General features: G+C 51.7%; 53 protein-coding genes, 1 tRNA gene and 1 riboswitch (2 of these 55 cut by a window edge). Of the genes, 24 read left to right on the forward strand and 30 right to left on the reverse strand.

Going from position 1 to position 57,376, the window contains the following annotated elements:
• Positions 1-1,504, forward strand: the 3' portion of a protein-coding gene (gene aspS / locus BUF15_RS10865; protein ID WP_073613501.1) for an aspartate--tRNA ligase. 281 nt of this gene lie to the left of the window's left edge; only the last 1,504 of its 1,785 coding nucleotides appear in the window; its start codon lies off the left edge, out of view; it ends in the stop codon at positions 1,502-1,504.
• A 68-nt stretch (positions 1,505-1,572) separates the two neighbouring features.
• Here the strand turns inward: aspS and BUF15_RS10870 are convergent, their stop codons facing one another.
• Positions 1,573-1,806, reverse strand: coding sequence for a hypothetical protein (locus tag BUF15_RS10870; RefSeq protein ID WP_073613502.1), 234 nt, complete (start codon positions 1,804-1,806; stop codon positions 1,573-1,575).
• A gap of 199 nt (positions 1,807-2,005) precedes the next feature.
• Here BUF15_RS10870 and BUF15_RS10875 point away from each other — a divergent pair, with 199 nt between their 5' ends.
• Positions 2,006-2,263: a hypothetical protein gene (locus BUF15_RS10875; protein WP_073613503.1), complete on the forward strand. Its 258-nt coding sequence runs from the start codon at positions 2,006-2,008 to the stop codon at positions 2,261-2,263.
• 90 nt (positions 2,264-2,353) lie between these two features.
• Here BUF15_RS10875 and hslO read toward each other — a convergent pair whose 3' ends face one another.
• A complete protein-coding gene (gene hslO / locus BUF15_RS10880) occupies positions 2,354-3,238 on the reverse strand; it encodes an Hsp33 family molecular chaperone HslO (protein WP_073613504.1) in 885 nt (294 codons plus the stop codon).
• Between the two features lie 275 nt (positions 3,239-3,513).
• On the opposite strand from hslO, the gene BUF15_RS10885 reads away from it, so the two are divergent.
• The 3 genes from BUF15_RS10885 (at position 3,514) to BUF15_RS10895 (ending at position 6,291) form a co-directional block, all read left to right on the forward strand.
• Positions 3,514-4,083, forward strand: a complete 570-nt coding sequence (locus tag BUF15_RS10885; RefSeq protein WP_073613505.1) for a chalcone isomerase family protein — start codon at positions 3,514-3,516, stop codon at positions 4,081-4,083.
• Positions 4,084-4,262: 179 nt separating this feature from the next.
• Positions 4,263-5,033 (forward strand): alpha/beta fold hydrolase, encoded by a 771-nt coding sequence (locus BUF15_RS10890; protein WP_073613506.1) that lies wholly within the window; start codon positions 4,263-4,265, stop codon positions 5,031-5,033.
• A 379-nt stretch (positions 5,034-5,412) separates the two neighbouring features.
• A riboswitch (cyclic di-GMP riboswitch) is annotated at positions 5,413-5,486 on the forward strand.
• Between the two features lie 328 nt (positions 5,487-5,814).
• Positions 5,815-6,291 carry an Lcl domain-containing protein gene (locus BUF15_RS10895; RefSeq protein WP_073613507.1) on the forward strand — a complete coding sequence of 159 codons (477 nt, stop codon included), beginning with the start codon at positions 5,815-5,817 and terminating at the stop codon, positions 6,289-6,291.
• 184 nt (positions 6,292-6,475) lie between these two features.
• On the opposite strand, the gene BUF15_RS10900 is transcribed toward BUF15_RS10895, so the two are convergent.
• Together BUF15_RS10900 and BUF15_RS10905 are read right to left on the reverse strand one after the other, a co-directional pair.
• Complete coding sequence (locus BUF15_RS10900; protein ID WP_073613508.1) at positions 6,476-7,105, reverse strand: NAD(P)-dependent oxidoreductase; 630 nt, start codon at positions 7,103-7,105, stop codon at positions 6,476-6,478.
• Entirely contained in the window at positions 7,102-7,569 is a 468-nt protein-coding gene (locus BUF15_RS10905) for a hypothetical protein (protein ID WP_073613509.1), read from the reverse strand. Before BUF15_RS10905 ends, BUF15_RS10900 begins: the two co-directional genes overlap by 4 nt.
• Before the next feature lie 267 nt (positions 7,570-7,836).
• Here BUF15_RS10905 and BUF15_RS10910 point away from each other — a divergent pair, with 267 nt between their 5' ends.
• Positions 7,837-9,123, forward strand: coding sequence for a DUF401 family protein (locus BUF15_RS10910; protein ID WP_073613510.1), 1,287 nt, complete (start codon positions 7,837-7,839; stop codon positions 9,121-9,123).
• On the opposite strand, the gene hrpB is transcribed toward BUF15_RS10910, so the two are convergent.
• The 3 genes from hrpB to BUF15_RS10925 form a co-directional block, all read right to left on the reverse strand.
• Complete coding sequence (gene hrpB / locus BUF15_RS10915) at positions 9,109-11,643, reverse strand: ATP-dependent helicase HrpB (protein WP_159441283.1); 2,535 nt, start codon at positions 11,641-11,643, stop codon at positions 9,109-9,111. The two genes, BUF15_RS10910 and hrpB, sit on opposite strands and share 15 nt — an antisense overlap.
• A 39-nt stretch (positions 11,644-11,682) precedes the next feature.
• Positions 11,683-12,033, reverse strand: coding sequence for a cupin domain-containing protein (locus BUF15_RS10920; RefSeq protein WP_073613511.1), 351 nt, complete (start codon positions 12,031-12,033; stop codon positions 11,683-11,685).
• Between the two features lie 108 nt (positions 12,034-12,141).
• Positions 12,142-13,053, reverse strand: a complete 912-nt coding sequence (locus tag BUF15_RS10925; RefSeq protein WP_407642610.1) for a DMT family transporter — start codon at positions 13,051-13,053, stop codon at positions 12,142-12,144.
• Positions 13,054-13,887: 834 nt separating this feature from the next.
• On the opposite strand from BUF15_RS10925, the gene BUF15_RS10930 reads away from it, so the two are divergent.
• The 10 genes from BUF15_RS10930 to BUF15_RS10975 all read left to right on the forward strand — a co-directional run bounded on the left by BUF15_RS10930 (position 13,888) and on the right by BUF15_RS10975 (position 23,063).
• Entirely contained in the window at positions 13,888-14,934 is a 1,047-nt protein-coding gene (locus BUF15_RS10930) for a dihydroorotate dehydrogenase-like protein (protein WP_234981157.1), read from the forward strand.
• An 85-nt stretch (positions 14,935-15,019) separates the two neighbouring features.
• A complete protein-coding gene (gene rsxC / locus BUF15_RS10935; protein ID WP_073613512.1) occupies positions 15,020-16,339 on the forward strand; it encodes an electron transport complex subunit RsxC in 1,320 nt (439 codons plus the stop codon).
• Between the two features lie 89 nt (positions 16,340-16,428).
• On the forward strand, positions 16,429-17,472 hold the full coding sequence (locus tag BUF15_RS10940; protein ID WP_073613513.1) for an RnfABCDGE type electron transport complex subunit D: 1,044 nt from the start codon (positions 16,429-16,431) through the stop codon (positions 17,470-17,472).
• Positions 17,469-18,365, forward strand: coding sequence for an FMN-binding protein (locus BUF15_RS10945; RefSeq protein WP_073613514.1), 897 nt, complete (start codon positions 17,469-17,471; stop codon positions 18,363-18,365). The genes BUF15_RS10940 and BUF15_RS10945 overlap by 4 nt, the downstream gene beginning before the upstream one ends.
• Positions 18,366-18,385: 20 nt before the next feature.
• Positions 18,386-19,006, forward strand: a complete 621-nt coding sequence (gene rsxE, locus BUF15_RS10950) for an electron transport complex subunit RsxE (RefSeq protein ID WP_073613515.1) — start codon at positions 18,386-18,388, stop codon at positions 19,004-19,006.
• The gene (locus BUF15_RS26580) at positions 19,003-19,944 is read left to right on the forward strand and encodes an electron transport complex protein RnfA (RefSeq protein WP_084553878.1); all 942 of its coding nucleotides are present in this window, start codon (positions 19,003-19,005) and stop codon (positions 19,942-19,944) included. Before rsxE ends, BUF15_RS26580 begins: the two co-directional genes overlap by 4 nt.
• 45 nt (positions 19,945-19,989) lie before the next feature.
• On the forward strand, positions 19,990-20,865 hold the full coding sequence (rnfB, locus tag BUF15_RS10960; RefSeq protein ID WP_073613516.1) for an RnfABCDGE type electron transport complex subunit B: 876 nt from the start codon (positions 19,990-19,992) through the stop codon (positions 20,863-20,865).
• 137 nt (positions 20,866-21,002) lie between these two features.
• The gene (locus tag BUF15_RS10965; RefSeq protein ID WP_073613517.1) at positions 21,003-22,040 is read left to right on the forward strand and encodes an FAD:protein FMN transferase; all 1,038 of its coding nucleotides are present in this window, start codon (positions 21,003-21,005) and stop codon (positions 22,038-22,040) included.
• 147 nt (positions 22,041-22,187) lie between these two features.
• Positions 22,188-22,562: a hypothetical protein gene (locus BUF15_RS10970; protein WP_073613518.1), complete on the forward strand. Its 375-nt coding sequence runs from the start codon at positions 22,188-22,190 to the stop codon at positions 22,560-22,562.
• A 33-nt stretch (positions 22,563-22,595) separates the two neighbouring features.
• Positions 22,596-23,063, forward strand: a complete 468-nt coding sequence (locus tag BUF15_RS10975) for a YbaK/EbsC family protein (protein ID WP_073613519.1) — start codon at positions 22,596-22,598, stop codon at positions 23,061-23,063.
• 52 nt (positions 23,064-23,115) lie between these two features.
• Here BUF15_RS10975 and BUF15_RS10980 read toward each other — a convergent pair whose 3' ends face one another.
• Both BUF15_RS10980 and nhaB read right to left on the reverse strand, forming a co-directional pair.
• Positions 23,116-23,298 (reverse strand): hypothetical protein, encoded by a 183-nt coding sequence (locus tag BUF15_RS10980; RefSeq protein ID WP_073613520.1) that lies wholly within the window; start codon positions 23,296-23,298, stop codon positions 23,116-23,118.
• 174 nt (positions 23,299-23,472) lie between these two features.
• Positions 23,473-25,095, reverse strand: coding sequence for a sodium/proton antiporter NhaB (nhaB, locus tag BUF15_RS10985; protein ID WP_073613521.1), 1,623 nt, complete (start codon positions 25,093-25,095; stop codon positions 23,473-23,475).
• 563 nt (positions 25,096-25,658) lie between these two features.
• Here nhaB and BUF15_RS10990 point away from each other — a divergent pair.
• Together BUF15_RS10990 and katG are read left to right on the forward strand one after the other, a co-directional pair.
• Positions 25,659-26,111: a Fur family transcriptional regulator gene (locus BUF15_RS10990; protein ID WP_073613522.1), complete on the forward strand. Its 453-nt coding sequence runs from the start codon at positions 25,659-25,661 to the stop codon at positions 26,109-26,111.
• Positions 26,112-26,385: 274 nt separating this feature from the next.
• Entirely contained in the window at positions 26,386-28,557 is a 2,172-nt protein-coding gene (gene katG / locus BUF15_RS10995) for a catalase/peroxidase HPI (protein ID WP_073613523.1), read from the forward strand.
• Between the two features lie 139 nt (positions 28,558-28,696).
• Here the strand turns inward: katG and BUF15_RS11000 are convergent, their stop codons facing one another.
• The 10 genes from BUF15_RS11000 to BUF15_RS11040 form a co-directional block, all read right to left on the reverse strand.
• Positions 28,697-29,422 carry an aspartate/glutamate racemase family protein gene (locus BUF15_RS11000; protein WP_073613524.1) on the reverse strand — a complete coding sequence of 242 codons (726 nt, stop codon included), beginning with the start codon at positions 29,420-29,422 and terminating at the stop codon, positions 28,697-28,699.
• A gap of 36 nt (positions 29,423-29,458) precedes the next feature.
• On the reverse strand, positions 29,459-30,427 hold the full coding sequence (locus BUF15_RS11005) for a DMT family transporter (RefSeq protein ID WP_073613525.1): 969 nt from the start codon (positions 30,425-30,427) through the stop codon (positions 29,459-29,461).
• Positions 30,428-30,649: 222 nt separating this feature from the next.
• Positions 30,650-31,864, reverse strand: coding sequence for an MFS transporter (locus tag BUF15_RS11010; RefSeq protein ID WP_073613526.1), 1,215 nt, complete (start codon positions 31,862-31,864; stop codon positions 30,650-30,652).
• Positions 31,861-33,240 (reverse strand): ATP-binding cassette domain-containing protein, encoded by a 1,380-nt coding sequence (locus tag BUF15_RS11015; protein ID WP_073613527.1) that lies wholly within the window; start codon positions 33,238-33,240, stop codon positions 31,861-31,863. The genes BUF15_RS11010 and BUF15_RS11015 overlap by 4 nt, the downstream gene beginning before the upstream one ends.
• Positions 33,241-33,246: 6 nt before the next feature.
• Positions 33,247-33,681 (reverse strand): acyl-CoA thioester hydrolase YciA, encoded by a 435-nt coding sequence (gene yciA, locus BUF15_RS11020; RefSeq protein WP_073613528.1) that lies wholly within the window; start codon positions 33,679-33,681, stop codon positions 33,247-33,249.
• Positions 33,682-33,828: 147 nt separating this feature from the next.
• A complete protein-coding gene (locus BUF15_RS11025) occupies positions 33,829-34,134 on the reverse strand; it encodes a response regulator (protein WP_073613529.1) in 306 nt (101 codons plus the stop codon).
• Entirely contained in the window at positions 34,127-36,877 is a 2,751-nt protein-coding gene (locus BUF15_RS11030; protein WP_073613530.1) for a cache domain-containing protein, read from the reverse strand. Before BUF15_RS11030 ends, BUF15_RS11025 begins: the two co-directional genes overlap by 8 nt.
• Before the next feature lie 214 nt (positions 36,878-37,091).
• Positions 37,092-37,185, reverse strand: a tRNA-OTHER gene (locus BUF15_RS27110).
• Between the two features lie 48 nt (positions 37,186-37,233).
• Entirely contained in the window at positions 37,234-38,571 is a 1,338-nt protein-coding gene (locus BUF15_RS11035; RefSeq protein ID WP_073613531.1) for a (Fe-S)-binding protein, read from the reverse strand.
• A gap of 67 nt (positions 38,572-38,638) precedes the next feature.
• Entirely contained in the window at positions 38,639-38,980 is a 342-nt protein-coding gene (locus BUF15_RS11040; RefSeq protein ID WP_073613532.1) for an IscA/HesB family protein, read from the reverse strand.
• A gap of 426 nt (positions 38,981-39,406) precedes the next feature.
• On the opposite strand from BUF15_RS11040, the gene BUF15_RS11045 reads away from it, so the two are divergent.
• A complete protein-coding gene (locus BUF15_RS11045; RefSeq protein ID WP_073613533.1) occupies positions 39,407-39,919 on the forward strand; it encodes a hypothetical protein in 513 nt (170 codons plus the stop codon).
• Positions 39,920-39,922: 3 nt separating this feature from the next.
• Here BUF15_RS11045 and yedF read toward each other — a convergent pair whose 3' ends face one another.
• Entirely contained in the window at positions 39,923-40,540 is a 618-nt protein-coding gene (yedF, locus tag BUF15_RS11050; protein ID WP_073613534.1) for a sulfurtransferase-like selenium metabolism protein YedF, read from the reverse strand.
• A 14-nt stretch (positions 40,541-40,554) separates the two neighbouring features.
• The gene (gene selD / locus BUF15_RS11055) at positions 40,555-41,601 is read right to left on the reverse strand and encodes a selenide, water dikinase SelD (protein ID WP_084553882.1); all 1,047 of its coding nucleotides are present in this window, start codon (positions 41,599-41,601) and stop codon (positions 40,555-40,557) included.
• Between the two features lie 342 nt (positions 41,602-41,943).
• On the opposite strand from selD, the gene BUF15_RS11060 reads away from it, so the two are divergent.
• A complete protein-coding gene (locus BUF15_RS11060) occupies positions 41,944-42,183 on the forward strand; it encodes an acyl carrier protein (RefSeq protein ID WP_073613536.1) in 240 nt (79 codons plus the stop codon).
• Positions 42,184-42,186: 3 nt separating this feature from the next.
• On the opposite strand, the gene BUF15_RS11065 is transcribed toward BUF15_RS11060, so the two are convergent.
• The gene (locus BUF15_RS11065; protein WP_073613537.1) at positions 42,187-44,886 is read right to left on the reverse strand and encodes a bifunctional acetate--CoA ligase family protein/GNAT family N-acetyltransferase; all 2,700 of its coding nucleotides are present in this window, start codon (positions 44,884-44,886) and stop codon (positions 42,187-42,189) included.
• Between the two features lie 272 nt (positions 44,887-45,158).
• On the opposite strand from BUF15_RS11065, the gene BUF15_RS11070 reads away from it, so the two are divergent.
• Both BUF15_RS11070 and BUF15_RS11075 read left to right on the forward strand, forming a co-directional pair.
• Positions 45,159-46,652, forward strand: a complete 1,494-nt coding sequence (locus BUF15_RS11070) for an ATP-binding protein (protein ID WP_084553885.1) — start codon at positions 45,159-45,161, stop codon at positions 46,650-46,652.
• Positions 46,627-48,057, forward strand: a complete 1,431-nt coding sequence (locus BUF15_RS11075) for a sigma-54-dependent transcriptional regulator (protein ID WP_073613538.1) — start codon at positions 46,627-46,629, stop codon at positions 48,055-48,057. The genes BUF15_RS11070 and BUF15_RS11075 overlap by 26 nt, the downstream gene beginning before the upstream one ends.
• Before the next feature lie 62 nt (positions 48,058-48,119).
• Here the strand turns inward: BUF15_RS11075 and BUF15_RS11080 are convergent, their stop codons facing one another.
• The 6 genes from BUF15_RS11080 to asd form a co-directional block, all read right to left on the reverse strand.
• Positions 48,120-48,500 carry a DNA-binding transcriptional response regulator gene (locus tag BUF15_RS11080; RefSeq protein ID WP_143170692.1) on the reverse strand — a complete coding sequence of 127 codons (381 nt, stop codon included), beginning with the start codon at positions 48,498-48,500 and terminating at the stop codon, positions 48,120-48,122.
• A gap of 22 nt (positions 48,501-48,522) precedes the next feature.
• Positions 48,523-48,987, reverse strand: a complete 465-nt coding sequence (locus tag BUF15_RS11085; RefSeq protein ID WP_073613540.1) for a response regulator — start codon at positions 48,985-48,987, stop codon at positions 48,523-48,525.
• A gap of 321 nt (positions 48,988-49,308) precedes the next feature.
• Positions 49,309-49,449 (reverse strand): hypothetical protein, encoded by a 141-nt coding sequence (locus tag BUF15_RS27115; RefSeq protein WP_159441284.1) that lies wholly within the window; start codon positions 49,447-49,449, stop codon positions 49,309-49,311.
• Positions 49,450-50,180: 731 nt separating this feature from the next.
• Positions 50,181-50,357, reverse strand: a complete 177-nt coding sequence (locus BUF15_RS27120; RefSeq protein ID WP_159441285.1) for a hypothetical protein — start codon at positions 50,355-50,357, stop codon at positions 50,181-50,183.
• A gap of 460 nt (positions 50,358-50,817) precedes the next feature.
• Positions 50,818-52,098: a radical SAM/SPASM family putative metalloenzyme maturase gene (locus BUF15_RS11090; protein WP_073613541.1), complete on the reverse strand. Its 1,281-nt coding sequence runs from the start codon at positions 52,096-52,098 to the stop codon at positions 50,818-50,820.
• A 121-nt stretch (positions 52,099-52,219) separates the two neighbouring features.
• Positions 52,220-53,338, reverse strand: coding sequence for an aspartate-semialdehyde dehydrogenase (asd, locus tag BUF15_RS11095; RefSeq protein WP_073613542.1), 1,119 nt, complete (start codon positions 53,336-53,338; stop codon positions 52,220-52,222).
• Between the two features lie 500 nt (positions 53,339-53,838).
• Here asd and BUF15_RS11100 point away from each other — a divergent pair, with 500 nt between their 5' ends.
• Together BUF15_RS11100 and BUF15_RS11105 are read left to right on the forward strand one after the other, a co-directional pair.
• Complete coding sequence (locus tag BUF15_RS11100; RefSeq protein ID WP_073613543.1) at positions 53,839-55,209, forward strand: dipeptidase; 1,371 nt, start codon at positions 53,839-53,841, stop codon at positions 55,207-55,209.
• Positions 55,210-55,218: 9 nt separating this feature from the next.
• Complete coding sequence (locus BUF15_RS11105; protein WP_073613544.1) at positions 55,219-55,587, forward strand: PilZ domain-containing protein; 369 nt, start codon at positions 55,219-55,221, stop codon at positions 55,585-55,587.
• A 7-nt stretch (positions 55,588-55,594) separates the two neighbouring features.
• On the opposite strand, the gene BUF15_RS11110 is transcribed toward BUF15_RS11105, so the two are convergent.
• Together BUF15_RS11110 and BUF15_RS11115 are read right to left on the reverse strand one after the other, a co-directional pair.
• Positions 55,595-56,056, reverse strand: a complete 462-nt coding sequence (locus BUF15_RS11110) for a GyrI-like domain-containing protein (protein WP_073613545.1) — start codon at positions 56,054-56,056, stop codon at positions 55,595-55,597.
• A gap of 60 nt (positions 56,057-56,116) precedes the next feature.
• A protein-coding gene (locus BUF15_RS11115) for an ATP-binding protein (RefSeq protein WP_073613546.1) crosses the window boundary here: on the reverse strand, positions 56,117-57,376 show its end. Its footprint extends 1,335 nt past the window's final position; only the last 1,260 of its 2,595 coding nucleotides appear in the window; its start codon lies off the right edge, out of view; its stop codon occupies positions 56,117-56,119.

Consider the following 57,376-nt stretch of genomic DNA (forward strand, 5'->3'; position numbering starts at 1 on the left):
GCTTGCCACCGGTGAGATCGAGATCCTGGTCGACGAGCTCCGCATACTCAACACCAGTGAGACCCCGCCGTTCCCACTTGATGAGGAGGTCGAGGTTGGTGACATGCTGCGCATGCAGTATCGTTATCTCGATCTGCGGCGGCCGGAGATGGCGGCTAATCTGATCATGCGCCACAAAGCGGTCCAGTCCATCCGGAACTATTTGAATGACAGCGGCTTCCTCGATATCGAAACACCGATGTTGACCCGCTCCACTCCGGAAGGCGCCCGCGACTATCTGGTACCCAGCCGGGTCAATGCCGGAAAATTCTATGCGCTGCCCCAGTCCCCGCAGCTCTTCAAGCAGCTGCTCATGATCGCCGGTATGGACCGCTATTACCAGATCGTCAAATGCTTCCGTGACGAAGATCTGCGCGCTGACCGCCAGCCGGAGTTCACCCAGATCGATATGGAGCTCTCCTTTGTTGATGAGGAGCAGATCATCAAGGTGACCGAGGGCATGATCGCAAAGCTGTTCAAGGACACCCTTGGCCTCGACCTGAATCCTCCGTTCAAACGGATGGTCTACGACGAGGCGATTTCCCGCTTTGGCACCGACCGGCCGGACACCCGTTTTGGCCTGGAGCTGGTCAACCTCACCGACATCGCCAAAGCCTGCAGCTTCAAGGTATTCCGGACTATCGCCGACGAGGGCGGTACCGTGCGGGCCATCAACGCCAAGGGTTGCGCGAACTTTTCGCGGAAAGAACTCGATGATCTCACCACCTACGTGGTGCAGTTCGGTGCCAAGGGGCTTGCCTGGGTGAAGATGAAGGCGGACGGCGAGTGGCAGTCACCCATTGCCAAGTTCTTCACCGATGAGGAGAGGGCTGATATCACCAGGGCCATGGATGCGGTGGAAGGCGATGTTCTTTTCTTCGGCGCGGACAAACCGGCTGTGGTTTTCCAGGTGCTCTCAGAGCTGCGGCTTGAGCTTGCTCGTCGCCTTGATCTGTTGAAAAAGGATGTGTTCAACTTCACCTGGGTCACCGACTTTCCGCTCATGGAATATGACGAGAAGGAAAAACGATTCCAGGCGCTCCATCACCCCTTTACCTCACCGAGGGAAGAGGATCTCGACAAGCTTGAATCCGATCCGGGCAAGGTGTACAGCCGGGCTTACGATCTGGTGCTGAACGGCACCGAGATCGGCGGTGGTTCGATCCGTATTCATCAGCGCGACGTCCAGGCGCGGGTTCTCAAGGCACTTGGTATAGACGCCGAGGAAGCCAATGAGAAATTCGGCTTTCTGTTGAGAGCACTCGAGCTCGGCGCTCCGCCCCATGGTGGCCTGGCCTTCGGCCTTGACCGGCTGCTGATGCTGATCTGTGGCTGCAGCTCGATCCGGGACGTTATCGCTTTCCCGAAAACCCAGAAGGCGACCTGTCCCCTGACCGAGGCACCTTCCGGCGTCAGCAGGAAACAGCTGACCGAGCTCTATCTCCGCCCCGACTGGAAAGAATAATAGTATCCTTCCTTGACCCGGGATGGCCTCTGCCGTCCCGGGTTTCCTGCCCAATTTTACTTCTTTCGCTACCAGCCAAATTCCGCCAGCTGGACGAGAAAGAGATAGGTCCCTCCCAGCAGTAGTCCGCTCACCGTCAGTGTTGCCAGACCATAGGATGCCGCATTTCGAAGCGTACCAATCAGTTTCTGCACGCGTTCTTGACGCAGGGTTTTTCGTAGCAGGTGTGAGAAATCAGGGGTCGTGGTGTGGCTGCTGGTTGCGATCTGATTTCTGCCGATAAGTATCTGATTGTTGTGCATGGCGTCTCCTCCGTGATGTTGTTTGTTATTTCGGAGTATAGCCAGGGTGGGTTATCACAGAGTGACTACCCCCTCGTATTTTTTTCAGTTGATAGAGCTTTTTTTGGAGACGATAGCGGACTTGATTCTGTTCAGACGATAACTAGATTGTAGTATAGCGGCAAACATGCCGCAGACCCTTGAACAGGGAGGTTACGTTATGGCATTGAAAGAAGATATATGTAGAAAAATAGAAGAAATTATCCCGGAGGCCGGCAGATGTGGCACGGACTTCAGCGTAGAGTATGATAATCGCAATCATGCCTGGGTGGTCGACCTGCACCAGGGCAGGAGCCATTTGAAAACATTTGTTGAAGATACCGAGGCGGAAAATTGTCTGACTGGTGACAGATGCATTCCCCTTGGCTTGCAGATTGGTCAATTAAAGCGCAATATTGATCTCTATAGAACGTCTTGACATTTGGTTATTGCAGATTGGCGCATTACGGCTCATGGGCTCGCGGCGAAGGTAGAAACTTCGCCGCAATGTATCTCGCTTAAGCATCCATCAGTGCTGCTGTTTACCCATCGCCAGCAACTTTTCCAGGTCCTCACGATTAAAACGATAGCTGTCTCGGCAAAATTCACACTGCACATCAGCGCCGCCTTCGTGTTCCAGGAGGTAGCGTAGTTCCTCGTTGCCAAGTGAGAAAACCGCTTTTTCCATTTTGTCGCGGCTGCAGCTGCATTGGTAGTAGAGTTTGTTGCTGGCAGTGGTGTGGTACGGGATATCGGCGAAGAGATCGGCGAGAATATCCGCAGGTGATCGTCCACTTATAAGCTGTTCGGAAAAACGCGGCAGCGTTTGCACCCGTGTTTCGAGATTAACGAGAATGTTTTCATCCACCGGTGGTAGGGCCTGGATGAGATATCCACCGGCGGCGCTGATGGTGCCGTCAGGCTGTAGATGTACGCTCAAGGCCACGACCGAGGGAGTTTGTTCAGATTCCAGAAGGTAATAGGCAATGTCCTCACCAATCTCGCTGGTATAGAGCTGGATCATGCCTTGGTACTTGTGTTTGACGCCGATATCTTTGGTCACTGTTAAAAAACCCGCTCTGCCAAGCCCTGCGGCAACATCGATACAGCCGTTTTTTAGCTCCACGTCAGCCTGAGGATTGGCCACGTAACCACGAGTCCAGCCATCATAGCCCGCTTCGGTGATAATCTTGCCCAAAGGGCCACTACCTTCGAATTTAAGCTGGAGATGCTGGCCGTCTTTCATTAAGGCGGCAAGAAGAGCCGAGCCGGTGAGGGCCCGACCGAGTGCTGCCGCGGCGGTCGGACCAACGTCGTGTTTTCGGCAGGCCTCCTTGACGAGGTCGGTGGTGTTGCAGGCAAGGCCAAAGAGCCTGCCGTCATCTGCAATGATGCGGTGGAGAATGTCTGTCATGATATATCTTGATATTGAAATTGAGGGTTGGTCGTTTTGCGTTCTACGCTGTTACTATACCCGATAACCATTCAAGATAGGCCTGGCAATTATTGAAGGCCAGTGAAAAATTTCAGAATCAATGTGGGAGTACACGCTGATTCAACATGTTGCCAAACCAGAAAATCACATCTCTTTCTAATTCCGCTGTTTTCCTGGCCGCAAAAGTCTGGTATAAGATATGGTGTGCCACTTTACGTAAGGTGGAAATTGGAGATCAAACATAAGGAGGGTTTATGAAGCGCGCGATACTGATGGTGTTCTGTCTGTTACTGTGGGTTGGGCCGGCCTTTGCGCTAGAGGTTGCTGGGGTTTCCCTGGCCGAGAAGATTCAAGCGGCAGATGGTACGGAATTGACCTTAAATGGAGCGGGTATCCGTTCGAAACTGTTCTTCAAGATCTATGTGGCTGGTCTTTATCTGCAAAATCCTGCGAAAGATACGACAGCAGTGCTGGCTGACTCAGGTCAAAAGCAGATGCTCATGCATTTTCTCTATGACAAGGTGGAAAAAGACAAACTGGTGGCCGCCTGGAATGAGGGGTTTGAAGGTAATCTCAGTAAAGAGGCACTGGAAACCTTGGCAGATCGGATCGGCAAATTCAATGCAATGTTCACCGATGTGAAAAAGGATGACACCATCGTCCTTGAATATATTCCAGAAAAAGGTACCAGTGTCACTGTGGCTGGCGAAATGAAAGGGGTTGTCGAAGGCAAGGATTTCAGCGATGCTCTCTTTTCAATCTGGCTAGGTAAAAAGCCGGTAACTGAGGATTTGAAAAAAGCGCTGCTGAGCCAGAAATCATAGCAAGCGAAATTTTTGCAAGTCTGGCCAACTGGGGGGAGCTTTTCGAAGTGTCCCCCCATGTTGTTTTCCATTGCAGGTAACTCTGGTGAAAAGGAAAATGTCGATGGGAGATGAGTGTGGGAAAAGACCCTTCTCTCAGGCTCACAAGAAGCCTATGGTGCCAATGGAGTTTGTAGCACGTGCCAACCCTTAAATTGAAAAGCACGCATCATCTCTATTACCGCCAGATAGATGGAGAGTCTGGGAAGCCCTGCCTTGTTTTTCTGCATGAGGGGCTGGGGTGTATATCAATGTGGCGCGACTTTCCCGATCGCCTCTGTCAGCTGACAGGTTGTCCTGGCCTGATATATGATCGGCTTGGATATGGAAAGTCTTCTCCCTTGTTGCAATCTCGAAGCTTGCACTACTTGCATGAATATGCACTGGAAGAGTTGCCTGCGGTGCTGCAGGAGTTACTTCCCGGCAAACCCTACATCCTGATTGGTCATTCCGATGGTGGCAGTATCAGCCTTATCCATGCCTCAACACAACCTGTGAGCCTCAAGGCTGTTATCACCGAGGCTGCCCATGTTTTTGTAGAACCCGAAACAATTGCGGGTGTGAGAGGCGTATATGAGGCGTGGGGGAAGGGGCAAATGAAGGGGTTACGAAAATATCATGGCGACAAAACTGAGATGGTTTTTTCGTCCTGGGCAGAGACCTGGCTGTCGAGCTGGTTCACGCCATGGAACATTGAGCATCTGATACATTCTATTAACGTGCCAATGCTGATAATCCAAGGCGAAGATGATCTTTATGGTACCAGCGCACAGGTTGAGGCTATTGCAGCCCAATCAGCAAGTACAACCCGGATAAAGATGATTGCAGATTGTGGTCATTCTCCGCATCAGGAGCAGCCCGAGTTTGTATTGCAACTTATGGATGACTTTTTAGAAAAGTTTGGCAAATGAGCAAAACTTTGATTGTGTGAGACTGAAACAAAGGACAACTTGATCCTTTGTTTTTACAAGCGGAAATGGCATGATCGAAATCCTGTTCTGGTATAGCCTAGCGATGTTAAGGTGTTGCTAGATGTAAATATTCCCCGAAAAACAGCTCGTCGATAAATCGAGAGACAAAGATTCTGAAATAATCTTGAAATCATTATATTTTTCAAGAATAATCATTGATTAATCTTCGAAAGATATTGGTCTATATATCGAAGATTAATCCTCTTTATAGATAGTATCCGTAGTGTTTCTGTTCTAACATGATTTATACCACAACGTGGTGTTGTTTCCCTTTGATGTTTGCCATAGAATAACAGTACAAGATTTATGTAAATTTATTGCGAGATAAAGCCAAACCTGCCGGAAGGCAGGGACGGAAAGCTGCGGGTCTTAGTAGATAGCCGGGCTGCCTTGAAAAGGTAGCTCGGCTTTTTTTTTAAAGATCAATTCTAAACAATATATTCGAAATTCTATGTTCAATTTTTGAATTTTGGTCAAGCAATATGCCAGGCTGCCTGATCGTATTATTCAATACATTTCAAATGGAGGTAATGATAAGGAAAATATATTTTTCAAATTGTTGATGCATAGATCTCGTGGATGATGCTCTTAACAAAAGTACCTGAGTATTTACGTGCAGTGTTTGATTATGGGCAGCCTATTGGTTGTATGGATATGTGTTTTTCATTTGGGATTTTATTTACTTCTAATGGTACCACAACAAACAATATGGAGGTGGATAATGGCACTGAAAGAATATGGTACTTGGTTAAATGTGATCGTTATCATGAGTTTAGTTTCGTTCCTGTCTTCTTGTACAAAGACGAACACAACAGAGCCAGAGGCTTATAAGCAAGGCACTGAATACTTAGAAGATATGGGAGACGGAATTTGTCGCCAACATCCTTCGGGGTTGATCTGGCAAGCTGGTAAAAGTCCTAACTTTTCAAATTGGGAAGATGCTCATCAGTATGTGAATTCACTGGTTTTGGGGGGATTTGATGACTGGCGAATGCCAACGCCCGAGGAATGCCTTCGTCTCTCACGTCTGATCCAGGCGAAAAAGAGTAACTGTCCATTGGAAACTGGGGGAAACCATTGGGTGAGTAAAACCGATACTATTGAGGCTGGTCAATGGGAGAGCAATGTCCTTTGTGATGGCCCGATCTTTCGATGGACGAAAGATAAAAAAGGAACGGTGAAGGCTGTTCGCCCTTGATGAAATTGTTTGTAATTTTTTGTTTACTAGCCTGAGGCCACTGTAGAGCTTGTCGTTGCAGTGGCCGCAGTTCTTTAAGGCAAGGAATGATCCTACCCCTAAACGCCATGAAGGTCTGATAATTGAAACTGTAAAGCCTAGCTCTGCTGCCTGCCATCGGCAACGTTTTCACTGATGGCGCAATTCAATAGGTAAGCAGTGGAGCGGTTCCTGTATATTTCATTTCTCGAAGCTCTGTCATGATAAAATCTGCTACATCTGCTCTTGAGATCCGTGCCGAGGTTACCCCGGTCATATCTGTTATCACCTTGTAATTGCCGGTGCGAGGGCCGTTGGTAAGGCCTGCAGGTCGGGCTATAACCCAGTCGAGCCCGCTCTCCTCAATATATTTTTCCTGTATGTCCTTGTCGGTGTAGATAGTTTTCAAGAAGAGTGGTTTGAAGATTCGGTCATAGAGAAATCCACCATGACCTTTGCTATCGCCAGCGCCGATGCCGGTGACGCAGATGAGTCTCCGGACCTGATGTTCCTCCATGGCTGCAATGACGTTCAAAATTCCTTGTGAGAAAACAGTGACTGGTGAGAAGGTGATGGGGACGCCGATGGTCACGCAGACCGCCTCTTTTCCCTGTACCGCTGAATTGACGGTGTGGGCTTTTAGAATATCGCCTTGGATAACGGTGAGGTTGGGGGCAGCTATCTGAACCTTGTCAGGATGGCGCGCCAGTACCGTTACGGTATGGGCTTCGTCTAGGGCCTGTTTGAGCAACTCGGCTCCGATGCCCCGAGAAGCGCCGATGATAAGAATGTTCATGTTTTATGTCCCTCATTAGACGGTGGATTGGTGGAGGTGTTGATGATGCGAATCCTGTAGCCGCGGTACCGTTTGGCCATGACCTGCGACATGATAACGGTGCCGGCGATGGTCATGAACAGTGTGCCGAGAATGAAAAGCGTGATATTCAGCACGGTCGGGGAGAGAGCATGGAGGATAGAGTTGATCCACGTGCATCCTTTAATCAGTAGCAAACAACAGATACTGGCCACTACTATCCGCCAGGCAAAACACCATAACGACCGAATCGCGAGACTCGCCGGCACGTCTTCTGCCAGCAACTCGTTGAGCATGGGATCGGAAAGTGCTTCGCCTTGCTCCAGGCGTAAAGCCATCTCGTCTTGCAGCTGCTGCAGGCGCTCAGGGTATTTCTGGCTATCGAGATGGGCGAGACAGTAGTGCAGTTCGGCCAGGCTGTAGTCGGAATAGTTGGGTTCGTGCATTTCTCACCATATGATAGTGTGATGCCAACCTGAGTGCGATATCAAAACTATATGATTTTATAAAGAGTATGCAAGATGTTAGGTACGAAAAGTGTGCTATTGGTTGATGGGGAACCGGAGCGGCCAGTAAAAAGGTGATGGCCCCGAGGTGAAAATCCTTTATGTTAGGTTGGCTCATGACGGGTGCTGCTGTCAATGTCATGGGGACGGTTTTTCATTTCACCTTTGGTGGTTTCTCTTTTTTTCTTTTGACTCATGGATTCTCTTATGGATCTCTTTGCCGCTGCTGTCCCTTTTCTCAAAGTGCTTGCTGCTTTTTTCCTGATGCTTGTCGGTATGCGCTATAAAATCGGCCTGGCTCTTTCCATTCTGCTCGGTGGGATCTGTATGGGACTCCTGTTCGGGCTGGGCCCGGTTAAGATTGTCACCACCGGTCTTCTGGCACTTACCGGTGAGAAATTTCTCTTTTTGACCGCTATCGTTGGCCTCATCATGATTCTTTCCGACGCGCTTGAGCGTTCCGGCCAGTCCCGGCGGCTGATGGAGGCGTTATCCGGCTATCTTACCAGTCCGCGGCTGAGGCTGATTTTTTTTCCGGCTCTGATCGGCCTTTTGCCCATGCCTGGCGGAGCGATTTTCTCGGCACCCATGGTTAAGAGTATGGGGGAGGAGATGGCGATGAAGGGTGAAGATCAGGCCCTTGTTAACTATTGGTTCCGGCATGTATGGGAAACGGCCTGGCCGCTCTATCCCGGCATTATTCTTACCGTAGCCCTTGCGGATATTCCCATCTCTACCCTTATCTCAAAGACCTGGCCGGGTACGGTTGCTATGTTTTTCTTCGGCTGGCTGTTTTTGCTGCGAAAAGCTGTTCCGGCAGAGGAGTTGCATTTGAAGTCAGGATTGAGTAGCGGTAGAAATCCGGTTGTGGTTCTTCGCGAAGGGCTGCCGCTTATGGTCGCCATTATCGGGGCGATCGGTTGTGAGACATTACTGGCCCGTTATGCTCACCATATTCCTTTTGAGTGGGGCGTTATCGTGGCGTTGATAGCGGCGGTTGTGGCGATCATGGTGCAGAATAGTTTGGGCGCTCTATTTTTGAGGCAGGTGCTCACCAAGAAAAGTCTCTGGGTCATGTTGCTGGTGGTGGCGGCAATCTTTGTTTTCAAGGATATCATGCAGGAAGCGGGCATTGTCGAGGCGATGGCCGGAGCGGCCGGCAGCACCGTGGCGCTCTTTGCTGCCGCTGTATTTCTCCCTTTTCTGGTTGGGATGATTGCCGGAATCAACGTTGCCTTTGTCGGAGCCACTTTCCCGCTTCTGCTGGGTTTGTTGCACAATCTCGGTCTTGAGGTGCAGATCATTCCTTATCTGGTGCTCGCCACCTTTGCCGGTTTCACCGGGGTGATGATTTCCCCAATTCACATCTGCTTTGTTCTTACCTGCAACTATTTCGGGGCTGATGTTGGCCGTACCTGGCGACAGCTGGTGGCACCATGCAGCGGTTTTCTGGCCACCGGAATTGTGCTTTTCTATCTGTTATCTGCGGTGTGATAACATCTGTTTTTTTGTCCGCGATGTGGCGGTGGCGGTGAAAGGATCTTCCGGCCAGTAATGCTTTGGATAACGGCCCGCCAGTTCTTTGCGCACCTCGGGGTAGGTGGTACTCCAAAAGGAATGGAGGTCGCTGGTGATCTGCATCGGCCGTCCGGCCGGGGAGAGCAGATGCAACAGAATCGGTATCTGGCCGGTACAGATCGTCGGGGTCTCAACAAGACCGAAGAGTTCCTGCAGTCGGACCGCCAGAATCGGCAGTTCGCCCGGCGTGTAGGTGAGCCGGATGCGCGAGCCGCTTGGCACCAGGTAATGGCTGGGGGCGAGCTTTTCAAGCAGTTGCTGCTTTTCCCAGCTTAAGAGTGAGAGCAAGATGGTTTTCAGGTCAAGTTCGCGTAAGCGCTCAACCCTCTTCATGCCCTGACAATAGGGTGCGAGCCAGGAGAGATCCTCCATAAGTGTCGTATCGGCAAGATCTGGCCATTTTCCTGGTTGCCAATGGCGAAGGGCGCAAATCCTTGCCTGGATTTCACGTGCCTCGCGGCTCCAGGGGAGCTGTTCCGAACCGCTCTGCTGCACGCCTTCCAGAAAAGCTCTACCTATCTGTTCCTGGTTCGGGTCAGTCAGTACCTTTCTTTTCAATACAATTGCGCCAAGCTGGGTTTCTTCTTCGGCATTTACTCGTTTTTCCCGGCTATCCCAGCTGATAGACTCCACCTCCCGTATCAGATGGGTATGGTGCGTATAGAGGTCGTCTTCGCTGATAGGTGCGGCCAGGAAGATCCTGCCGTCACCTTGTCGGGCATCAAGTTGGGGGGCGACCAGTAGCTCGGTGCCGCACAAGGGATCTGTCGGCAAAATTACAGCCCCAGTGCCGATGGCAAGCTGGTAGCGGTTTGTGGAACCAGGTCGTAATCGGGCAATCCTGTCCGGATAGCCAAAAGCGAGCAGGTTGCCGATTTCGTTCAGGGCGAGACGCGACTCTTTTGGAGAAGCCAGCTGAGCGAGCCAGCCTTTGGCATCTTCCACCAGCCTTCGACAGTGCCCCTTGTCCAGATGCGGTGGAATATCGGTAGGCTTTTGGGCAAATCGAGCGAGGAGACGCACCCGTTCTTCGAGATCCGCGGAACTGTCCCGACCCTTGATGATATCGCGTTCGGCGAGGATGGCGGCGGTAAGCGATGCGGTCCAGGAAAGGCCGAGCGTTACTCCCTTAACCAGCATGACTCCGAGCCGGGGATGCATAGGCAGGGTGGCAACCCTGCGGCCTAGCGTTGTAATATGTCCTGTTCTGTCAAGCAGGGCGAGGCTTTGCAAGAGTTGCACTGCTGTCTCCCAGGCCGATGAACGTGGGGGATCAAGCCAGCGTAATTGTCCGGAGTCGGTCACGCCCCAGAGGGCTAGTTCGAGCACCAGTGATGAGAGGTCGGCGCCAATTATCTCGGGCGGTGTCTGGGCGAGCAGACTGTGTTCGACCTCTTTACTCCACAAACGAAAACAATGGCCGGGGCCAAGTCGTCCGGCACGACCGGCTCGCTGATCAGCGGAACTTTTGGAAATACGGAACGTGGTGAGCCGGTTCAGGCTGCTGCCATGATCGTAAACTGGACGGCGATAGTAACCGCTGTCGACCACTGCCGTTATATTCTCTATGGTGAGGCTTGTCTCGGCAATCGGTGTGGCCAGGATAATCCGGCGACGGTCATCGTCGCGGCGAAAAATACGATCCTGTTCCTGATGGCTGAGGTTGCCGTATAACGGCAGGATATGTGCTTCCGGTAATTTTTCGTTCAGCAATTGCCGGCATCGGTGGATGTCGCCTGTACCTGGCAGAAACGCGAGGATATCACCCGTAAGATTTTGGTAGGCATGCAATACGCCATAAGTTACCTGACTTGCAAGGGGGCTGTTCTGGTTGCGCGGGGGCAGGTGTTCGATCGTCACCGGATAACTGCGGCCAGAGGCTGTAATGTGCGGAGCACTGCCGAGAAGCTTGCAGATGGGAGCGGCATTGAGGGTGGCCGACATAACCAGAAGCCGCAGGTCATCCCGCAGTTCTGTAAGATCGAGACAAAGTGCGAGGCCAAGATCGGCCTGCAGGGAACGCTCATGGAATTCATCAAAGATGACCAGACCGACTCCGGTCAGTTCAGGATCGTGCTGGAGCCGGCGGATAAGAATGCCTTCCGTTACTACTTCAAGGCGGGTCGAGGCGGAGATGCGTGATTCAACCCGGGTACGGTAACCGACAGTGTTGCCCACGGTCTCGCCCAGCATTTCACTCATCCGGACTGCTGCAGCCCGGGCGGCAATGCGCCTGGGCTCGAGCATGAGAATCCTTTTGCCCAAGAATGTGGGTGAATCGAGCAGGGCTAACGGGGCAAGGGTGGTTTTTCCCGATCCGGTAGGGGCACTCAGCACGGCGTGAGCAGCTGCAAGGCTTTCTTGCAGCTGCTCAATGACTGTCGCAACGGGTAGCTCTGTATACCGCTTACGGATGAAAGCTAACGTATCACTCACAGCGGGCAAGGCTGAGGTCGGGTGAGCATGAGAGTCGTGTCAGATTTCGTCAACACCGCTAGGAATCAGGCAGATAAAGGTGAAATTCTCGGCTCCGCCATTCATGAACTGGTGCTCTTCGTTGCCGGGAATAAAAACGGCGGTACCACTGGTGACGGTCTGCCATTCACCATCCTTGTAAACCTTGCCGACTCCGGAGTGGATGAACACCTCATGTTCCCACTCATGGGAATGGCGGGGAGTAAAGCCTCCTGGAGCAAGGGTGAAGGAGCGCATGCAGAAGTTGTTGGCCTCGTCGTTCTTGCCGATTAACACCCGGCCGGTAACGCCGCTGGCGACTTCATTGTCAAACTTACGGGAAGGGGCATCGGTATAGTTCAGAATCTTCATAGCGTTTATACATAGTGTCGAAAATGAAAATATGGTTGCAGTCCAACGGCTGCAACGGTTGTAACCAAAGAAAACAATACATCCTCCGAAGATAATTTCAACTTCTGGTTAGCGCTTGGTGCCTGTGAGTCCAAGATATATTGCGGCCAGGGTGATAGTAACGCCCAGCCAGTGCACCATGCTTGTGGGACGGGAGAAAAACAGCACATCCCATAAAAACGAGAGCGAAGGCTGGAGCAGAAGGACTAAGCCGGTAAACGAGGCCCGGATTTTCGGCATGGCGGTGGCGATCAGTATCCAGCCAATCGCCTGACTGAATAAACCGAGGGCCAGGAGCGAAAAAGTGGCAGTCACGGTCGGGATAGCAAATGAGGTGCTGGATGCAAGCAACATCAGACCCAGAAAGAGCGCGCTGAAGAGGGAGACAAACATGAGTGGGGTGAAGCGGTGCGTGGCATCCTTGGCCGACTGGATCCGGCGAAGCAGCAACAGAAACACGGTGTAGGAGAGGGCGGTTAAGAGTCCGAAAAGAATGCCTGTTCGATAACTTGGGGGGAGTTCGTTCCAGTTGAAGCCGACGACCAGTAGTAGACCGCAAATCGCTAAAGGAAGCGAGATTATAAAGCGTATGGTCAGCTTCTCCTTGAAAAAAAGCACGCCGCAGAGTGCCATGAGGAAGACCTGGAAGTTGCCCATAATTGTAGCGAGGCCGGGACCGATGAAAAGGATGCTGGCGTGCCAGAAATAGAGATCAAGGGCAAAGGCGAAACCGCAAAACGCATATGGCATGATTTTCAGACGGTGAATCTGGCCAAGTTCACCTTTGACAAGGGCTGCTGCCAGAAGAAAAGCACCTCCGAAGAAGACCCGATAGAAGGCAGAGGTGGTCGGCGGCACATCTGCGAGCGCCACCCAGACCGCGGAAAAACTGATCATGAATGCACCAATAAGCACTTCAATAATCGGCCTGTATGTGAGGAAAAACGATTGGTTTGCTTTATCGCTAAGCATAATAGGCATAATTTGCACTACTTTGTGTGTTGTGTTGAGGTTGCGGTCGTATAAGGTTTAATCACTGTTATACTGAAAAAAATGAAGGTTGGTTTGATTCATGTGGCAGTTCTAATAAAAATGCGCTAGGTAAATGTGTTGTGCGCACTGTGCAGTAGATAAGTTTAATTGAACAATTTGCCAAGAATTATTTTATCTGGGCATTTTTTCGATAAAAATGAGTCTAAACAGTACAATACGAACTGCAAAGGCCTGTTGGGATGGTTGTGGTATTTTTTTCATACCTTGACCAGTCGAAAAAACTGAAGTAGTAAGCAACATCGCGGAGCTACGCTTTTGCCCAGAGAAATTGCAGAGGGGAAGACGTTATGCTCCCCGATTCGCCGGTCTGTGCATGGTTAGGAAACACGATATCGTGAGGGACGGGAGAAAAGCAAGAAGGAGTTTTGGCTATAACTCTTGATTTTCAGGAAAGAGTGGATTGATCAATCGGCAAGAGGTGAGATGCCTGTTCGCCTTGCACTTCGAAATATTATCTGGTAGAAAAGTCGCTCTTATCAGGACTTCCACGAACTATCGGAGAAGTAGCGGCCGACACTCCCAGCAGAACCCGTACTACAGAATCTGCACGAAGAGTTTACGGAAAAAAGGTTGGTTGCCAGGTAAAGGCAATTTGAATCTCCGGATTTCGGTTCGGCAAAAACGTTAAGAACCAGCTGTTTTGTTGTATGACGTTTTGAAATGTTCAGTCGTGATTGACATATTGTAACACCTTGAAAATACAGTGCTCCAATGTTTATGGTGCGCCCTGTATTGAAGAGCTGCCAAAAAAGAAGCCGGCGCATGAACGTGGATGTCGGCCAACGAGAGTATCGAACATCAGAAATCGAGAAAACTATCATGAAAGACCTTTCCACAACATATCTTGGATTGAAACTGAAGAATCCGGTGATAGTCGGGAGCTGCGGGCTGACCAATTCGGTTGAGAAGATTCAGGAATTCGCCGATAACAATGCCGGTGCAGTGGTCCTCAAGTCGCTCTTTGAAGAGCAGATAGAGGCGGAGCTGGCCAGCAATATGGCGAGTTATCAGAGTGATTATCCCGACGCCTATGACTACATTCGCAACTATACCCGTGGCAATGCAGTCGACGACTACCTCACCCTCATAGCCGAGGCGAAAAAGGCTGTAGATATCCCGATCATCGCCAGCGTCAACTGCATCTCCGGCAGTGAGTGGGTGTCGTTTGCTGAATCGGTTCAGAAAGCCGGGGCTGACGCTTTGGAGCTGAATGTTTCCCTTCTGCCGTCTAATCCGCAGAAGAGAAGCGAGGAGACTGAGCAACTCTATTTTGACATCGTCAAAAAAGTAAGCGACCGGATCTCCATTCCCATTGCCTTGAAAATGAGCCGCTACTCCGCAGGGCTTGCCAATCTCGTCACTCGTCTTGCCTGGTCCACCGACCACAAGATTGCTGGATTCGTACTGTTTAACCGCTATTACCGGCCGGATATCAACATCGATTCCATGACCATGTCCACTGCCGAGATCTTCAGTACTCCTGCTGAGATCACCGAATCGCTGCGCTGGATTGGCCTGCTTTCCGGCGCCGTCAAGAAGGATTTTGCCGCGTCTACCGGTGTCCATGACAGTGAGGCTGTAATAAAGCAGCTGCTGGCAGGCGCTGCTGCGGTCCAGGTTGTTTCTGCCCTCTACCAGAACGGCCCTCATCGAATCTCCGAGATTCTTGCCGGAATCGAGAAGTGGATGGAGGAAAAATCATTTACCGCCCTTGCCGATTTCCGGGGCAAGTTGAGCTATAGCAATGCCGAGAATCCGGCGGCGTATGAGCGTATTCAGTTTATGAAACAGTTTGCCGGAATTTCCTGATCCGGCCATCGCTTGTGAACCAGATGCGGGTGTTGTGAGAACGATGTGCGCATCGCAGAAATCAGCTTTGAAGTAACTGCCTACTATGAAATCTTTACTGACGTTTTTAAAAGGCGGTGTCCATCCGCCGGAAGCCAAAGGCCAGACGGCGTCGCTGCCGATCGAAAGGATGCCGGTGCCGAAAGAGCTCGAGATTATTCTCGGCCAGCATATCGGTGCACCCTGTACCCCGACCGTCAACAAACGGGACGAGGTGGTCGAAGGGGCCATGATCGGCGAAGTCAAAAAGGGGCTCGGTGTGCCGCTGCATGCGCCTGTCTCTGGAAAAATTAAGGATATCGGCACATCGGCGCACCCCATGCGGGTCTCCGCCCCGTCGATTACCATCACCGTGGACCATGAGGCGGCTCCGGTCCAGTATGACAAGACAGACTGGACGACCATGTCTGCCCAGGAGTTGCTGGCCAAGGTACAGGAAGGAGGCATCGTCGGTATCGGCGGCGCCGGTTTCCCTACTCACGTCAAGCTCAGCCCGCCCAAGGATGCCAAGATCGATCAGCTGCTCTTAAATGGCGCTGAGTGCGAACCCTATATCACCGCCGACCATCGGCAGATGCTGGAACACGCCGACGAAGTTGTCGAAGGTGCCCGGATCATCATGAAGATCCTTGGCGTTTCCGAGTGCAAGATCGGTATCGAGAGCAACAAACCTGACGCCATTGACGTTATGGGCAAGGCCGCTGCGGCCGTTTCAGGGGCTGGTTGCAATATCGTGGTCCAGCCTCTTGAGGTGAAATATCCCCAAGGGTCGGAGAAGCAACTTATCCAGGCAATAACCGGTCGTAAGGTGCCGGCCATGGCCCTGCCGTCTGCCGTGGGCGTGGTGGTGCAGAACGTTGCCACCGCCAGCGCCATCTATGACGCGGTGGTTTACGGGAAGCCTCTTTATGAAAAGGTGGTCACCATCTCCGGCAAAGGTATCAATAAGCCCGCCAACCTCCTGGTGAAAGTGGGTACTAAGGTCAGCGACATCGTCGACTACCTTGGTGGCGTGAAGCCTGAACTGGCCAAGATTATTATGGGCGGACCGATGATGGGTTTTGCCGTATCGAGCCTTGATATCCCGATCACCAAGACAACCTCTTCGATACTCTTTCTCACCGAGGACGAGATCGATGCCACACCGCATTCCGATTGTATCCGGTGCGGATGGTGCCTTGATGCCTGTCCAATGGGGCTTGAGCCGAAAGAGATTGCCATCCATGTGGAGGCGAACAAGGCTGAAGATACTGCCCAGTTCGGCGTGTTCGACTGTTTTGAATGTGGCAGCTGTGCCTATATCTGCCCGGCCAAGCGGCCGCTGGTACAGTTTGTCCGTCTGGCCAAGATGAAGGCCAAACGCTAGGATCGCACGCAAGGTTGAAAAGAAAATGTCCCATGCACAGCAGTCAGCATGGAAGAAGATAAATTTGTTTAAGGAGAATCGTTAACGACATGCAAGCTCCAGAGAGCCAGTCATTACCGCATCGGGATTGGATAGTTTCCGTATCCCCCCATGTGAAGAGTAATGAGACGGTTGCCAAAATCATGTGGACTGTGGTCGCCTGCCTGATGCCGCCGCTGTTCCTGTCGGTCTTTATTTTCGGGGTCCAGACCCTGATCATTACCGCTGTTTCAGTTATCAGCTGTGTTGCGGTGGAATATGTCAGCCAGAAGGCGCTGAAACGTCCGGTAAGCATTATGGACGGTAGCGCCGTGCTGACCGGTGTGTTGATGGCCTTTGTTATCCCGCCGGGTGTTTCCATTTTTCTGCCGGTTCTCGGCGCAGTGATGGCCATCTATATTGCCAAGCACCTGTTTGGCGGACTTGGCTTCAACATCTTTAACCCTGCCCTGATGGGCCGGGCCTTTCTTCTGGCGACCTTCCCGGTGGCCATGACTTCGGCCTGGCTTGCTCCGGTGGATGGTTTTGCCATCTTCAGCTACTTTGCCTCAGGCGTCGATGCGGTATCCACCGCCACCCCGCTGGCGGTAATGAAAGAGCAGGGTATGGCGAAATTCGTCGAGATGTTCGGTTCGGGTACCAGCCTTTACACATCGTTTTTCCTTGGCTGGCGGCCGGGTTGCATCGGTGAGACCTCGGGTCTTCTGCTCGTGCTTGGCGGCGCCTTCCTTATCTATAAAAAATACATCACCTACCATATCCCGGTTTCAGTTCTTGGCTCCATCGCGGTGTTCACCTGGATCTTTGGTGGTGAAGGCTGGTTCGGCGGTGATCCGATCCTGGCGGTTGTCACCGGCGGCGCTATTCTCGGCGCCTTCTTTATGGCCACCGACTATGTTACCGGGCCGTCCACCAAAACCGGGCAGGTTGTCTACGGCATCGGTATCGGTGCCCTGACGGTGATAATTCGCCTTAAAGGTGGATATCCGGAAGGTATCTGTTACGCCATTCTGCTGATGAATCCGCTTTCCTCCGTCATTGACGGTTTCTTCAAGCCCAAACGGTTTGCAGGACCTGTAGGAGGTGCCAAATGAACCAGATATTGACAATCACATTCAGACTGACGGTATCCTGTCTTCTGGCCGCACTGGTCATGGGCTCGGCTTTCATCATCACCAACAAGGCCAAGAAACACAACGAGCATGTGCGGGAGCAGAAGGTCGTCTATTCGCTCCTTGGCTATAGTGACCAGAATCCGGCGCCTGAGTCGGTACACCTTCATGAGGTCTATCGCTATGTGGTGGCTGAGGCGGGCCAGCAGTTTATCGGCTACCTCGTACCCGCTCCCCATGACGCTGCCGCCCCTTTTACCTTTGTTGCTCTTGATCTTGACGGCAAGATGGCGTTTCAGAATCCAGTCAATGCCGCTGAAGAGAAGATTCGTGAAGCGGAAGACCGAAAGCTGGCAATTCTTGAGGCGATTGGGCCAGGCAAGGAGATCACCTTTGCTGAGCAGACCATCGTGGTGACCGACAACGGCCAGCGCATTGCCTATCTGCTTGGCGGCAAATTTCCGGGTTTCAAAACCTTTATTGCGGTGATGATGGCTCTTGATCCGAAATACACCCTGCTCGGTTTTGAAGTTCTCGAGCATGAGGAGGATCCGGGTCTTGGGGCTGAAATTGAACAGGACTATTTCAAGAACCAGTTCAAGGACAAGCCGTTTGAAGTTTTGAAAGGGCTTGACGTTGTGAAGGCACCTCTGCCTGCCGAGTACCAGAAAGCCCTTGAGGGTGATCTGGACGAGGCGGAGATAGCCAAACTTATGGAAAAGTACAGGGGTAACGACATCTATGCGCTTACCGGTGCAACCATCTCATCAAAGTTCGTTACCGACGGCCTGAAAGGTATCGCCAAGAAATATGCGTACCGGCTCGGTGCCCTTGATTCCGTACTGAAAGAACAGCAGATTGCTGTTTCCTTCTAACCAAACGCAGAGGTAGCAACGTGACAAACGATAAGTCAATTTCAGAACTGCTGAGTCGCGGTATCTTAAGTGAAAACCCGATCTTCAAGCTGGCCTTGTCCATGTGCCCTGCTGTCGGTATATCGACCACTGTGATGAACGGCGTCATGCTCGGGATCGCGGTCTTTTTCGTCCAGGTGTTTTCCAGTGTGACGATTTCACTTTTTAAGAACGTGATTCATCCGCGTATCCGTATTCCTTCCTATACCCTGACCATTGCCACCTGGGTTACGGTTATCGACCTGGTGCTGGCAGCATACATGCCAGGCGCGTATGCCAAGATGGGCATCTTCGTCAAGCTGATCGTGGCCTTTGCCATTATCACTATGCGCCTTGAGATGTTCGCCTGTAAAGAGAAGGTGAGCGATTCCTTCTGGGATGCAGTAGGCATGGGTCTGGGCTTTATGGTCGGCATGGTGGTTATCGGCGCATTCCGTGAGCTCTTTGGCTCTGGCATGATTCTTGGCTATGATGTGCTTGGCTACAAGCCGCTCCTGTTCTTCATTCTGCCGAGTGCCGGTTTCTTCGTGGTCGGTCTGATGATGGCCTTCTTCAACTGGATTGAAGTGGTCTACAAACAAAAGAAAGGAGCAAAGGCATGAATATGAAACGATTACGCCAACTGGTCCTCTTTAGCCTGGCTGTGCTTCTGTTGCCCGGTTGGCTGCAGGCGGCCGACTTTATCACCGGCCAGTCTTTTTCCGGTGATAACGAAATCACGGTGACCTTTGCCGGGCCGGCCAATACTGAGGTGGCTGGGGATATCACCAAATATACCATTTACGAGGAAGCTGATCCTGATATCAGATTGGCCCTGGCAAGTGCGAAAGTGGCTGATGACGCCAAAAGCGTCGCCCTGACCTTCGCCGATCCTCTCAACACCACCCAGACCCATGTGGTGTCGATCGCCGGTTTGACCGGAGAGGCGATCACCACTTTTACGGTGGCAAAACCATATTTCGGCTACCTGCTCTCCATCATGATCTCGGCGCTTCTTATCCAGAACTTTGTTTTCACGAAGTACCTGGGGCTCTGCGTCTTCTTTGGCACGTCGAAGAAAAAGAGCACAGCCAAGGGTATGGGCGTGGTGTTCACCCTTGTTATGGTGATCTCTGCAGCCATGAGCTGGTTCTTCTTCCAGTTTATTCTGGTGCCGTATAACCTGGGCTTTTTGCAGATCGTGGTCTTTATCGGTCTTGTTTCACTCACCGTCCAGGCGGTGGATACCATCTTGCGAAAGGTGAACCCGGTTCTCTTTAACTCGTTTGGTGTTTACCTGGTTCTTGTTATCGCCAACTGTATTGTTATTGCGGTGCCGCTGATTCTCGCAAATAACAATTACAACTTCCTTGAGACCATGATGCTGGCACTCGGTGCCGGCGGCGGCTTCCTGCTGGCGCTCTACCTTATGAGCTCAGTGGCCGAGCGTCTTGAGCTGGCAAAGATTCCACCGTCGTTTAAAGGGCTGCCCATGGCCTTTATCGTCGCGGGGCAGTTCGCCATGGCGTTTCTCGGATTCTCTGGCCTGCAGCTGTTCTAGGCGAAGGGACCAAAACCATTAACGGATAACGAAGAGAGTAGTGAAATGGATCCGGCATTAATAAAAATAGCATTAGGTGGCATGGTGCTGCTAGGTTGTATCGGTTTGTTTTTTGGAATCGGCTTGGCCATTGCAGCCCATAAATTTGCGGTCGAGGTTAACCCGATCATCGAAGAAGTTGTACATTCCCTGCCGCTTGCCCAGTGTGGTGGATGTGGCTATCCTGGTTGTGAGGGATACGCCATAGCGGTGGTCAACGACCCCGACGTTCCGCCCAACCTCTGTTTTCCTGGCAAGGAAGCTGTGGCCAACAGAGTCGCTGAGTTGACCGGCAAAAAGATGACTGCAGTCGAAGACCAGATGGCGGTTGTCCGCTGTTCACGTGTCGAGGGACGGGTCAGCCATAAACACGAATATATCGGTTTTGCCTCCTGCACTGCGGCCAACCTCGGTTTTGGCGGCCCTTCCAAGTGCCAGTATGCCTGTATTGGTCTTGGTGAATGCGCAGATGTCTGCCCGTTTGACGCCATTGAGATGGTGGAGAACTTTCCGGTCGTCAACCCCGATAAGTGTGTGAGCTGTGGCCAGTGTGTCAAGGCCTGCCCGAAAGCGATCATCGAGTTGCAGACCTTGAAGGCCCGGGTGTGGGTACCATGTATGACCAAGGCACTCGGTAAAGAGGTGAAAAATGTTTGCGGGGTTGGCTGCATCGGCTGTAAGATGTGCGTCAAGGCCTGCCCGGCAGGGGCTGTGACCTACGAGGGGAGCCTGGTGAAAATCGATCATAAGGCCTGCATCGCCTATGGTCCTTCCTGTGAGGAAGCCTGCGTCGCGAAGTGTCCTCGCGATATTTTCAGAAATTACGACGGTCGTAAGGTTATCGCCAGAGATGTCGCCAGCGGCCTGAAAATGGCCAGCTAAATAAGAAATGATTGCCGGTCTCGCACCCAATCGGTGTGTAGACCTGGCTGTTCAGTCGAATAACGTATTGAATTGCTGCTGCGACCTCTAAAAAAAATGGGGACTTTCGGCGGCTCCATTAAGGATTGGAAACTGATATGAAAACTGCTACCACAAACTGTGATCAGAAAAGAAGATCGTTTTTGAAACTGTCCGGTCTGCTGGGTCTGGGTGTCGCCTCTGCGACTCTGCTGCCTGTAGAAAAGGCCGAGGCGCTGCTGTTTGGGAAGAATGAGTACAAGGTTACCAAGACCCGTCTGGCCATGGGCACCTTCGTCGCGATGACCGCTATCCATTCCTCACAGGATGAGGCAGAAAATGCCATTGGTCTCGCCTTTGAGGAGATCGAAAGGTTGAACGCGCTTTTGACCCGCTTTGAAACCAGCTCACCGGTAGGTGAACTGAACGCCAGCGGCAAGCTCATTGCCCCACCCCAGGAGGTTCAGGAGCTGGTGGCGCGTTCCCTCTATTACAACCGCGAGACCAACGGCGCTTTCGACATAACCGTCAAGCCGCTGATTGACCTCTACAAGAACTCTTTTGCTACCGGCAGCCAGCCGTCCGAGAAGATGATCAACGACATGCTGCCGCGAATCGGCAGTGACAAGATCCGCTTCCAGGGTGGTGATGTACTTCTGGCTCACAACGAGATGGGTATCACCCTTGACGGTATTGCCAAGGGCTATATCGTTGACCGTGCCTCAGAGATCCTCTCGAAATATGGGGTGGTAAATCACCTTATCAACGCCGGAGGCGATATCCGCACCAGTGGTACCGCAGCCAAGGGCCGTGCCTGGACCGTTGCCATCCAGAATCCAGACAAGTCCAGAGATTTTCCGGATGTGATCACCATGAAGGACGGTGCCATTGCTACCTCCGGAAATTATGAAGTGTACTATGACCGGGAGAAGGTGTTCCACCATATCGTCAACGGTCACACAGGTCACTCTCCGCAGCTCTCCTCCAGTGTTACCATCATAGCACCCACCGTTATGGATGCTGATGCACTGGCAACCGCTGTCTTTGTTATGGAGCCAGGTGCAGGGGTCAGATTTATCGACGGTCAGCCGGAGAGCGAGTGCTTTATCCTCGATCGCAATGGCCAACCAAGTCGTTCAAAAGGCTGGCAGGCATAATTTCCAGCAGACCAAAGGGAGGCCTTCCGTTATACGGAGCGCCTCCCTTTTTGCTTTTAACGAGTCCATATCAATCAAAGTGTCTACTGTTTCGTTCCTGACGGGTACGACCTATTTCCACGTATAATTGTGATCGCCGGGGTGTTTATGAAAAAGCTGCTGTTTCTTTTGGCGTGTTTCTTTGTTGTCGGTTTTGTCGGTCCTATGGTTGTTTCTTTTGCTGAGGAATCTTCAGAGAAGATAGTGGTCGATGATATAACGGTCGAGCCCATGAACTATGCGGATGGTGAGTATACCTGGCTCACAGTGAACTGTACCGTCCAGAACAATACAGAAAAGTCCGGTATGGTTTCTGTCGTAATCGGTACCGTTGACCATTGGGGATTTGACCGGAAATCTTTCAGGTTGAGCGGGTCGGTGAAAGCAGGAGAAAAAACCACAGTCTCCGTCCTTGATTTTATGGATAGTAAGATGTTCAAGACCATAAAAAAGTACGAGGTTAAAAGCTTGGAACTGCATTAAGCAGGAGTTGTCATCATTACAGTCTGAAAAGTTATGGGTATTGAAAAGGCGCGTGCACATCTCAAATCGTGGAACAGAGACCACGAGATTTTGGAATATGCTGCATCAAGTGCGACGGTCGAACTGGCCGCGAGGGCACTGGACGTGGAAGAAGCAAGGATTGCCAAAAGCCTTACGTTTAAAAGAGGTGACCAGGCCGTCTTGATTGTCACAGCGGGCGATGTCCGCATTGATAACAGGAAATATAAAGAGCTTTTTGGCAGCAAAGCCAAAATGCTGCGTCCCGACGAGGTGCGGGAGATGATAGGCCATGAGGTGGGGGGAGTATGCCCTTTTGGCATCAACGAAGATGTTGAAGTCTACCTCGACACTTCACTGAGGCGCTTTGACACCGTTTTTCCAGCCTGTGGCAGCAGTAATTCGGCAATCGAGCTGAGTTGTACTGAGCTTGAAGAAATAGCTGGATCACGCGGCTGGGTTGAAATATCCAGATTAATTTAAAGAATCGCCTGATTCGGTGAACCGACGGAGTTGAATCGTTACGAAATCCATGTCAGTTTTCAAACATTTTGCCGATAAGATTCAGGGTAATAACCACGAAGAAGAAAAAGCAGCCGAATCGAATCAGCTGAATCTTGCGTTCTGGTAGATCCTGCCATGACTTTGGTTTGAATTTTCCTGTCGCCAGCAGGAGAAACAGCAGGGCGAGAATGATGTAGCAGATGACAACAATCATGTAATAAACCTCAGAGCGATATCTTTAACCTGCATTTTGTAAGATTGTCATACTTCGAATTGGCGCTTGAAGAAAGAGGATTTTCGTGTGGGTCTTTTACAAAATGCAAATGCCGGCCCTTCTCATCGAGAAAGGCCGGCATTTTGTGTCTTGGCTTTATGGTATGTTTGCCTCTTACAGAAACAAATAGGTCGCAGCCAGGCCAACCAGTGACATGGTGATAGTGTAGGGGAGGGCCAGGTAGACCATCCTGCCATAGGAGAGGCGGATGACCGGGGCAAGGGCTGAGGTCAGGAGAAAGAGAAATGCCGCCTGACCGTTTGGTGTCGCCACGCTGGGAATGTTGGTGCCGGTGTTGATGGCGACCGCCAATTTATCAAAATGTTCCATGGTGGCTTTCGCCTGTTCGGCTGCTGCCTGCGGTAATCCAACCAGCACATCCTGACGGGCGATATGCGGATCAGTCAGTTTATCCATCAGCTGTGCGCCGGTCATGCCGATATCCGGAATTGCTCCCAGCATACTGATGATGTGCATTTTGGTCTCGGAGATATAGACTGTGGCCACAAAGACGTTATCGGAAATGGCGGAAAGAAGTCCGTTGGCGATGTAATAGGCGGCCAACTGGTGTTGGCCTTCGAGGCTCAGAACATAGTTGATGATCGGTGCAAAGAGATGTTGTTCATGGATCACGGCGACAATGGTGAAAAAGACAACCAACAGCGCGGTGAAGGGCAAAGCTTCCTCAAAGGCATGGCCTATCTGGTGTTCTTCGGTGATGCCGTTAAAGGCGGTGAGAAAGACGATGACTGACAGGCCGATGAGGCCTACTGCCGCCAGGTGAAACGCCAGGGCAATAACCAGCCAGATACCGGCAATAGCCTGGATGATAAGTTGTAGTCTTCCCTTGAAACCGCGTTTTTCTTCCATCTTGATTTCCGTTTCCATGAGATGGGAGCGGATGTTGCCTGGAAGTTGAAATCCATAACTGAACAGGCCAAACCGTTCTACGAGGTAGCAGGTTACCAGACCGGTTACCAAAACCGGCAGGGAGACCGGCGCAACCTCAACGAAAAAGGTGGCGAAATGCCAGCCCATTTCGCTGCCGATCAGGAGGTTCTGCGGTTCCCCTACGAGGGTGCAGACGCCGCCAAGGGCAGTACCAACGGCACCATGCATCATCAGGTTGCGAAGAAAGCCTCGGAACTGTTTCAAATCTATTGTCTCTTTTTCCTTTAAGGCCTGGTCGTCGGCCAGGTCGTGGCTCGAACTGCTGTCTTTACCTGAAATATAGCGGTGGTAGATATCGTAAAAACCATAGGCAACAGCGATAATAACGGCGGTGACCGTGAGGGCGTCAAGAAAGGCGGACAAAAAAGCGCCGGCAAAACAGAACAGCAGGGAGATAATGTATTTTGACTGAACCCGAACGAGAATACGGGTGAAGGTAAATCTGAGGAAATCCTTCATGAAGTAGATGCCGGCTACCATGAAAATCAACAGCAGGATTACCTCGAAGTTATTCAATGCCTCTTCGTAGACGGTTTCAGCTTTAGCCATGCCGATAAATACTGCTTCCATTGCCAGGAGACCGCCGGCAGGCAGAGGGTAACATTTCAGGGCCATGGCCAGGGTGAAGATGAATTCTCCTATTAAAATCCAACCCGCGATAAACGGATCATACAGGATAAACAGAAACGGGTTGACGATCAGGAACAGCAGAATGGTAAATTTGTACCACTGCGGCGCATTCCCGAGGAAATTCCGACCGAAGGCCTGCGGGTAAGACTGGGGCATCGTAACGTCTCCTGAAAAAGGGCTTGAAAAAAGGGACTGCGGTTTTCAGGTGGGGGACAGTCCGTTGACAGACTTGCATTGCGGATATGAATCAAGGGCGGTATCAACGGCAGGGGCTGGAGGCTGTTATGTATTCAGCCGAGAAAACCTGCAGCTTGCTGATAACGGACCATAATTCAGTATACCGTTATTCTGGGATACCATCTTTTTTCTGCTCTTTCAACTAATACCTTGGTGTGGCAGGAGATAGTTTTTCTTATGTGACTCTGGCGAGTTATGTTCTTGAAGTGGGGGTAACGCAAGGTAGTTGCTGAGGGGGATAGTGCTATCGGGATAAGGGAGTGGCCACATCTGGCCAACACGCTGAAGGGATTTGAAAAGACCAAGCGATGGGGTGATGAAATGTGAAAAATACTAACGGTTTTACCACTCTCACAATGGAGCCAATATCACGCTCGGTACACTCCTGACTCAGGTAAATCCGCACGCTGTGGTATTTTGAGTTGACATCATCGTAAATGTGTCAATAATTATTATCAATAAGGAGTGAACATTTTAAGAAAATGATACCGAAATTACAGAAAGGCTCCACAGGGATGCGCCTTGAACAGATGATTGAAAGGCTGAAAGAGAGTGATTGTCGAATCACTCCGCAGCGATACGCCGTTTTGAAAGTGCTCGCCAATAGTTCAGAACATCCATCCGTCGAGAGTATTCACGCCAAGCTCGTAGAGCATTACCCCACGATGAGTCTGGCAACTGTCTACAAAACGATAACTCTTTTAAAACGTGAAGGGGAGATTCTCGAACTGGAGTTCAGTGATCTTGGCAATCGATATGATGGCAGAAAACCGTACCCGCATCCCCATGTGATCTGTACTGAATGTGGAAAAATTATTGATCCTTCACATCTAGACCTTGAAGAAATCACCAGTAAGATGATGGAAGAAACGGGATTCAAGATAATGACGCATCGCCTGGATTTTTACGGACTGTGCCCGAATTGCCAGGGGTGATATTTTTTTGGCGTTATATCGATAATCATTATCTGTAGATAGTGGAAGTTATGATATCTGTGAAGTAGGTCGTATACACATTTTGTTTCTCCAAAAGTAATTGTATTGCGCAATGAATTTGTTAGAAGCTGTGATAGTATGTATACTGAGTTTTGAATGAATACCGAAGTTTTCCCTTCTATATATTGTCACCAGCTGCACATCACATGTAATTAAAATTCATTATCCACGCATCTGTACACGGGGTAATGACAAACAACATGGAGGTAGCATTATGAGCGACAACAGCAAGTGCCCGGTAACAGGAAAAAAACGCAAGCAGTTAGCAGGAACCTCAAATCGGGACTGGTGGCCGAATCAGTTACGCCTCGATATTCTGCGCCAGCATTCATCCACGTTCAATCCGATGGGTACAGATTTTAACTACGCTGAAGAGTTCAAAAGTCTAGATCTTGAGGCGGTAAAAAAGGATCTTCATAAATTGATGACAGATTCGAAGGACTGGTGGCCGGCCGACTGGGGGCATTATGGCGGACTCTTTATCCGTATGGCCTGGCATAGTGCCGGCACATATCGTACGGCAGACGGCCGCGGCGGTGCGGGGACTGGCAACCAGCGCTTTGCGCCGGTCAACAGTTGGCCCGATAACGTGAACCTCGATAAGGCGCGCAGGCTGCTTTGGCCGATCAAACAAAAATACGGCAAAAAAATCTCCTGGGCCGACCTGTTGATTCTCACCGGCAATGTCGCTTTGGAATCGATGGGCTTCAAGACCTTTGGTTTTGCGGGAGGGCGCGAGGACATCTGGGAGCCGGAGAAAGACATTTACTGGGGATCGGAAGAAACCTGGCTGGGTGACGAACGGTATTCGGGTGATCGGGAACTGGAACACACCCTCGCCGCGGTTCAGATGGGGCTCATCTATGTAAATCCGGAAGGTCCGAACGGTAACCCGGATCCAGTAGCCTCAGGTCGTGATGTGCGGGATACCTTTGCCCGTATGGCCATGAATGATGAAGAGACTGTCGCGCTCGTCGCAGGTGGGCACACCTTCGGTAAGTGCCATGGTGCAGGCGATGCCGCACATGTGGGTCCTGAACCGGAAGGTGCCGCTATTGAGGAACAGGGACTCGGCTGGAAGAGCAGCTACAAAAGCGGCAAAGGTGGTGACACCATCAGCAGTGGCATTGAGGGCGCCTGGAAACCTAATCCGACCACATGGGACATGGGCTACCTGAAAGTACTGTTTAAATATGAGTGGGAGCTTGTCAAAAGCCCTGCGGGTGCGAATCAATGGCTGGCCAAAGATGTAGACGATGAGGACATGGTGGTTGATGCTCACGATCCATCAAAGAAAAATCGACCGATGATGACGACAGCCGACCTGTCCCTTCGCTTTGATCCGATCTACGAGCCGATAGCCCGGCGCTATCTTGCCAATCCAAAGGAATTTGCCGATGCTTTTGCCAGGGCCTGGTTCAAGCTGACCCATCGAGACATGGGCCCTCGTGCCCGATATCTCGGGGCAGAGGTTCCGGCCGAAGAGCTGATCTGGCAAGACCCTATTCCTGCAGTTGATCACGAACTGATCAATGATGGAGATATTCATTCCCTAAAAGAGAAAATCCTCGCTTCCGGTCTTTCGGTCTCCGAATTGGTGACAACTGCCTGGGCTTCGGCGTCCACGTTTCGCGGGTCCGACATGCGGGGAGGGGCCAATGGGGCCCGTATTCGCCTTGCACCCCAGAAAGATTGGCAGGTCAACCAGCCGGAGAAACTGGCAAAGGTACTGGAGACCCTTGAAGGTATCCAACGCGGATTCAGCAAAAAGGTCTCAATGGCTGACCTGATCGTGTTGGCGGGTTGTGCTGGCATTGAGAAAGCGGCAAAAAATGGTGGTTATGAGGTGACAGTTCCTTTCACGCCGGGACGTATGGATGCCAAACAGGATCAGACAGATGTCGTGTCGTTTGCTGTTCTTGAGCCAGAGGCGGATGGTTTTCGTAACTACCTCAAAGCAAAATATACCGTTTCGGCTGAAGAAATGCTGGTTGACCGGGCGCAGCTCCTGACCCTGACCCCGTCGGAGATGACGGTTCTTGTCGGCGGTATGCGTGTTCTCAACACCAATTTCGGTCAAACCGCACACGGTGTTTTCACCGATCGTCCAGAATCGCTGACCAATGACTTCTTTGTCAATCTGCTCGACATGAATACGGCCTGGAAGGCGGCCTCGGAGGATGGCGATATTTTTGAGGGGCATGATCGCGCGACAGGCAAGCCCAAATGGACCGGTACCCGCGTCGATCTGATCTTCGGTTCAAACTCCGAGCTCCGCGCCCTCGCAGAAGTCTATGGCAGCATGGACTCCAAGGAGAAGTTCGTTAACGACTTTGTCGCAGCGTGGAATAAAGTCATGAACCTTGACCGTTTCGATCTTGCTTGATCAGAGGCCACACGTTCCGAAGTCGTATTGTAAGAAAACAATGTGGCGTTTCAGCAAATGTTGAAACGCCACATTGTATGCAATGCCTTCTGTTTGACGCTGGGGATGAGGTCAGAATTTGATCTGAAGATGTTCTTCTTTATGGGCCAACGAGCAGGTCAATGGCAGCTTCGGCATGTAGAGTCGTTGTGTCGTAGAGCGGGACGGGAGTGTCCTGTTGGCGAATAAGCATGCCTATTTCCGTACAGCCGAGGATGACTCCTTCGGCTCCCCGCCTGCGCAGATTGTCAATGATCCGTAAATATTCCTGACGTGACGAGTCGTGAAGGATGCCTTTGCAGAGTTCTTCAAATATGATGCGGTGTATAATGTCGATATCATCTGGTGGTGGAATGAGCACTTCAATATTGTGAGGGGAGCGGAGTCGGCTGCGATAAAACTCTTCAACCATGGTGAAGCGGGTGCCAAGCAAGCCGACGGTCTTTACCTGCTGAGACGCAAGCCGGTTAGCTGTCGCATCGGCAAGATGTACAAACGGAATGGTTATAGCGGCTTGAATCTGATCAGCCACTTTATGCATGGTGTTGGTGCAGAGCAGCAGAAAATCGGCGCCGGCGGCCTCAATCCGGCGGGCATCGGCGGCGAGAAGCTCACCGGCCTGTTGCCAGTCGCCGGTAGCCTGCAAGTGTTCAATTTCCTGAAAATCGACCGAGACCATAGCAATTCGTGCTGAATACAGTCCACCCAGTCGATTGCGGACACCTTCATTGATAAGGCGATAATAGAGTGCGGTACTCTCCCAACTCATACCGCCCAAAAGACCAGCTGTTTTCCTTGTGGTATGTGTGTTGCAATTTTTCTGCATGTGTTTCACCTCCCAGGACGTAAGTCCTTCAATCTTTTACCTGGTCCTTGTTGAGGCTGCGGTCTGTACGACCCTTTGTATTGTTTCTTCGGACTCAGCGTCACTCGTGTTCTCATCCTCAGACGGTGTGGCGCGTTTCTTTCGTTGCAGCATCAGCAGATTACCTGAAAGGATCAGGGCAACGCCACAGATGGCTGAACTGCTCCAGTGGTAGTTTTCCCAGACGGTAGAGATGGCGAGTGCCACCAAAGGAAAGAGCAGGGTGGCGTAGGCCGCACGGTCGGCGCCGATTGAGCCGACCAGACTCAGATAGCAGCCAAAGGCGATGATTGAACCGAAGACGGCAAGATAGACCAAGGCTATGAGATAGCTAGGAGAAGAGTCTATCTGAAAACTCTTGCCGGCGAAAAGGGCCAGCATGAGCATCAGTACTGCACCGTACGCCATGCCGTAAGCGTTGGTCTGGACGATGGGCAGGCCACGTTTCTGGTTGCGGGCCGAGATGATGTTGCCAAGTGAGGCCAGAAAGGTGGCAGCCAGACAGAGCAGGACTCCTCGCAGGCCATGGTTTTCAAGGGTAAATGAGGTGATTTCAGGCCTGAAGACCAGACCGATGCCGATGAGCCCCAGCGAGCCGCCGGCTACCACTCTTAGGTCAATGGGGCTGCGCAGAAAAACTGCCCCGTTGACCATGTTCATGAGCAGCATGAGGGAGAAGATTACTGCCGCAAGTCCGCTTGCGACATAGAGTTCAGCCAGATAAAAGAGCAGGTAGTTGATGGCGAAAAGAAACGTCCCCTGCAAAGCGATAAAGGTGTGTTCGGCTGGGGTGAAGCGCATTGGCAGTCGTCTGAGCCTGCACCATAACAGAAGGATGAGAGCAGCAAGGGTAAACCTGTAGCCGACCGAAATCATTGGGTCCACCACTCCAAGCTGGAGTTTGATGCCGATCCAGGTTGAGCCCCAGATGAGGATTGTGGCAGAATAGAAGAGTATGTTTTTCATGGGCCTGACCCGTTAGGTTGAGAAAACAAAGAACGAGAATGAATACGAAAAAGCTGACCAATCGGCTACTGATCTCTACAGTACGGTATTGTCAGGAAAAGAACAGATACACTTTTTTTAATTTTACACCGGTACAGATTGTTCGGTGAAGATATCAATGCTCAGGTTATGTCGGCAGAGGAGATACATGAAGAGCAATGGCCGGTGATTATGAAAAGAGCGTTACTCACTGTTCTTTCTGGTCGGCTGCCAGTTCTTTAGGCCCCAGTAAAGAGCCAGCAGGCCAAGAACAGTGAAGAGGGCGGAAGAGCGACAAACCCCGGCAATGCCCCAGTTTTTCCAAAGATAACCGCCAACCAGCACGCCGCACATCCTGCCGATACCGGCAATGCTGTAAAAACCCGCCAGCATGGTGGCCCGGTTTTCAGGGAGCAGTTCGGTACCAAGGGAAAAGCTGGTGACAATGGTGAACTCAAAAAAGAGAAAGACCAGAAAGAGTCCGGCCATGGCGGAGGTGAGAGAAACGCCGATAAATGGAAGGAGAGAATAGGCAACCGTGACGAGAATCAGTCCGGTGAATATGGACCGTTTTAGGCCAAGCTTGTCCGCCAGCAGGGCCGTACCCGACTCACCAAGCAGTTCGGCGAGTCCGATTGCCACGGTGCTGAAACCAAGGGTTACCAGGTTGACATTGAACTCCTGCTCGAACCAGGCACCATAGATCACAAAAAGGCTATCGTTGGCAACACTGATACAGAAACCAAAGATCAGCATCCCAAGCGCAGGGCGGATGGACAGCAGGCTGCCGAGTGTGGTCAAAAGACCCGAAGGCTGGGTCGATAATGGTCCATGGTGGTTGTCGGCGGGAATGGTCCGGCCGAGCACCAGCCAGCCGATAGCCGCCAATCCGGCGAGCAGGTAGTAGCTGCTGTCAAGCCCCAGATATTCGATGGACAGGCCGAGGAGCGGAATACCGAGGAGCGTCGAACCGGCCCAGGCTGTTTCACTGAATCCAATGGCCCGGCCCCTGCGGGAGAATTCGACCTGATGACCGATATAGGCCTGCAGTGCCGGGTCAAAGAGGGTCTTGCCAAAGCTTGCCAGGATCAGGCCGAGCATTGCCAGCCAGTACCAAGAAAATGCGCCGCAGATGAGCATCCCGGCAATCAGTAACACCAGGCCGCCACGCATTACCAACCGGTAACCGAAACGATCGGCCAGAGGCCCGCTGAAGATGCCGATGACGGAAGAGAACTGGCAGACCGCGATTATGGAGGTGATCGCCGTAAGCGGCACCTCAAGGCTGCGACTGAGCGCTGGCGCAAAAGGATATATAAAGCGCCTGCCGGTATTCAGTAGCAGTTTACAGAGGGTGGCCACCAGTATCTGCTGTGAGAGTTTTATGACTGGTCGATCCGAATGTTGCTCTTTGTTCATGCTCGTTCCAGGCGCAGATGCTGGCAGAAAAAGGAGCGATACTCATCCTGGCGGTGACTCACATAGAGAATGGTGGTTCTGTCGCCACGGCTCACGGTCTCAAGAAAATCGAGGAGTGCACGTCTGGCAGCACTGTCGAGGCCTTGTGTCGGTTCGTCGAGAATGAGGAGCGGCGGTTGCTTGATAAGGGCTCTGGCGATAAGCACCAGCCGCTGGTCGCCATAGGAGAGCCGGCGAAACGGGGTGGAGGCGTGTTCGGCCATATCGATGGCTTCAAGCCATCTGGTTGCCGTCTTTTTCTGGATTGCCGTGAATTTCTGATAGAGGCCGATGGAATCGAAAAGCCCTGAAAGCACCACGTGCAGGGCGGAACCGGGCACACGGTAGCTGCGGTGGATCTCGGGAGAGACAATGCCCATATATTTTTTCAACTCCCAGATCGATTCACCTGTACCCCGCCGTCTGCCGAAGATGGTCAGGTCATTGGCATAACATTTGGGATTGTCACCAGTGATAATATGTAAGAGCGTCGATTTGCCACAACCGTTGGGACCGGTGACGAGTGTGTGTTGACCTTTCCCGATGGTGAGATTGAGGCCGGTGAACACTTCCTTTTCGCCATAACGGGCAAATCCACCTGAGAGCCGGATCAGCTCCCTGGGGATTGGCTGCTGGTCTCTGGTCTTTTCGCTGGCAAGTGGGCTGTCCTTGAAAATAGTGGTGGCCAGGGCAATATGTGCGGCGACCGGCAGGATATCCTCACGTGGTCCCTGGTCGGTCAACACCGAATTTTTAAAGAGTGCCAGATGATCGCACCAGTCGGGGATGTCTTCGGCGTTACGTACCAGTACCAGTAGTCGCATACCCGACCGGTCCAACTGGTTGAAGACGCGGTCCAGTTCCCGGCAAGAGTGCGGATCCAACCCGTCGTAGGGTGAATCGAGGATGATGGTGGAGGCGCCGCTCAGCATCGCTTCTAAGAGCAGCAGTTTGCGGCTTTGGCCGGAACTGAGCTGCCGATAGCCGGTGGCAAGGGTTCCCCGCATGTCAAAGGTGTCAATCAGGTCGCTGTCAAGGGAGCCTGCGGGCAGAAATTCACGGACCAGGGTGCCGGGGTCGGGTTTGTCCATAAAGTCGGTATCGTCGTTTCTCAGCTCTTCCTCGAAAATTTCCTGCTGGGCCGAGAAGGAAATGATAGCCGGGTCTGACGGAAGCTCAAGTGTCTGAGCAGTGGACTCACTGAGAGTCCCTTCCATGAGTGCCAGGAATTCATTGATGCCGGAGCGGCCGCTGCCGTAGAAGCACCAGCATTCGCCGGTTTTGATTGCAAGGTTGTCTATGGAAAGCCGGGGGTGGCTCAATTGGTGAATAATCATCTTTTCTTACTTGTTTTCAACTGACGGTAATGGGCAGAGCGAGGTCTGAATGGGCCTTTTGTTGCCATTTTCATCCAGTGCCACATAGGTGAAGGCTGCCTGGGTCACCTTGAACCGGCCCGGCCGGCTGCTTGCCAGATGCTGTCCTTTTTTGACCCACACTTCGAGATGGATGGTAACAGATGTCGTCCCCACCCGGATCACCTGGCCATAACAGCAGACCACGTCTCCCACATGCACAGGTTTGATGAAATGGATGGAGTCGACGGCGACCGTCACCACCCGAGACTGGGTGACCTCTTTGGCCAGGATGCCGCCGGCCATGTCCATCTGCGACATGATCCAGCCGCCGAAGATATCGCCGCTGGGATTGGTGTCGGCCGGCATGGCCAGAGTTCGCAGCAGCATGTCGCCTGAGGGGTGTGATTGTTCATTTTTCATAAACAGACAGTAACCCTAAGGATACGAAAAGCGCAAAAGAAAAGCCGATTGTCCGCAAAACTCAGCTGCAAAAAAGTTAGACGAGAGTCGTGACAAGCAGAAAAGAGAGATGAGGAGAAATGCCGCTTATACTGATCGGACTGGCACCTATGCAATGAGGGCTTCTCGAATGAGAAGCGAGAGTTGGTGCATATTGATCGGTTTGAGGGCCAGTATTCTTATACCCATGGCCTTGGCTTTCTCCTCAGAGACGAGTTCGCTAAAGCCTGTGCAAAGAATAATGGGTTGGTTTGGGTCGATTTTGAGAATACGTTCGGCCAACTGTGTGCCAGTGAGTCCCGGCATGGTCTGATCGGTGATGACGAGATCGAAGGCGTCGGGCTGTTTTGCATATGCAGAAAAGAGCGATGAGGTGAAATGCCGCTTATACTGATCGGACTGGCACCTATGCAATGAGGGCTTCTCGGATGAGAAGCGAGAGCTGGTGCATATTGATCGGTTTGAGGGCCAGTATTCTTATACCCATGGCCTTGGCTTTCTCCTCAGAGACGAGTTCGCTAAAGCCTGTACAAAGAATAATGGGTTGGTTTGGATGGATTTTGAGGATTCGTTCGGCCAACTGCGTGCCAGTGAGTCCCGGCATGGTCTGATCGGTGATGACGAGATCGAAGGCGTCGGGCTGTTTTGCATATGCAGTAAATGCTGCACTGCTGTCGGTGAATGGGGTCACCGTGTAGCCCAATTGCTCTAGCATGACACGGCTCATGTCGACCAGCATTTTTTCATCGTCGACAAAGAGAATCCGTTCGGTGCCGAGGGCTATCGGCGGAGTTGTTTCGATTTTATCCTCCGGGCCCATTTCCAGTGACGGGAAGTAGATGTCGAAGACTGTCCCCTCCCCAGGTTGGCTGGTAAGGGTTATAAAACCACCGTAACTGGAGACGATGCCGTGGACAATTGCCAACCCCATACCTGTGCCTTTACCGGTTTCCTTGGTGGTGTAGTAGGGTTCAAATATTCTCTCGCGTATTTCCGGTGCGATTCCTGTTCCGCTGTCGCTAATGGTCAATCCGATAAAATCACCAGGCTGGAGGTTTGGGTACTGTGACAGGTCATGGGTAGAGAACGTCTTGCGTTTCAGAGAAATGGAAAGGGTACCGCCTGTCTCCTCCATGGCGTGCAGGGCGTTGGTGCCGAGATTCATGAGTATCTGGTGGATATGGGTAGGATCGGCCAGAATTGGTCCTGCCTGCTCATCAATATCCTGTTCAATGGTAATGGTGGTGGGAAGCGATGCTCTGAGCAACTTGAGGGCTTCTTTGATGAGGGGAGCTGGCTGAAGTGGGACACGTTTGGTCTCAACTTGTCGGCTAAAAACAAGTATCTGTCCGACCAGATGTTTGGCCCGCTCTCCGGCTTTGTTGATCTGATTGAGGTATTCGGCAAGTGTTGATTCGGGTTGACACGTCTGCTCCGCCAGTTCGGCATAGCCAAGCATAGCGCCAAGGATGTTATTGAAGTCGTGGGCAATGCCCCCGGCAAGGGTGCCTATGGCCTCCATTTTCTGGGCCTGGGTCAGCTTTTCCTTTAACTGTTTTTGTTCTGTGATGTCATGGGCGATATGGATGATTCTATCCAGTCCGCCGTCTTTTGAGAGAATAGGAAAAGCTGAGGTCAGAAACGTTTTGCCAAGCTTTTCATGCTCCATTTCAATTGTATGGGGTTGGTAATCGATCAGCGTGGCTTCGAGTGCTTTGTTGTGACCGCACAGGGCGCTGAACGGCATGTCGACGAGGTCTTCCGGCGAGAGTGAATAGAGCCTGGCGGCCGCGTCGTTGGCGCGTAGGATGCGGCCATCTGCGTCAAGCACCATCATGCAGTCTCCGATGGCGTTGAAGGTGTGGATCCATTCATCCCGTGAAAGACTGATTTCCTGCAGTATCCGGTTTCGATCCCGCAGCATCTCGTTAGCCATGTTGCCTATTTCACGGAATTCGCTATAGGCGAAGACATAACTGTCCATGGTAACAGATTCGGTACTGGCCTTTCTAAAAAACCGGGAAAAAAGATCCAGCTGTTTCCAGATATTACGGGCAAAGAGTCTGGTGATGAGCGAATGGATGAGGATCAGCACCAGCAAGACGGTTAGCATGATAGTAATGTGCAGCAACATTTTGTCTTTGAAAAATTGCCGATTTTCCGCAATAGCGCTATCTATTTCATCAAGATATACATCTGCCCCGACATACCATTGCCATTCCGGAACAGCGGTGACATAGCTCAGTTTTGCTTTCTGGGGGGCGTCATTGATCCCCGGCATGACATATCTGATAAAACCGCCACCTTCTTTGGCTTTTTTAATCAATTCACGAACAACGAAGAGGCCGTTGACATCACGGGTTTCCAGAATGTTTTTCCCTTTGGCCGGATAGGTAATGCCGACGCCCTCCCAGGTGCCGATAAAGATATAGTTTTCATTGTTTTTCCCGAAATGGACCTGTTCTACCTGTTTGCGGATTTCTTCTTGGAGTTCGGCGGTGGCGTCGTCGAGATATTCTCCGGTACCGATTATCCAGTCGAGTTCTGGAATATATTTGATGTGGGCCATCTTCGGATAGCGGCTATCCGGTGTATCCGGTTTGTCCCAGTTGTATTGATAAAAGCCTTCACCGCTTGATCGGGCAATGTGCAGCATTTGATCAACAACAGTTTTTTCTGCTCCGTCATCGATGGGACGAAGATCCTGCCCTGCAAACTCGGGATGTGGTGGAGGTAGTTCTGCAACGCCGTTCATATTGATGGCAAAGTAATAGCCACGCCCTTCATTGAAGCGAATACTACCGAGGAAATCTCTGGTGAGTTTTTCGAGAGTTGCCACAGGAAGCGTGGCACTGTTTTTATTGAAAAGAGCGGTAATGATCTGCTGGGCCTCTGTGGTGCGGTTCTGCAATTCCTTCTTGAGGATTTTCTCGGCCATCGATTGCTTTCGCTTGATGTTACCGGCTATGGTGTCAACTTGGAATTTCAGCATATCTTCGTATTCACTTATCTGCTTGGTGCGAAGACGTTCGGATTCGATAGTATATGCCTGGTAATCAAAGAAGAGCCAGAAGCTGCTCAGCACGAACATGGAGATAACAATGGTCGTGATTGAAAGATATTGGAAATCTCGCTTTATGCTTCTTTCCGTTTTCATCTATTGGCATCGTTCTATGAAGATGACTTTGTTTGCAGGCGTAGTGTCGCCTGTTGAGGAGAAGTAACGTTACCACAGCTTGAATAATATACAAAAAAAAAGTGGAAGGAAAGAAATTGTTAGGGTTGTGGGTGGAAATGACGATTTACCGTACCATGATTAGCTTGTTCTATGTGTCAGGTTTTCAGGAGCGAGATGCCAAATCGGGAGATTATGGAGGCTGGGTTCGGAGTTGAACCGACCAAGATCCTATCAAGACCTTCTACGGGTTTGCAGTCCGCGGGGAACACCGGCTCCCTTAACCAGCCCATAAGCCATTTCTTTATAACTTTATCTCTATCGAAGCATCTACACGACTACCGCGAGACAACAGGTTCTGGAGTACCAGGCGCACCCGGCAGCCATACGCTTTTCAGGATGTCACACAGATCCTCTCGTTCATTTTCTCCAAGGACTCCAAGGGATAATGCGAGAATAGTCCAGAGGTTACTGACATAAAAGCCACCATTGAAATGATGGGACAAATCGTGAATTTGTGCATGGCAATTGTGGCAGGGGGTAATGCAGTACCTTGCACCGGTTGCCATTATCTGGTCAAATTTGATTTTCCCATACCTATGGCGTTCTTCATTAAAACCTGATTGCAGATAGCCACCGCCTCCTCCACAACAGTAGTTGTTTGATTTGTTGGGCTGCATATCGACAAAATTATCTGTACCAACACAAGACTTGACGACAAACCGAAGATCGTCTGCATACTCATCCCCATATTCTTTACGTACCTGATTACAGGGATCCTGAACGGTAAACCGAATCTTCAAACTCCTATTCCAATCACTGCTCGGCTGAAGTTTTTTCTCTCTTATCCACTGGGCATAGTAATGAACGACAATTTTGACATCCAGGTTGGTATCAAGATGAAAGCGACGGATACCCTGATTTACCGAAAAGGTTGAATGACCACATTCGGTGTTCAGATAGACCTGACAGCCAAGCTCTTCCGCCTTTTTCACAGTTGCTGCAGTTATTTGTTGCCAACCGGGATCATCAGCAAGGAACATGCAGTAATTTTCTCCCGCCCAGGCTGTACTGCCATACGTCCAATCTGCCCCGGCCAGATGGAGGATCTTCCACAGGGGGATCATTTCGTCGGGCAGCGATACTGGCTCTCGTGAATTCTGGCTGAGAAAAAAGGTTGCACCAGCCTTGTCGATTGGCGCTTGCAGATTTTCCCAACCTGGCTGGGTTTCACGGACTTCCTCCAGCACATCCTCGACGACAAAACGGAAGTCTTCTGGTGGTGTCCCAGTGGCACTGGTTGAAGCGTTGTTGAGTGCCATATCGCAGGAGCGGAGGATGCCGCTCGGACGATTTTCCCTGGGCCAGAGGAGTCTGCGACCTTCCATGATAAGCCCGGCAATATTGATCTCCATCGGGCAGACATACGTACATCGCATACACATGGAGCACATCCACACCCATTTATGGCATTCTAACTCATCGTCCATACCCATGGCAGCCATGCGCAGAAATTTTCTCGGGTCCATATCCAGAAGACCAGTAGCGGGACATCCGGCAGCGCAGGCTCCGCATGTCAGGCACAGGTTGAGATTACCGTTTTTCGGCAATGCCTGTTGCACCTTTTCCAGGAACTCGCCTTTCTTGCCAGCCTTGTAATGCAGAGCTTTGGTCATGTCCTTCACCTCAAGTATGAACGATGGGTCGCGAGAGAGTATGTGAATGTTCTAATGGCAAAATATGTCAGCAGCCGCAGCCACCTGATCCGCATGATCCGGCACTGCAGCCGCCACCGGCACCAGGGAGTGGGGTTGAAGGCCTGATACTGAATCCTGACTGTTTTCCGGCATTGATGTAGTCAACGGTGATGCTGCCACATTGCTGCAGCAGATTTTTTTCAATCAGGAATTGCAGGTCCTGCTGCTCAAAACGTTCATCCTCAGCTTTTGCTTCATCTAAGGCCAGTCCAAGGGTAGGGCCGGAACAGCCTCCATGGTTCAGAAATATTCTCAGCGATGAGGTAAGATTGTTTTCTTTGAAGTATTCAGTCAGTTTATCGTGTGCCTCTGCGGTCACTTCCAACATGATAGTTTCCTTTTGTTGTGATGTTCGTATCTTTATATGAGATACCAGGATGATAACAATGCCAATTGCCCGTTTCCTGGAAACAGAAAGCGAGGTGTTCTAACGGATCTACCCTATCAATATGATAGTGGTTCGTCAAACAGTTCGTTTCGATAAATCCTATCTTATAAATTGGAATTATCTATAACGAGGGGCAGGAAAAGCTCTCGTCACAATTGCGAACGGAAGAGCTATCACTTAGCATGAATTTCAGCTGTGATAACGTCCTCAAATCTCGACATCCTTAGTATCGCTTCGTTTGATAATTGCTTGCGAATCGATTGGTTTTCAGTATTTGACTTTTGAGTTCGGGTCATACAGTATCTAAATAATATCAGAGGACAATTGTTACCGAGTGAAAAGCGAAATAGACCCAAGGAGCAAGGTGTGGATCATCACGTACGTATTGCCAGAAATCTTGAAAAGAATCTCAAAGCCATGCGTCGGGCTGGGAAAAAAGGTGAGTTGGCTGCAACCCAGTGTGAAAGTCTCCTGGATCTTATACGGAGAGAAGGCCTCCTGGCGGACGCTGTATACAGTAAACGTACCAAGAATGGGGAGTATCGAATCAGCAACTGCACCAAGTACAACCTGGGCAATGGCTATCGACTGGTCACTATCAAGGTTGGCCAGAACCTGTTTGTGCCGTTTGCCGGTGGGCATGACGAAACTGACCTTTGGTTGGAGCATCATAGATATGATGAATATTATGCAGATGACCCGGCCTATCTGGATGAGGATAGCTGCACAGATTACCAACCAAAGGCTGAAGAAGCGGAAGACGCAGAATCAGAAGAACTTTTGGAACTGGATTCATACGAAGAGCAGTTGTTGGCCAAAGTGGATACAACAATCTTGAAATCCGTCTTTCAGGGATTATTTCAAAAGCAGCAGGCGTGAAGATCAGCCAATATTGATAACCTTGTCGGCCAACTGCGTGGCGGTGACAATGTCAAGCATATTGGTTGTTTCACCTACCATTTTGGCAGAGGTCAGACCAAAATGCTCCAGGCATGTGCCACAGGCGAGAATAATCACTCCAGCTCTTTCGTACTCCTGTAACACCTGCAATACCGCCGAAGATTCTGTAGTCAGCTTTACCCCGCTATTCACGAATACCAGCTGCCACAGGTCGTTCCCCATTTCCTTGACGGTTTTCAGGTAGTTGATCATCAGCTTTTCACCCAGCGTATCGTCCCCTGAACCCAGTCGGTCACTGGCGACCAGAATCAGTATCTTTTGACTACCATCAGGATTTTCGTTGGTCTGCTGAGCGGTTGCCTTTGTCTCGACAGCATTGGCAGTGGAGGTACGGCGAGCCTCCAGTTGAATGTGATTTCCCTGCCCGGTATCGAGCACTTCAAAATTTTGACTGCCGAGAAAGCGGGTCACATTTTCCCGGCAGGCCTCATCATCCACCAGCACTGTCAACTCCTGCAGACTTTCCTTTTCCAGCGTATCTTTTACCAGCAGGACTGGGGCCGGACAGGAGAGGCCGCGAGCATCAATCAATTTTGCCATTTGTTATTCCTCGTCTATTGTAATTCGATCTTTTCATCTGTTTTCTCATTGGCGTAGCCAATAATTTCAGCGTATTCAACTCCTCCATCCCGCAGTCGATTCCGGAGGACAGTGGCCTCCTTTTCTGCACAACCAATTAAAAGGCCGCCGGAGGTCTGCGGATCAAAAAGGATATCCCGCAAGATCGGGCTGAAATCCTCTGCCATTGTGACCATCGCTTGCCGATGTTGGCGATTCTTGTGGGCACCTGCGGGCACGAAGCCCATGTTGGCAAAATGCAAGGCCTCCGGCAGAACAGGTACCCGTCCGCAGTCAAGTGTTACCCCTAGGCCGGTACAGGCTATCATCTCGGCCAGATGGCCAAGCAGGCCAAAGCCGGTTACATCGGTACAAGCAGAGACTGAAAAACCATGCATGAGTTCCGCTGCCTGCTTATTGAGTGTTGCCATCTGTTCAGTCACCTGCCGGACTGTTTTCTCAGAAGCCAGGCCTCCTTTGACCGCAGTGGCAATAATCCCTGTGCCCAGCGGTTTGGTGAGTACCAGGCAATCTCCCGGCCGCAGGCCCTGATTGGTGAGGATCTTTTGGGGATGAACATAACCGGTAACCGACAGGCCGTACTTTATCTCATCATCTTCAATACTGTGACCACCTAGCAGAACAGCCCCCGCTTCTCTGATTTTCTCTATTCCACCTGACAAAATCTCACGAAGAACCTTTTTCTCAAGCTTGCCCAGGGGGAATGCCACGATATTCATTGCGGTTTTCGGTATTCCCCCCATGGCATACACATCTGAGAGGGAGTTGGCGGCGGCAATTCTCCCAAAATCGTAGGGGTCATCAACGATAGGCGTAAAAAAATCGACAGTTTGAATCAGGGCCAGGTCATCCGATACCCGGTAGACTCCGGCGTCATCGGCTGTGGCTGTACCCACCAGAACATCCTCATTTGTGGGAAAGTCGAGCCCGCATAATACTTGATCCAGGTCCCCTGGAGAAAGTTTTGAGGCTCAACCGCCACCCTTGACCTGTCTGGTCAGATTTACCCTGTTGTCCTTCATTATTGTTTCTTCAACCGCTTATCCTATCGTTTGCAAGGTTCTGCGATAACAAAAAGATGCATTATCTGGACCACTCCGTTGAGGCAATTACTACCTCCAGCGGGCTTGGATTTCTCTCTAAAATTTTCCAAGCATAGTAGCTGTGAACAGTTTTCTCGTCAACACGGCATGTTCTATCGATTTTGCTTTTCCCATAGGTTTCAGCTATGAAAAACGTGTGGTTCTGCAAAGTGGGCGTTATACTCTATTGAAGAGTCTGGGCGACAAAACCTTTTTTACAAGAGGCGCTGGGGAGAGGTCTTTCTGCATTCCATCATGATAGTATCAAGAAGAGGTGTGGGTATGGACGAATCCAGAATCAGGGGAAGCATTGTTGGAATTTTGGCGCGTATCGCCCCCGAGGCAGATCTGGCAGCACTTGAGCCCGATCGTCGCTTCCGTGACCAGTTCGAGTTTGACTCCATCGACTGTCTGAACCTGATGACCGCGATTGAAAAGGAGTTTGGCATAAAGATCCCCGAAGAGGCGTATCCAGGGCTTTCCTCTCTCAACGGTTGTGTCAATTATCTCCGAACTCTGTGACGACTAGAGTTTCAGTTCCAACAGTCGCAGTCCTGCATCGTCGCGTACCGGCCTGCAGGTAAAGCCAAAGGCCGCCGCCAGTCGCAGCATAGGGGTATTGTCCGTTAGTACCTCCCCGAATAGTTTGCCAATGCCGCGATTGCGGGCATAGTCGATGATTCGCCGCATAAGCATTGGCCCAAGACCGCTGCCGGTCATCTCTTTTCGCAAGAGAATGGCAAACTCTGCCTCCTCGTTGTCGGGATCGGCAATAATGCGCACACCGCCGTAGAGGATTGTTTTGTCATCATTTTCATTGATAGGTCCTTCCAATACCAGAGCCATTTCCCGTGCATAATCGATTTGGGTCAATCTCGCCGCCAGTTTGTGGGGCAGGCTGTTCATGGGATGGAGAAAGCGCATGCGGATCTCTTCAGGTGAGAGCGCGGCGAAAATTTCCTGAAAACCGGTCTCGTCTTCCGGGCGGATGGGGCGGAGCAGGAGCCGGCGGCCATCGGCGAGGGTAAGATGTTCTTCCAGTTCCCTCGGGTAGGGCCGGATTGCCAGCCGTTCGGTTGCCTCGCCCTTGGCTGGGCAGATCCTGATCCTGGCATCCAGGGCCATAACGCCATGCTCATCGGCGACCAGCGGATTGATATCGAGTTCGGTGATCTCCGCAATGTCGCAGACTAGCTGGGAGAGCTTGACCAAAGAGAGAGCTACCGCGTCGATATCGGCGGCTGGGGTGTTACGGTACTCCTGCAGCAGTCGGTAAACCCGGGTGCGGGCCATAACTTCCCGTGCAAGATGAATATTCAGTGGCGGCAGGGCGAGGGCCTTATCGCGAATGACTTCCACTGCTGTGCCGCCATGACCAAAGAGCAGCACCGGTCCGAACTGGTCGTCGGTAAAGGCGCCGATGATGAGTTCGCGTCCATGTGGTCGCCGAATCATCTGCTGAACACTAAACCCCGTAAGCTGCGCTGCGGGAAACTCCCTGGTGAGCCGTTGTTGCATATGTGCCGCTGCTTCTCGCACAGCCTCTCCGTTTTCCAGATCGAGGATAACCCCGCCCACGTCCGACTTGTGGTGAATATCGGGGGAGATGATCTTGAGCGCCAGTGGGCCGGAGAATACTGCTGCAGCTGTTCCGGCTTCTTCGGGGGTCGCAGTGAACAGCGCCTGCACGACGGGTATATCGTAGGCCGCAAGCACCAGACGCGCCTCGTCATCACTGAGCCAGTCTCGCTGTTTTGACAGGGCCTGGGCGATAATCCGGCGCACCTTTTCGGTATCCGGGGTGAAGCGGCCGGGAATATTGGGCACGGTTTCCATCAGCATTTCCTGGCTGTGCTGGTAGCGTACCATCTGCATAAAGCCACGAACCGCATCGCTTGGGCTCTGGTAGCAGGGAATCCTGCTTTTACGAAAGAGGTGCCGCGCCTCGAGAGCCGCGCCGTCACCAAGCCAGCCGGCAAGCAACATCGGTCGTCGGAAGATGCTTTTGCGCTGTTCTACTGCTTGAATCACTGCCCGGGCCGAGTCGGTGGAGGAGCTGATGGCGGTGGGGCAGTTCATTACCAAGATGGCATCCACCCCCTTGTCTTCAAGGAGAACAGACATGGCCTTATGGTAGCGTTCACCATCGGCGTCGCCAATGATGTCGATGGGATTGGTACGAGACCATGTTGGCGGCAGTACTTCGTCAAGTCGGGCAATGGTTTCAGGGTCCAGGGTAGCAAGACGTCCCTGTTTTTCGATCAGGGTATCGGTGGCCAATACTCCGACCCCGCCGCCGTTGGTAAGAATGGCCAGCCGATCGCCGCTCAGTGGTCGGGCCATGGAAAGAGTTTCGACGGCGTTGAAGAGTGCTTCCATGTCCATGACACGGAGGATGCCGGCTCTTCGGAATGCGGCATCGAAGACCCCGTCAATACCCGCCAGCGCCCCGGTGTGTGAGGCCGCTGCCTGGGCGCTTTCGGTAAAGCGTCCACCCTTGACTACGATGACAGGTTTGAGTCGTGCCGCTGCCCGGGCGGCGGACATGAACTTACGGGCGTTGGTGATCGACTCGATATAGAGGAGGATGGCTTGAGTGGGCCCGTCGGCTGCCAGATAGTCAAGCATATCGCCAAAGTCCACATCGACCATATCGCCCAGCGAGACGAAGTGGGAAAAGCCGATCTCCCGGCTGGTGGCCCAGTCGAGCACCGAGGTGAGCAGTGCCCCGGACTGGGCAACGAAGGCCAGGTTGCCGGTGAGCGGATTGAGATGACCAAAACTTGCATTCAGACACTGCCCCGGCACCATGATTCCCAGGCAGTTGGGACCGATTACCCGTAAGAGGTTGGGGCGGGAGGCTTCCAGGATGGCCTGTTTCCAGCGTTTACCATTTTCTTTTTCCTTTTCACCGTAGCCGGCAGTAATGACCACCGCTCCCCGTGTGCCATTCGCTGCCAGTTCCGCAATTATTTCCGGAATCTGCCTTGGCGGCGTGGCGATAATGGCGAGGTCGGGTGTGACCGGAAGGCTTTTGATATCCGGATAGCTGCGGTGTTCCCGAATCGACTCGTAACGGGGGTTAACGAGATAGATCTGTCCGGGGAAGCCGGTCTTAAGGAGATTGTCGGTCAATACCGCGCCGATGCTCTTAGGGGTGCGACTGGCACCAATCAGTGCCACCGAAGCCGGTGAAAAGATCGCATCGAGATTACGAATGGTCATCGGTTGCCTCCTTGCCTGGAGTACGTTTTTGGAGATGAGTTGTCAGAACCCATCTTTTTTAATGCAAAAGGTATTCCGCATTGTTTGTGAAAAGGACGCCTTCTGGTCTCTATGCTGGTCGTGAACAGAACGAATTATGTCAATTGTCAGGCTCTCGTTACGGTTCGCTGTTGACAGCAACACGATTTTGTTCGAATAGGTGTGGGATACAAATGTATTATGAGGTTTTCCCTTCTGCTATTGGGTTTGTCCTATCCTGATGGAGAGTCACCATGATGTCAGCGTTTAGCCTCAGGTCGAAAATCACCTGTATTTTTTCCGCTATTGCGGTCATTGTCCTGGCCGGTGGCGGTAGCTTGTTCTGGTACACCTTCCAGACAGACCGCTCCATCGGTATGATGATTGACCGGGAGATATTTTTGTACAAGGCGGTACAGGATATGGAGCTGGCTCTGGCCAACCAGAAAGGTTTTCTTACGTACTATTTTCTCGATGGCGATGAGAAATGGCTGGCGGCCCTTGCCACCTACCGGCAGATGTTTAGTGAATCCCTGGAGCGGGCAACGTCCCTGAACCTCGCCAAGGGAAATCGAGAGGCCATAGAGGATATTGCCGAAAAATATCATGACTATATCGCAGCAAAAGATCAGGTCATCGACAACTATAAACTGGGCATTCACCCGGACACCATCTCTGCCTCCCACCAGAAGCAGCGGGACGCATTTTTTCATCTGCTGACGCTCTGTGAGGAGTTTAGTCGAAAACAGTGGCGGGATATCCTGCAGCGGGAAGAGGCCGGGATCAAACGGTCGAAAAAGATGCGGGCAACCGCATTTACCGGTCTTATCGCCTTTGTTGCCTTGTCCGCACTGTTCCTGATGATCCTCTACCGGCAGATTTTAGTGCCCATCAGGGGGCTCGCCATGGAGACCGGTGGGTTGCCCCAGGAAAACATCAAAAACGAAGTAGACTCGCTTGCCCACTCCCTGCAGGATATGCGGCGCGATTTTGATGAAACAAGCACTCAGCTGGCCCGTAGTCAACGCACCCTGATGCAGGCCGAACGGATGGCAACGGTGGGTGAACTGGCGGCGGGGGTGGCCCATACAATCCGGAACCCCTTTACCTCCATCAAAATGCGGATGTTTTCATTGGGGCGGACCCTTGATCTCAATGACGCCCAGAATGAAGATCTGAAGGTTATCGCCGATGAAATCGCAAGGATTGACAAGATTGTCCAGAATTTCCTGGAGTTTGCCAGGCCTCCGAAGCTGCGTCTTGAAAGTTGTCATCTGCACGATATCATTCATTCGGTGTTGGTGCTGCTCGAGTATCGGATCAAAAAATATGAGGTGGAACTCTGCTATGAGCCACGGCCTGATTTGCCGGTTGTCCGCATCGATCCGGACCGGATCAAAGAGGCGCTGGTCAACCTTATTGTCAACAGTTGCGAAGCCATGGGGCATGGCGGTACGATAACGGTGGCCGAATCCCGCACTGTCGATTCCCAGCTGGGTGAAGTGGCGGTGCTGTCGGTAACGGACACCGGACCGGGAGTCCCGGAGGCGATCCTTGATAAAATCACCACCCCGTTCTTCACCACCAAGGATGAGGGATCCGGGATCGGGCTTTCGATCGTCGTTCGGATTGTGCAGGAGCATGACGGCAGATTCATCGTTTCTTCGGAACCCGGCAAAGGCACTGAATGTATGATATACCTGCCGGTGGCAGGGAGGGCGTATGAACACGATTCTGATAATAGATGACGATCAGCAGTTAGGTCTCAGTTTTGCCAAGATACTCAGGCAGGACGGCTACCGGGCCGAGACTGCTTTCACCGGCCAGGAGGGGATTGAGGCGGTACAGGCACAGTGCCCGGATCTGGTGATTCTCGATATCTGCCTGCCTGATATGAATGGGCTGAAGGTATTTGAGGTGCTGCACAACCTTTTTCCGAAACTGCCGGTCATCATCATCACTGCTCATGGCTCCACCGAAACAGCTATTGGCGCCATCCGCGAAGGAGCCTACGATTATATCTATAAGCCCTTTGATGTGCCGGAGATGCTGCAACTGATCGAAAAGGCCATTGTGGCGGGGCGCTGCATGAGCCAGCCGGTGGAAGTGAATCCCGGCGGGGTCAGTTTTGCCGACAGGGAGGCACTGGTTGGAAGCTCAGCGAAAATGCTGGAGGTGTACAAAGCCATCGGTAGGGTGTCACCCACCGAGGCGACGGTGCTGATCCGCGGCGAGTCGGGTACTGGCAAAGAGCTCGCCGCCCGGGCCATTTACAACCACTCAAAGCGTTCGGAAAAGCCGTTTGTCGTGGTGAATTGCGTGGCGATTCCCGAGACGCTACTCGAGAGCGAACTGTTCGGCTACGAGAAAGGCAGCTTTACCGGTGCGGCCCACCGGCGGGTGGGTAAGGTCGAGCAGGCCAGAGGCGGCACGGTTTTTCTTGATGAGATTGGCGATATGCCGCTGACGATTCAAGCCAAGTTCCTGCGGCTGTTGCAAGAAAATAGCATCGAACGGCTTGGGGGGCGGGAGCCAATTGATGTCGATGTGCGGATCATCGCCGCCACCAACCGGGATCTGGAGGCGGCTGTTGCGGCGGGCACCTTCCGAGAGGACCTCTATTATCGGCTGCGGGTAGTGACCGTGACCATGCCGCCGCTCCGTGAACGCCTGGAAGATCTGGAATCATTGGTCGAGTACCTGCTGGCCCGGCTCTCGTCAGAGCTGCATATGGCCAATCCGGGCATTGATCCTTCAACCGTCAATCGTTTGGGGCTTTATGGCTGGCCGGGCAATATCCGTGAGCTTTCCAATATTTTGAAAAAAGCCCTGATCTTCAATCGCGGCGCCCCATTGCTGCCCGAGGATATCTCAATACCAACCATTACCCCGTCTGATGGATCGGTAGATGATGGGGCGGAAAGCACGACGGAGGTGCGCAGGTGGATTCGCAGGGAGCTGCGGTCTGCGCGGCAGGAGAGGCTGTTTGATACCTGCCTCGATCAGATTGGTGCCATGCTTATTGAAGAGGCACTGGCGCTGACCGGAGGTAATCGTTCCCAGGCCGCGCGGCTCTTGGGGGTATCCAGGCCGACCTTGCATGCGAAAATTGATAAGTATAATCTCAAGCCTTTGCCGGAAAATATTTTGTGATAGTGCTACCGTATGAGGGTTCGGTCGAATTGCGCTCGCCGGCCCGGTTGTCTCAAACCTGCCTAACTGCCTTGTTCAGGCTGGAGTGTAGCGATGGTGTGTTTAATCGCCTGTATGCTTTCGGCGTCTTTGGCGATAAACAGAAGGTTGTCCATACTTTTCGGGATACGGATCAGATCGCTGAAGGCATGGAGTATGATGGTCTTTGCCGGTATGCCATGAACAATTTTGCGTAAGAGATCGAGATGTTCGGGCCCAAATATTTCAGGGTCGAGAATAACCACGTCTAACCGTACGCCGCTCAAGATATGACTGTAGGCGCTGGTGCAACTGCTGACGTTGTAGGTTACATGTCCTTCCCGGTCCAGTTCCCTCACCAGCAGATCGCGCACATGGTGGTTTTTATCGGTGACCAGAATGTGAAGAGGGTGGGCAGGATGCATGGCTTTTTGTCGGGTTATACACTCAGGTGTAAAGGAAATCATTGCCAGGATGTAAATTTTCCTGACAGAGGCTGGCTCGACCCTTTGCTCTGATCGCCAGATTGGCCGTGGTTTGCGGTCGGAGCCGAAGTCCATGTCGTCGTATTCGTTTTAACAGGGAGATAATGGTAAAAGGTTTCACCAGGTATTCGTCTGCCCCACAGTGATATGCGGCCTGAATCCGTTCAGGATCGTTGTATCCACTCATCATGATAATGAGCGCCTGCGGCAAAAGCGATTTAGCTTTCTGGGCGACCTCAAGGCCGCTTGTCCTGCCGAGCTGCAAATCGGTAAGAACCAGATCAAACTTTGTTGTATCAATCTGTTGGATGGCTTTATCGGCATCGATGGCTGTGCTGACAGTACAGAAAAATTTCTCCAGACTGGTTTTCAACACGGTGAGCAGTATTTCATCATCCTCGACCAGCAATATCGCAACAGGTGTCATTGGAAATTCTCCTTTTTCAGATAAGGTTCTGAAAATTGTATTATGGATTCATGATCAACTGTGAAGTGTTTCCCTCCATACATTGCATAAACTGTACCGGGGGCTGTATGGCTTCGTCGGGGGTGTTGGGTTCCGGATGACAGGTTCCGGTGTGTGAGAATCTGCGGAGAAATGGTGGTGAAAAAAAAATGAGGGCACCGGGATTTCCGGTGCCCTTATTTTTTTTTAACAATTATATAGTGGTCGATGCGGGGCTGCGGGATAACGCGCAGCGAGTCCTTCAGGTGCTGAAACTGTTGGTCGCTGGTACAGGCCGGATTTTTAGAAAATCCAGAATTTGTTAATCAGAAATGCGCTGACCGTCAGGACACCTGAGACCACAAAGCCATTCCATAACCCTTCGGCTATGGCCATTACAGTGCTCAAATATTTTTTTCGTCCATCAATACCAATGCTCTTCATCGTGCCACCCTATCAAGAACGTGCGAAATGTGCTAAATGTGCAACAATAAAACCGGCCATGCTGTTTCGCTGGGCTATTTCTTTGTCCTATTTATACATATTTCCGTGATTTTGTCAATGCGGATTGATGGTTGTGAGTGCGGGAATAGCATGAATTGCGCCGCCATTTCTTACGGAATGGAATTAAAACACGTGTCATTACAGAATTTAAAGCCATCAACGGTAAATGTTTGAGCAATTGTGATTTTTTGAAATTTTCCCTGGATTGCCAGGCGAGTTTGGTGATCAAGCACTGGTTTCAAAATCGAAAAGCACGACATCTAGGCACAATATGCATATGTGGCATATTTTTCGGTCGCAGCTTCGATCTGGAGTAAAGGCGACAAAGGCGATAATACCGTGGGTTACCCAAAAGCCCCATTCGTGCTGTGGGGACGTGGTGGAGTTGTCGGATGTGAAGTGATAGAAAAAATATATTGTTGCAGTCTACTCACAGGCCATTTTGCAAGAGGCCTGTGAGAGCAGAGAGTGAGGGGTGACGACTGGAAACCTGCTACGTGTAAAGGTAGTGAGTTTTGTAAAGGAGATTCGTTCGGCGTGTGGACGGCTGGATGGGCGGTGCTGTTTGGTTGGCGAAGGTGTGGTGGCGTCTCCGTAATACGTGTCAGTCGCGTGAAACGGCCACCACAATTCAGTTTTGTCTTCTGCTTGTTATGCCACTGTCAGTCGGTCTACCGTGCTGTCTCTTTTGCCAGGGATATATTGGAAACAGTGGTCGCTTCTTTACGGAAGATGAGGGCAAAAGGTTTCATGATCAACCAGGCGGCCAGAATCCCAAGTGGCAGAACGATCTGGGCAAGAACCGGCAGTAGCCAGACAAAGACGATGTAATCGGAAATATTCGACATGGTGCACCTCCCTGAGAAGCATTTCGCCATCGCAAATTTCAACGTAAGTAGATTCTGATCTACCCTACGCACTTGCTATGTGAATGGCTCCATTGAGCATGTTTAATAGTAGCCGAAGGTGTAACTGAAAACAAGAGTGTTTTTTGTAAGAATGACCTGGTAAGCGCGGTTTCATCTGGCTAAAATGTCGTAAGTCCGTGTTTGTTTTCTGTGTTATAATTACATGAAAAAGTGAAATATATGTATTGGAAGACACGTGTTGATGCGTTAATTGCGACAAATGCCTAACAACTATAAAGTGTGCGCAAGGCGCATTTTAGGGGTGGAAATGTGATAGGTAAATTCGACGCACAGGTGAGTTTGCACATTTTGGGTAAAATCTGATCGTATGTCATGATCATTGCGTGTTGAATAGGCGAAATTGGACATCTGTAGTATGCGATATGTGCCTCCGTCTCTGTCAGAGGCAGCGCACCCCGTCAAAGCACCAGAAGCAGTGGCCGCAGGGCACGGCAGTGCCGAAGCAGTCATTGGTAAACGGAGTGGTTTCACCGGTTATATCCGGGCAGGGGCCAAGTGAACAGCTATGACAGAAAGGATAGTCATAACTCATGGCTGCTTCTCGGAATTCCCTGTATTCCCGATTGTTCCAGAGCGTGATAAGGTCCTGATCCCTGATTGAACCGAAGCTTCGACGCTCAAGCTTTTTGGCCTCCCCATCCATATAGAACGTCTGGGTGTGCCAGAGGGGATGACAGGGCATGACGGAGCCTTCCACATCGATAAAGGTGGCGTTATCCTCAATAAACCTGCAGTTTCTTTTCGTAGAGGCTGAAAGAGGGGGGAGGGAGATTTCAACTCCAAACCTATCTGCGGTTTTTTCGGCTTCGGTAATGTAGTCCTGCCAAACCAAAAATTCCCGGTTGTCCAGCAGCGCAAGCTTTTGCACATTCAGCCAGATATTTTTTTCACCCGCCTCGGCCAGCATTTGCCGGTAGAGTTGCTGTAGTCGATGTTCTTCTTCATAACGAGGCGCGATCCAGGTTTTAGCGGTGAGACCTGCGATGTTGAGCCCTTCTGCAGCGGCAATGGCCTGCCATTTTTGATAAATATTACGGGCCTCGTCAGTTGACGAGATGAAAATCGTTTCTTTTTCTGCCTCCCGGTGATAGGCAAGCAGATGAGATCCTATAATAAAATCAACCCCTTCATTTGCAAGGCGACGGATAAGTTCCGGCAACTGCGGTAAGGTCTGCCTGGTCAGCACAATTTCCGCACCTAGACGAACATCCTCGTACCCTTGGCTGTTGCATATCTGCCGGGCCATTGCAATCCGTGAATGTTGCTGGTGGAACTGATGGAGGAGATGGTTGCCGCATGGGTGTTCAGCCATCTCATTGTCCACTGAAATGCAGAGCCGGGAGAGGCCCGCGGCCAGCAGCTTTTCGGTAATGTCTTTACTCAGCAGCAGGCCGTTGGTCTGAAAGCCAATCCAACAGTTCCGGTCCATGCACTTTGCCGCCACGCTGACCATGTCAAGCAGTTGCGGGTGCAGGAGAGGCTCGCCGATGCCGTTTAACACCAGGGCTTCGAGTTTTGGAAACGAGGGCATAAGGCGCTGGAAAAGTTGAAAATCAAGATGTTTGTCGGAGATGTCGCTGCCGGGAGCCTGTTTGACACACATTCCACACTGCATATTACAGCGGGTTGTGGTTTCGACGTAAAGTTTTCGAGGATGCATGATGAACAGTATAGCGTGTCTGGTAATGGGGCGCCAAGGCAAAGGCAGGCGAGGGGCACATATGAATCGAGCCGTGCCATTGGTGGCAGCACGGCTCGTACCTCACTGGAATACTGTCATTTTAACCGATGTGATCCCGAATAATGTTCAGTACCCTTCTGACCGGCTCAGCGGCACCCCAGAGCAGCTGATCGCCGACGGTAAAGCAGGTCAGGTACTCGGGGCCGATGTTCATCTTGCGCAGACGGCCGACCGGCACGGTGAGGGTGCCGGAGGTCTTTACCGGGGTCAGTTCGCGGGAGGTTATTGCGCGGTCATTCGGCACGACCTTGACCCATTCATTGTGGCTGGCGATGATGTGCTCAATCTCGGCCAGCGGTACATCTTTTTTTAGTTTGATGGTCAGCCCCTGAGAATGGCAGCGCATGGCGCCGACGCGGACGCACTGGCCGTCAATGGGGATGATGTCGTTGCCGGTACGGCCGAGGATCTTGTTGGTTTCGGCGATGCCTTTCCACTCTTCCCTGGTCTGGCCGTTTTCCATGGGACTGTCGATCCATGGGATGAGGCTGGCAGCGAGCGGTACGCCCCAGACATCAGTGGTGAGGGTTCCGTCGTTGAGCTTGGCGGTGATTTTCTGGTCGATGTCGAGAATGGCCGAGGCTGGATCGGCCAGCAGGTCACTTACTTCGCCCTCGATCTCGCCCATCTGGCTGATCAGTTCACGCATGTTCTTGGCGCCGGCACCGCTGGCAGCCTGGTAGGTCATGGAGCTGATCCATTCCACCAGGTCATGCTCGAAGAGGCCGCCAATACCCATCATCATCAGGGATACCGTGCAGTTGCCTCCTATATAATTTTTGATGCCCGAAGCAAGGCCGCGATCGATGACCGAGCGGTTGACCGGGTCGAGGACGATGATGGCGTCATCGCTCATTCTGAGCGCAGAGGCTGCGTCGATCCAATAGCCGTCCCAACGGGCGCGGAGCTCTTCATAAACGGTTTTGGTGTAGCTGCCGCCCTGGCAGGACAGGATGATATCCATTTCCGCAAGTTTGTCGATATTCATGGCGTCTTCGAGCGGCTTCACGCCGCAACCGACATCTGGTCCGTCCTGACCGACCTGTGAGGTGGTAAAGAATACCGGTTCGTAGCCCTGAAAATCATTCTCGGCCCGCATCCTGTCCATGAGAACGGAACCTACCATTCCTCGCCATCCAATAAATCCTACCTTGCGCATTTTCGACTCCGTTGTTTGGGTGTTGTTGGTCAAATGGTACGGCCGGCAGGGCCGGTCGCTGGTTTCTGCCGCGTAGCTGAAAATCTCTCCTGGAATTCCAAATGGGTCACGATCCACCTCTGAATGTGCACTGAACAATTAAGCGGCCGAATGAACCGGCAGGAGGCAAAGGTGTGGAAGTTTGGACAGATGGATCAGGAAAGACGCGCTTGAAATGGTGCGACAGAACGCAGTAAGTCTGTATCGGTAAATTTTACACAAAAGAATGACAATTGCTCGAAAAATTCTCCATAGATTTTAAAAAAAGGTGGGTATCGCCAGAATGTAGCATATCGTTGGCGATTATCGAGTGGTTGTTGCCTTTTTTTTTCGGGCATTCTCTTGCCTTTGAGGGGAAAGCTGTTGATGGTGCCTTTGCTCTGCGATAGGATACGTTGTGGGGAAGAAGAACAGAGGATATTTTGGCAGGAAAACACCTGTATCGAAAAGAGGGGGAATCTATGGCGGCAACGCGTGACCAATATCTCGAAGAGCACAATGGACGGTTTGTCGAGGCCTTGCAGGAGTGGCTGGCGATACCGAGTATCAGCACCTTGAGCGAGCATCAGGAAGATGTCTACATGGCGGCTGAGTGGGTTCGTAACCGGCTCGTGTATATGGGTTTCCCAGAGGTGCGAACCATCCCGACCAATGGTCACCCACTGGTCTATGGCGAGTGGTTGGTTGATCCGCATCAGCCGACGCTGTTGTTTTACGGACATTACGATGTGCAGCCGGTTGATCCTGTTGATGAATGGCAGAGCCCACCTTTTGAACCGGTCATTCGCGATGGTAATATCTACTGCCGGGGGGCCAGCGATGACAAGGCCCAGATCCTCCTGGTGCTGGCCGCCCTTGAATCCTGGATCAGGGTGGATGGCAGACTGCCCGTGAATATCAAGATTCTCCTGGAAGGTGAAGAGGAAGCGGGTGGAGCCGGCGTCGACAGGTTCGTTTCCAAAAATGCGGAACTGCTCGAGGCGGATGCCGTTCTCATTTGTGATACCCATATGGTCGACATCAGTCAGCCATCAATCATTAATGGTCTGCGCGGTATTTTGTATACGGAAATCATTGTTTCCGGTGCTAAAACCGATCTGCACTCCGGCAGCTACGGCGGGGTTGCGCCGAACCCCTTGCACGCCCTGTGTGTTCTGCTCAGCAGGTTGAAAGGCGAAGATGGTGTTATCCATATACCCGAATTACACGAAGCGTTGCCCGAAGTCTCGGCGGCGGAAAAGGAATTCTGGCGCGAAGATCCCTTACGTATAGAAGACGCCCTCTGCCGGGAAATGGGGGTGGAACAGTTGGTGGGCGAGAACGATTTTCCGCCGCTCGAGCGGTTGGGGGTGCGACCGACCCTGGAAGTGCATGGCATTCGCGGCGGTTTTACCGGTCAGGGGGCCAAGACCGTGATTCCGGCTGAGGCGGTTGCCAAAGTGAGCCTCAGGCTGCCCGCAAATCTCGTACCTGATGAGGTGTTTGGCTGGCTAAAGAAAGCGGTGAAACAACATATCCCAGCAGGCTATGCGGTTCGGCTGGTGAATCTGCATGGCGGCAGAGGGGTTGCGGTCAATCCGGACAACAGCTATATCCAGGCTGCCACTGCGGCGCTCTCAGCTATCTATGGACGTGAGCCGGTATTTATGCGTGAGGGCGGTTCGATCCCCATTGCCGCGCTTTTTGATGCTGTGCTGGGGGCGCCGGTGGTGCTGATGGGCTTTGGGCTGCCCGATGACGGGGCCCATGCCCCCAATGAAAAATTCAGCCTTGAGCAGTTTCACCTGGGTATGAGAACGGTTGCCGAGTTTCTCGGGAAAATAGCACGGTAGGAGAACATCATGACAGATGAAAAACGACGATTCAGCCGCATTGTGTTCAAGATGAACGCAGAGCTTGCGGTGCGAGGTAATCTCTTCAAGGTCGAAGAGATTGCCAATTTAAGTGTCGGCGGCTGCCAGCTCGATATCGGCGAAGCGTTTCCTGTAGGGACTGTCTGCAGCCTGCTCATCGTGCTCAATCCGGCGGACCGGACCATGAATGTAGAGGTGGATGGGGAAGTGGTACGCAGCGTGGACGGGGTAGTCGGCATCAGGTTCAACTCCATTGGCCCCGCAGCCCTCGCCCATCTGCAGAATATCATCCGTTACAATGCACCAGATCCTGACCGGATTGAGCAGGAGATTGACGAGCATCCCGGCTTGGTTTAAACAGGGCTTAAAACCATCTTGCGGCAACTCCCAGCTGCAGTTCGGTGAGGTTCCGATCCGATTCGAACCCCAGCCACTCCCTGTATACCTCACGGCCCTGGTTCTGCAGAAGATATCCTGCAGCCAGGGTACTGTTTACCAGATCGGTCCATGCTTCACCGATCCCGGCCATTGGGCCGCGATATTCTGTGGTCAGACAGGAAAAAGGTTCAGTTTCCAAAAAAGAGAAGCGGCCAGTATCGCACCGTTTTGTTACCGGGAAGGCGATGAGAATGTAAAATGGTCTGGCTCCCGTCAGGTCAATGTCGAAATAGTGAAATTCCGGTGGGCCGGTAATATCGACGGCGGCTACGCGCAGATCATGCTGAAGATCGTCCATAACTTCTTCGGCGAAGAAAGGGATGTCAGTGATAGCAAGCTCTTTTTTGGCACAATAATAGAGTTGGGCGGGCAGTTGGTGATATTGCATGGTAACCTCGAGCGGTCATTGCACGAAAAGAGCGAGTAGTCTCGAAAGTGTTACTCTTTTTCAGCTTTTGATTGACACACTTTTGCTCAGCTCTTTCTTGATGGCGCTCGCTAAAGAAAGAACCGTATAGGGTTTTTGTACCAGTGGTCCGGCGCCTATTGCCTGGACCTTGGTGACATTTTCCGCTTCAGAAAAACCGCTGGCGATAACGGCCTTCTGGTCAGGAGAAAGAGTAAGGATCTTCTGGTATGTCGTCAAACCATCCATGCCACCCGGCATGATCATATCGAGAACTATGATGTCGTAGGGCTTTCTCTGGATCATCCCTATCGCTTCTTCGCCGCTTGCCGCCGTATCCACCAGATAGCCGAGCATGGTCAACATTTCAGAGGCAAAACGCCGCTGTTCTTGTATGTCATCTATAACCAGGATCGATTCACCGTGACCCTGAAAGCGACTGAGATCCTGTTGAATGGTCGCGGCAGCTCTTTCGCGGGTCGCAGGAAAATAGAGGGTGAAGGTGGTGCCGACGCCGGGGGTACTGTCGACAGCGATATGACCTTTATGATCTTTGATTGCGTTCCAGACCAACGTCATGCCAAGACCAGTGCCGCTTCTGCCCATCACCTTACTGGTGTAGAACGGTTCAAAAATGTGGCTGATTTTGTCTTGGTCCATCCCCAAGCCGGTATCGGCCACGGAGAGAATGACATATTCACCGGCAACCATGTTCGGATGAGGTAATTCATGCTGTTCAAGGTAGCGGTTGGCAGTGGCAATGGTCAACAACCCACCTCCCGGCATAGCCTCCAAACCATTGGTAAAAAGGTTCATCACGCATTTGGCAAGGCTTACCGGCGTGGCCAGGATGCTCAGCAGTTCTTCGTCAAGCGTTAGTTTCACGTCAATGCCATGGGCAGACTTAAGCAGATTCTTATATTCGGGACTGGTGGCAAACTCCCGTATGATAGTATTGAGGCTGACCGGCTGAAAATTTTCTACTCCGCGACGGGCCAGGGTCAGCAGATCGGAGACAATGGCCGCCGCCCGTTCGCCTGAGCTTCGGATGATCTGCAGTGGCCGGTACATGGGGTCATCCTGGGATCGGTTCACCAGCAACATGTCGGGATAGCTGACCAGGCCGGAAAGAATATTGTTGAGGTCATGGGCCACACCGCCGGCCAGCATGCCGATTGCTTCCATTTTCTGGGCCTGCTTCAGCTGGTTTTCCAGTTCGACTTGCTGGGTTATATCCCTGATGTCCATGGCATAGCCGAGTATATAGTTGTCCGAGACCATGTAGGGGCCCAAATGGATGTT

The organism is Desulfopila aestuarii DSM 18488 (assembly GCF_900143695.1).
Lineage (GTDB): Bacteria > Desulfobacterota > Desulfobulbia > Desulfobulbales > Desulfocapsaceae > Desulfopila > Desulfopila aestuarii.

Bases quoted from the DNA above. Each gene is read 5' to 3' on its own strand.
- BUF15_RS10870 (WP_073613502.1), bottom strand. From the start codon at position 1,806: ATGCACAACAATCAGATACTTATCGGCAGAAATCAGATCGCAACCAGC.
- BUF15_RS10875 (WP_073613503.1), top strand. From the start codon at position 2,006: ATGGCATTGAAAGAAGATATATGTAGAAAAATAGAAGAAATTATCCCG.
- hslO (WP_073613504.1), bottom strand. From the start codon at position 3,238: ATGACAGACATTCTCCACCGCATCATTGCAGATGACGGCAGGCTCTTT.
- BUF15_RS10885 (WP_073613505.1), top strand. From the start codon at position 3,514: ATGAAGCGCGCGATACTGATGGTGTTCTGTCTGTTACTGTGGGTTGGG.
- BUF15_RS10895 (WP_073613507.1), top strand. From the start codon at position 5,815: ATGGCACTGAAAGAATATGGTACTTGGTTAAATGTGATCGTTATCATG.
- BUF15_RS10900 (WP_073613508.1), bottom strand. From the start codon at position 7,105: ATGAACATTCTTATCATCGGCGCTTCTCGGGGCATCGGAGCCGAGTTG.
- BUF15_RS10905 (WP_073613509.1), bottom strand. From the start codon at position 7,569: ATGCACGAACCCAACTATTCCGACTACAGCCTGGCCGAACTGCACTAC.
- BUF15_RS10910 (WP_073613510.1), top strand. From the start codon at position 7,837: ATGGATCTCTTTGCCGCTGCTGTCCCTTTTCTCAAAGTGCTTGCTGCT.
- BUF15_RS10920 (WP_073613511.1), bottom strand. From the start codon at position 12,033: ATGAAGATTCTGAACTATACCGATGCCCCTTCCCGTAAGTTTGACAAT.
- BUF15_RS10925 (WP_407642610.1), bottom strand. From the start codon at position 13,053: ATGCCTATTATGCTTAGCGATAAAGCAAACCAATCGTTTTTCCTCACA.
- BUF15_RS10930 (WP_234981157.1), top strand. From the start codon at position 13,888: ATGAACGTGGATGTCGGCCAACGAGAGTATCGAACATCAGAAATCGAG.
- rsxC (WP_073613512.1), top strand. From the start codon at position 15,020: ATGAAATCTTTACTGACGTTTTTAAAAGGCGGTGTCCATCCGCCGGAA.
- BUF15_RS10940 (WP_073613513.1), top strand. From the start codon at position 16,429: ATGCAAGCTCCAGAGAGCCAGTCATTACCGCATCGGGATTGGATAGTT.
- BUF15_RS10945 (WP_073613514.1), top strand. From the start codon at position 17,469: ATGAACCAGATATTGACAATCACATTCAGACTGACGGTATCCTGTCTT.
- BUF15_RS26580 (WP_084553878.1), top strand. From the start codon at position 19,003: ATGAATATGAAACGATTACGCCAACTGGTCCTCTTTAGCCTGGCTGTG.
- rnfB (WP_073613516.1), top strand. From the start codon at position 19,990: ATGGATCCGGCATTAATAAAAATAGCATTAGGTGGCATGGTGCTGCTA.
- BUF15_RS10965 (WP_073613517.1), top strand. From the start codon at position 21,003: ATGAAAACTGCTACCACAAACTGTGATCAGAAAAGAAGATCGTTTTTG.
- BUF15_RS10970 (WP_073613518.1), top strand. From the start codon at position 22,188: ATGAAAAAGCTGCTGTTTCTTTTGGCGTGTTTCTTTGTTGTCGGTTTT.
- BUF15_RS10975 (WP_073613519.1), top strand. From the start codon at position 22,596: ATGGGTATTGAAAAGGCGCGTGCACATCTCAAATCGTGGAACAGAGAC.
- BUF15_RS10980 (WP_073613520.1), bottom strand. From the start codon at position 23,298: ATGATTGTTGTCATCTGCTACATCATTCTCGCCCTGCTGTTTCTCCTG.
- nhaB (WP_073613521.1), bottom strand. From the start codon at position 25,095: ATGCCCCAGTCTTACCCGCAGGCCTTCGGTCGGAATTTCCTCGGGAAT.
- BUF15_RS10990 (WP_073613522.1), top strand. From the start codon at position 25,659: ATGATACCGAAATTACAGAAAGGCTCCACAGGGATGCGCCTTGAACAG.
- katG (WP_073613523.1), top strand. From the start codon at position 26,386: ATGAGCGACAACAGCAAGTGCCCGGTAACAGGAAAAAAACGCAAGCAG.
- BUF15_RS11000 (WP_073613524.1), bottom strand. From the start codon at position 29,422: ATGCAGAAAAATTGCAACACACATACCACAAGGAAAACAGCTGGTCTT.
- BUF15_RS11005 (WP_073613525.1), bottom strand. From the start codon at position 30,427: ATGAAAAACATACTCTTCTATTCTGCCACAATCCTCATCTGGGGCTCA.
- BUF15_RS11010 (WP_073613526.1), bottom strand. From the start codon at position 31,864: ATGAACAAAGAGCAACATTCGGATCGACCAGTCATAAAACTCTCACAG.
- BUF15_RS11015 (WP_073613527.1), bottom strand. From the start codon at position 33,240: ATGATTATTCACCAATTGAGCCACCCCCGGCTTTCCATAGACAACCTT.
- yciA (WP_073613528.1), bottom strand. From the start codon at position 33,681: ATGAAAAATGAACAATCACACCCCTCAGGCGACATGCTGCTGCGAACT.
- BUF15_RS11030 (WP_073613530.1), bottom strand. From the start codon at position 36,877: ATGAAAACGGAAAGAAGCATAAAGCGAGATTTCCAATATCTTTCAATC.
- BUF15_RS11035 (WP_073613531.1), bottom strand. From the start codon at position 38,571: ATGACCAAAGCTCTGCATTACAAGGCTGGCAAGAAAGGCGAGTTCCTG.
- BUF15_RS11040 (WP_073613532.1), bottom strand. From the start codon at position 38,980: ATGTTGGAAGTGACCGCAGAGGCACACGATAAACTGACTGAATACTTC.
- yedF (WP_073613534.1), bottom strand. From the start codon at position 40,540: ATGGCAAAATTGATTGATGCTCGCGGCCTCTCCTGTCCGGCCCCAGTC.
- BUF15_RS11060 (WP_073613536.1), top strand. From the start codon at position 41,944: ATGGACGAATCCAGAATCAGGGGAAGCATTGTTGGAATTTTGGCGCGT.
- BUF15_RS11065 (WP_073613537.1), bottom strand. From the start codon at position 44,886: ATGACCATTCGTAATCTCGATGCGATCTTTTCACCGGCTTCGGTGGCA.
- BUF15_RS11070 (WP_084553885.1), top strand. From the start codon at position 45,159: ATGATGTCAGCGTTTAGCCTCAGGTCGAAAATCACCTGTATTTTTTCC.
- BUF15_RS11075 (WP_073613538.1), top strand. From the start codon at position 46,627: ATGAACACGATTCTGATAATAGATGACGATCAGCAGTTAGGTCTCAGT.
- BUF15_RS11080 (WP_143170692.1), bottom strand. From the start codon at position 48,500: ATGCATCCTGCCCACCCTCTTCACATTCTGGTCACCGATAAAAACCAC.
- BUF15_RS11085 (WP_073613540.1), bottom strand. From the start codon at position 48,987: ATGACACCTGTTGCGATATTGCTGGTCGAGGATGATGAAATACTGCTC.
- BUF15_RS27115 (WP_159441284.1), bottom strand. From the start codon at position 49,449: ATGAAGAGCATTGGTATTGATGGACGAAAAAAATATTTGAGCACTGTA.
- BUF15_RS27120 (WP_159441285.1), bottom strand. From the start codon at position 50,357: ATGTCGAATATTTCCGATTACATCGTCTTTGTCTGGCTACTGCCGGTT.
- BUF15_RS11090 (WP_073613541.1), bottom strand. From the start codon at position 52,098: ATGCATCCTCGAAAACTTTACGTCGAAACCACAACCCGCTGTAATATG.
- asd (WP_073613542.1), bottom strand. From the start codon at position 53,338: ATGCGCAAGGTAGGATTTATTGGATGGCGAGGAATGGTAGGTTCCGTT.
- BUF15_RS11100 (WP_073613543.1), top strand. From the start codon at position 53,839: ATGGCGGCAACGCGTGACCAATATCTCGAAGAGCACAATGGACGGTTT.
- BUF15_RS11105 (WP_073613544.1), top strand. From the start codon at position 55,219: ATGACAGATGAAAAACGACGATTCAGCCGCATTGTGTTCAAGATGAAC.
- BUF15_RS11110 (WP_073613545.1), bottom strand. From the start codon at position 56,056: ATGCAATATCACCAACTGCCCGCCCAACTCTATTATTGTGCCAAAAAA.